Origin of the sequence: Limnobacter sp. UBA3528 (genome assembly GCF_002377005.1) — a bacterium.
Lineage (GTDB): Bacteria > Pseudomonadota > Gammaproteobacteria > Burkholderiales > Burkholderiaceae_B > Limnobacter.
This window is the reverse complement of the sequence record NZ_DFOZ01000054.1, coordinates 20,288-77,958: the sequence shown is the minus strand read 5'-3', so window position 1 is coordinate 77,958 and position 57,671 is coordinate 20,288. Positions and strand designations below refer to the sequence as shown.

Sequence of the window (57,671 nt, the reverse complement as noted above, 5' to 3'; positions counted from 1 at the left end):
TACCAAAACGACCGCGTATTTTTCGCCACGAAAGGCGATGATCGGCTTTGGATGTTGAATACCACTGCCCAAACCATCGAAGTGGTCTACGACATGGCCACCGCCACAGCCCCCAACAATATTTTGTCTGGCGTGGACAATATCACCATGACGCCATTTGGCGAAGTACTGGTGGCCGAAGACGGCGGTGACATGCAAGTAGTTGTGGTGTACCCCGACGGCGTGCTGGTACCCCTGTTGCAAATTGTGGGGCAAGACCAATCCGAAATCGCAGGCATTGCCTTCAGCCCTGATGGCAAGCGCATGTACTTCACCAGCGACCGGGGAGGCCCCAACCTGCAAGGCGGTTATGGCCTTGGTTTGGGCATGCTCTACGAACTGATGATTCCCGACACCCTGCCCAACGCATAACAAACACACTCAAAACACTTTCAGGAATACCGCCATGTCAGGTCCACGCCGCAAACGCAGTCGAATTCAAAAACGCCCTGGCATTACACGCCGCTTCTTTTTGAAAGGTTTGGGACTGGGCACAGCCGGAGTGGGTGGGCTAAGCCTGCTGCAAGGTTGTGGCAGTGACAACAACAACGGCCTGACCGATGGCCGCACCACACCGAATGAAGAAACCTCCACGCAGAATGTGCAGTTCTTGCACAGTGTGGCCAGTGGCGACCCTGCATTCGACAGCGTGGTGCTGTGGACCCGAATCACACCGGAGAACACAGACCGCACCATTGCTGGCCGCGTGGATGTGTTCAAAGACGAAGCATTGACCATGTTTGTGAAGTCCACGGACTTTCAAACCTCCTCGGCACAAGACTTCACCGTGAAACTGATTTGCGACGGTCTTGAACAGGACACGGTGTATTTCTACCAATTCCGCAGCAACGGCAAAACCAGCCCGGTTGGCCGCACCCGCACCACGCCCGCAGCAGGCAACAAACGACCCTTGAATTTTGGTGTGGTTAGTTGCTCCAGCCTGGCGCATGGCTTTTTCAATGCCTATGCCAAACTGGCCGAGCGCGACGACATCGACGCCATCATTCACCTGGGCGACTACATTTACGAATACGGCACCGGCCAGTACGGCAATGTGCGCGAGTACGAACCGGCGACAGAAATAATCACGCTGTCCGACTACCGCACCCGCCACGCGCAATACAAGCGCGATGAAGACCTGCAGAAGCTGCACCAGCGCTTCCCGTTCATCACGATTTGGGATGACCACGAGTCCACCAACAACTCCTACCGCGACGGCGCTGAAAACCACACCGAGGGTGCGGAAGGCGTGTGGGAAGAACGCAAGGGATTTGCCCAGCGCGCCTACGACGAGTGGATGCCGATTCGCCTGCCGGAGCCCGGCAACCGCGCGAAAATTTTCCGCCGCGTGCAGTTTGGCGACATGGTGGACCTGTTCTTGCTCGACACCCGCCTGTTTGACCGCGACATTGAGGCTGCAACACCCGTAAACCCCACCGACGGCGTGGCCAGCCAACCCGACCGCACCATGATTGGTGAAGAGCAGTACAACTTTTTGATCAACGGCATGCGTGCATCGCAAGCCCAGTGGAAGCTGATTGGCAACCAGGTTGTGTTTCACCAGTGGATCATCAAGCCCGGTTTGAATAATCCCGCACCGGCGCAATTGGGCGAGCTGCTTGCGCCATCGGGTCTGAATGGCGACGCTTGGGACGGCTACAGCGCCGAGCGCCAGCGCATCATCAATGCCCTGCGGGGTGACGATGGCGGCGAAGCCATCAACAACGTGGTGATTCTGACCGGCGACGTGCACACCAGCTGGGTAGCTGACATCACCGACAACCCCAACCAGCCTGTCGATGTGGTGGGCGGCTACAACCCAATCACCGGGCAAGGCAGCGTGGCCACCGAGTTTGTGGTGACTTCGGTGACCTCACCCGGCCTGGATCTGCCCAACCAGATCATTCAGGCCATTCGCCTGACCAGCCCGCACATCAAGCACGTGAACGTGACGGAACGCGGTTACAGCGTGCTGCGTGTAGCCGAGGACAAAACCACTTGTGAATACTGGGCAGTCAGCACCATTCTTGAGCGCGGCGGCTCCGAAACTTTGTCCGCCGCTTTTGAGGTGGCCGATGGTGCCAACCGAATCACCCCACAAGGAATTTACCCCGTGGACGTGGTCACCGGCCTGTTGGGTGTTTAAGGGTTTCTGGGGTAAGATCCGGGCTGTTTGATTGAACAGCCCCCAAAGCTACAACGCCCCGGATCCCCAAAGTGCCATTGTCCAAAATTCTTCCCGCTCCCATCATCGGTGTACTCACCGTCACCTTGATGAGCCTGTGCATCACCTTCTGGTTCATCGTGATGTTTCCCTTCATCATGCTGCGCCTTGTGCCGGTGTACCGTGTGCAACGCGTGGCATCCAATTGCTGCGTGCAAATTGCCACTTGGTGGGTGGGCTCGGACAAGCAACTGTACAAACTGCTGCATGGCCAGCAAGGGCAGGTTGAAATTCATGGCAAGTTCAAACCGCACAGCAGTTATCTGGTTGTCAGCAACCACACGGCTTGGGCCGACATTGTGGTGTTGTTCGATGTGCTTCACGGCCACGCACCTTTTGGCCGGTTTTTCCTGAAAAAAGAACTGATTTGGGTTCCCATTGTGGGCGTGGTGTGTTGGGCCATGGACTTTCCCTTCATGAAACGCCACAGTCGCGCCGCCATTGCGCGCAACCCTGTGCTGGCCAGCCAGGACCTGGAAACCACCCGCAAAGCCTGCGAGGTTTACAAGGAAAGCCCGGTCACCGTGATCAACTTTCTGGAAGGTACCCGCTTTACCACTGCCAAAAAGGCCAAAACCAAATCACCCTACACCAACCTGCTGGGCCCGAAGTACGGCGGCCTGTCTGCCTCGCTCAACGCCATGGGCGAACAATTTGAAGGCATGGTCAATGTCACCATTGCGTATGGACCAAGCCAAGGCAACATCACCTGGAGCTGGCTGTGTGGCAAACAACCCAATATGCAGGTACACATTGAAATTTTGCCCATTCCTGCCGACATGATTGCGGGCGACTTCCGCAACGACCTTGAATTCAAAAATCGATTCAAGACCTGGATTGGTGACATCTGGACCCTGAAAGACAAACGCCTGGCAGAAATGCGGCGCAAGGCCGGGCACCCATCACCGTGAACCACACCAGCCCCGCTTGACAGGTTTGCTAAACTACACAAATCGCAGTTACTCGAAGTGATCTACCCAATGCACACCCGCTGGTTCCAACACATGCTGATCGCGCTGGCCGTTTTGGTCACGCATTGGGCAGGTCTTGCCCACAGCATTGAGCATCGGGACACGCTGCAGGCCGAATTGCTGCACGGCCACGTGCACCATCACAACGAGCATGCTGCTGCCAGCGATTTGCTGCATTCCTGCCTGTTGTTCGATGGTCTGGCCACTGCACAGGCTGCAGTGTCCAATCCACCCAGCGGCTGTGCACTGCCCATTCTTGCCCAACTGGGCATTCAAATCAGTGCAGTTACAGCGCCACGCAATACCCTGTTCACGCAACGCGTTCGAGTGCGCGACCCACCCCGTTTTTCCTGAAGCAAACAACCCCATTTAATTTTTGTGTCGCAGCTCTTGTCCTTGTGTATTCAACACAAGGCAGGGCAGCGGCGTGCTGTACTTCAGGAAATGAACATGAACCAATCTCAATTTCAGCGCCGTGCAGTTGCACTGGCCAGCTTGCTTTTTATTGCGCAAACCCAGGCCCTGGCCCAAAACGCCTTGCCTAAATCTGTGCTCGAGTCCGTGGTGGTCACAGGCACGGCCGAGCAGCCCGAATCCATCACCAAACCCTTTTCAATCATCACAGCCGATGAGCTGAATGCCAACGGTGCGAGCACTGTGGGCGAGGCACTGCGCTATCAACCCGGTGTGTCGGCCACTGGTTTTGGTCCCAACTCAAGCCGCCCGATCGTGCGCGGCCAAGACGCGGATCGGATCAAGATTCTGCGCAATTCAGCCGCCACGGTGGATGTATCTGCACTGAGCTTCGACCACGCCTTGCCAGTCGATCCTTTTGCATTGCACCAGGTTGAAATTCTTCGGGGTCCCGCGGCGCTGGCTTACGGTGGCAATGCGGTAGGCGGTGTCGTCAACCTGATCGACCAGCGAATTGCGCGCAAACCTGTGCAAGGCCTTCAGGGCGAAGTCAATTTGCTGGGTGGAGGCGCAGCCGACCAAACAGCAGGCGGCTTCAAACTCGATGCCGGCTTGGGGCAGGGCGTCAGCATTCGCCTCGATGGCTTCAAACGGACCACGCGCGACCTTGAAACCCCCACCTTCACCGACCCTGAAGGCGTCACCGGAAGCCGGGTACAAAACTCGTCCTCAAAATCCGATGGCGCTGCAATCGGCGCGTCGTTTCAAACCGGCAATGGTTACATTGGCGTGTCCGCAGAACGTTACAACAACGAATACGGTGTGCCGAAATCGCTGGATGTACGCATTGGCATGGAAAGTGAACGCTACGCACTGGAAGGCGAGCAAAATTTCAACGGTGCAGCGTTCAAGCAAGTGAAATACCGCTTGGCCAAAACCGATTACCAACACCAGGAATTTGAAGACGGCGCACCGGCTACCCTGTTTGTAAATGATGGTGTCGACGGCCGCGTGGAAGTTGCTTTGCAGCCATTTTCAATGGCCGGCATGAACATCAATACCAGCACCGGCCTGCAGTTTGAGCGAACCGACTTCTCGGCGATCGGCGATGAAGCCTTTGTGCCCAGCACCAGCACCGATCAAACCGGCGTATTCACAATTTTCCGCGCCAGCCGCGGACAAGAAAACAGTGGCGTGTTCGAGTTTGGCTTGCGTGGTGACCAAGTCGACGTGAATGCTGCCACCAGTGGTTTGTCGCCCTTGAATGGCCCTGTCGCAGGTGCCGGTGTCGACGCTGGCCCCGCCATCAACCGTTCTTTCACACCCAGTTCAGTGTCGCTGGGCTACACCGCACCCATCGGCAATGGCTGGTCACTGGGTGGTTCGTTGTCTCGCGTTGAGCGCGCACCCTCCAGCTTCGAGTTGTACGCCGACGGCGTGCACGTGGCCACCGATGCCTATGAAAAAGGCAATCCGAATTTGCAGGAAGAACGTGGCCGCCACGTTGAAGTGACCAGCACTTGGGCGCAAGGAGAATCCAAATTCAATGCCACTGCGTTTGCAAGCCGGTACAGCAATTACATCGCCTTGATTGGCCGCACAGGGGCCGATGCCGAATTTATCGAAGCGCCGGGCGAGCCACCCATTCAAGTGTTCGACTTCACCGCTGTGCCCGCGGAATTTCAGGGCATCGAGCTGGGCTATCAAACCGCCTACGCCATAGGAGCAGGCCGATTGCAACCCAGCATTCAATACGACCTTGTTCGCGGCAAACGCACCGATGGAGGCGGCAACCTGCCTCGCATCAGCCCGCAACGTGTGGTGGCCAGCGCGGCTTACACACAAAGCGGCTGGACTGTTACACCAGAGCTGATTTGGGTCAGTGACAGCAAAGCCGGTGCGGGCGATGTTGAAGTAGAGGGTTATGAGCTGGTGAACTTGCGCATCGGCAAGGCATTCACTTGGGGCAATACAGGTGGAGAAGTATTTGCCAACCTGCAAAACCTGACGGATGAGTTGGCATTTTCAGCCACCACGCTGGACACCGTGCGCGGTTACACGCCACTGGGTGGGCGTTCCGCGCTGGTGGGTGTGAAACTGGCTTTCTAAAGCGAGTTTAATTATTCAATGTTTGTGATCACCACCGCCATGGCTGTGGTGGTCACCTGCGGCATTCTGGCCTGCCACCGCCTTCACCGGCATTTCAATTTTGCTGCCATCGGCTTTTTCAAATTGCAGGCTCAATTCAATTTCCTGACCTGCCTCTACCGGTGCAGTCAAGGCCATCAACATCACATGGTAGCCACCCGGCTTTAATTCCAACGGTTCACCTGCCTTCATTTCAATGCGCTCGGCCATGCGCATGCGCATGATGTCGCCATCCATTTTCATTTCATGCACTTCAGCAATTTCAGCCGCAGGCGTGGCCACGCCCACCAAAGCCAAGGGCTCCTCGCTGGTAATGGTCAAGTAGGCACCGGTGGCATCTTGTTCACCCACGGTGGGGCGCACCCAGGCGTTCTGAACCGAAATACCGTTCTGAACCTGTGCGGGAGTTGAGGCTTGCTCCACCGCAACAGGCGCATCGTGAGAGTGGCCCGACTCTGCACCATGGTCATGATGCTCAGAACAGGCTGCCAAAGCCACTGCGGCAGACAAGGCCGCCAGTTGAATCATTTTCTTCACTTCAAACTCCCAAACACTTTTTTAAGCACGGCGCTACCCGCCGCAACCGGATTGGCCCGAATCGCTTTCTCTTCCTCGGCCACCATCAAAAACAACGCATCAAGCGCTTTGTTGGTGACATAACCTTCCAAATTGGCGTCTTCCGCCTTCACCAAGCCAAAGCGACTGCCCTTCTCGGCCAATGCATTGTATTGCTGAGCCAAGCCCACCTGCGCGGTTTTGCCCTTCACAATCGGCAAAAGCTGGGCGTACAAATCAGCCTGGGATTTGCTTCTGAAAAAGTCGGTCACAGCAGTATCACCGCCACTCAGTACCTGTTTGGCGTCTTCAACCGTCATGTTCTGAATCGTCTTTTTCAGCACGGCTTTGGCTTGCGGTACCGCTGCTTCCGCCGCGCGGTTCATGCTGATTTCCATTTGGTCGAGCTGGTCACCCATGCCCACCATTTTCAGCAACCCCTTGCTGTTTTCCAGGTACTCCGGCAACTTGATTCTCACCGCGGGGTTACCCAGAAAACCATCGGCCTTACCCAAACTGCCCACCGCAGCATCAGCTCCCTTGCTAAGCGTAGTGCGCAAGGCCGTTACCGCCTCTTTGCTGGTGATGCCGCTTAAATCTGCGGCCACCACCGTACCCGTAAAAACCACGGGGAACAAAGTCACAAACAAAGCAAATATGGAACGCATCGAACGGATCATCTAGGCCTCCCAGCCAGGGGTGTTCAAGAATCGAGCAAACGTGCCTTACGCTCGGCGCGAATAAAAATATCAACTGCCTGACCTTTGTTTTTGGCGCCCAGCCGCAAGAATATTTCCTTGATGTGCCCCCGCACCGTGTCCGGACTGATGTCCATTTCACGCGCCACTTCCTTGGCCGACAAGCCTTCAGCAGTTTTGCGCATAATTTCCACCTGCTTCCAGGTCAAGGGTTTGTCCGATCCCGGGGCATAAATGTTGGAATGGTATTCATTGGCCGCCTTCTCCACGCCTTTGGGCACCTCGTCCAGCACACCTGCCTCTATCAGCAGGTTTTGAAGGGCACGAAGCAGTTCGGGGTAAGTACTGGCTTTGTTCACATAAAAATAGCCCGCGCGCTCGGCCTCACGCGCCAGGTTTTTGTCCAGCACACCCGAACAAATCAATTTTGGGCATTGGGGAAACAGCACCGCGAAGGTGTTGATGGTGTTCACACCTTTGGAGTCGGGAAGATCCAGATCGGCGATGACCAGGTCTGGTTGAACCTGAATCGCTCTGGCTTTTTCCATGCTTTCCACCACGATGATTTCGCTGTGGTTGACCAGCTGGTCAATCATGTCAGCCAACATAATGGAAATCATCGGGTGATCTTCAGCGATCAAAATCGTGGGTTTGTCCGTCAGCGAACCCATGTCTGCATGCCCTGTTTTTTCTTTTGTCATCAGGGCATTGTACTGCGAAAATTTAGAGCCGTGCCTGCGGGTTTGCCTGTGCCATCAGCCGTTCACGGCTTCCCTGTATGGCGGCCTGAATTTTTGGCACCAGTTTCTGAGCCACCTTTTCGCCCTCCAGCAAAAACTCGTGTCGCTGGTCTAGGTTCAATGCATCGGCATGCTGAACGCTGGGTTGTATCACCACATCGGCGCGGGCCAGCTCGGCACGAATGGCTTGCTGGCTCAGAATATTGATACTTTGATCCAGCAGCCCCCACCATCCCATCGCACCAGCTCCAGTGCGTGGTTTGGCAGAAATATCCACAGCAATCACCACATCGGCACCCATTTCCCGGGCAGTCAAAACCGGTACCGGACTTACCAAACCACCATCCACAAACTGGCGTTTTCCAATTCGAGTGGGCAAAAACACATTCGGAATGCTGCACGAGGCACGCACCGCCTGCCCCGCGTTTCCATAGTTGAACGCCACTTTCTCACCACTTTCAAGGTCGGTGGCCACCGCTGCAAAACGTATTGGAAACTGGTGAATGGCTTTGTTCTTCACCTGTGTATTCACATACTGCTGCAGTTTGTCGCCAATCAAAAAACCCTGGCTGCTCAAAGTCAGGTCGCGAATGTCGGCCTCCTGCATGCCCAAAGCCACGCTTTGCAATGTGTAGGCATTCATGCCGCTGGCATACAAAGCGCCCACAAAGCTGCCTGCACTGGTGCCCACCACAATGCTGGGCTTAATACCATGGTTTTCCAGCACCTTGATCACACCCACATGGGCAAAGCCTTTCACGCCACCACCACCCAATACCAAGGCAATCACTGGCTCGCGGGTTTTCGGGGCAACCGGGTCTTGAGCCTGGGCGGCCGGTACTGGTTCAGGCGACGGCGCCACGGGCGGTGCAACCGTTGCACAAGCTGACAGCATCAAGGCCAACATAGACGCCAATAAAATGCCAAAAGGCTTGTTTTTCATACACATTTTTCAAAAACATATTAAGAACAGGATGCTACCGCAGTGCAGCATACTTGGGTTGACAGAATGCACTAACGGCGAATCGACCCGCAGGTTTACGATGAACTTCACCGCAACCCCCTGGTCCTAGAAAGGGCCGTGTAAGTTCAATAACGGCCTAATAGGGCAAACAACAGAAGGTGGAGACAAGATGAACCGGGCAATCATACCGATTGCAACTGCTGTTGACTTTGCGCAACAACAACGCGGAAAACCCAAAGGTCGGCAAGCTGCTGCACTCGACATGTCAGAAGTGCTGGCCATTCTGGGCCCCGGTGCACACCGCCGAGACCTGCTCATTGAATACCTCCATCAGTTACAAGACCACTTGGGCTGTCTGCCCAAAACCCACCTGTCCGCACTCGCTGAGTGCCTGAAACTGTCTCAAACCGAAGTATTCGAAGTTGCCACTTTTTATCACCACTTCGATGTGGTCGAGTCAAAGAACGCGGTGAACCACACTTTAACCGTGCGCGTTTGTAATGGCCCTTCTTGCTGCATGGCTGGTGCGGAAGAACTGATCGAAAAATTGCCAACACTCCTGGGCAGCACCGTGCGGGTTCAAGCTGTGCCCTGCATTGGTCGTTGCGAACAAGCCCCGGCTGTGGCTGTGGGTCAGCATGAAATGGGCTGGGCCAATCACCACCAAATCATGGAAGCGGCGTTTGGGCAGCATACCAAGGCCTTGCCACCGCACTGCGCGAGCGAACCCCAATACAAAGCCACTGGGGGTTATCAGCTTTTGCAAGCGTGTGTATCGGGGCAACGCACAGTTGAGTCGGTCATAGACACGCTGTCCAGTTCCGGTCTCCGGGGTTTGGGTGGCGCAGGTTTTCCGGCGGGGAAAAAGTGGGCCATTGTGCGCGAGCAAACTGCGCCCCGTTTAATGGCGGTGAACATCGACGAAGGCGAACCTGGCACCTTCAAGGACCGCACCTACCTTGAACGCAACCCGCACCAGTTTCTGGAAGGCATGTTGATCGCCGCATGGGCCGTGCAAGCCAGCGCAATCTACATTTATCTGCGCGACGAGTACCACGCCTGCCGGTCCATGCTGCAAAACGAACTGGCCCTGCTCAAAGCCAAACCGCCAATGCCCAATATGCCCGTGATCGAACTTCGTCGTGGTGCAGGGGCCTACATTTGCGGTGAAGAATCGGCCATGCTGGAATCGATTGAAGGCAAACGGGGGCTGCCCCGGCTGCGCCCACCGTATGTGGCCCAAGTGGGTTTGTTCAACAAACCCACCCTGGTTCACAACTTTGAAACCCTGTACTGGGTTCCAGTCATTCTTGAAAAGGGCGCACAGTGGTTCGCTTCGCAAGGTCGACACGGGCGTAGCGGATTCAGATCTTTTTCTGTGTCAGGCCGGGTTAACAAACCCGGTATTCACCTGGCGCCTGCGGGCATTACCCTGAATGAACTGATTTCAGAGTACTGCGGCGGCATGCAGACTGGCCACACGCTTTATGGCTATTTGCCGGGCGGTGCATCAGGCGGAATATTGCCCGCAGTGCTGGCCGATGTACCACTCGATTTCGACACGCTGCAGTCCCACGGCTGCTTCATTGGTTCTGCCGCCATTGTGGTCTTCTCACAAGCCGACAGCGCCGTGAATATGGCCCGCAATCTGATGCGTTTTTTCGTGCATGAAAGTTGCGGCCAATGCACCCCCTGCCGCACTGGCACGGCCAAAGCCCTGGCCTTGATTAATCAGCCCCAATGGAATGTGCTACTGCTACAAGAACTGTCCGCAGTGATGCGCGATGCCTCCATTTGTGGCTTGGGCCAGGCCGCCCCCAACCCGATCGACTGCGTCATTCGCTATTTCCCGCAAGAACTGGAATCCCGGCCAAAAGGCAAACAACCATGAACGCCTCGCAAATGATCCGCCTTCAGTTAAATGGCCAAACCGTTGAAGCGCTGCCCGGTGAAACACTGCTGCAAGTGGCGCAGCGCGAAAACATCGATGTGCCCCACCTTTGCTACAAAACTGGGCTTGAACCCGCGGGCAACTGCCGCGCCTGTGTGGTCGAAGTGGAGGGCGAACGCACTTTGGCTGCATCCTGTTGCAGGCAGGCCGCACATGGCATGGTGGTCCACACCGATTCAGGCAAGGCCATCGCCGCGCAGAAAATGGTGCTGGAACTGTTGCTGGCCGACATGCCCGATCACGCAAACCCCACGCCCTTAAAAACCGACAACGAGTTGACCCGTTGGTGTCAGCAAATGGGCATTGAAGGCACCCGATTCGAAGCGCGGGCAGCCGTGCCTGCTGACCTGTCCCACCCAGCCATTGCGGTGAACATGGACCATTGCATTCAGTGCACCCGCTGCGTGCGCGCCTGTCGGGAGGTGCAGGTTAACGATGTCATTGGCCTGGCTTTTCGCGGTGAACACGCTGCAATTGTGTTTGATCAAGGTGACGCTTTGGCCCAATCCACCTGCGTGGCCTGTGGCGAATGCGTGCAGGCCTGCCCCACAGGTGCGCTGAGCCCGGCCAAACCTGCGGCACACCAGCCCGCGGATAAAACAGTGGATTCCATTTGCCCTTATTGTGGTGTGGGCTGTCAGCTCACTTATCACGTGAAGGACAACACCATTTTGCGTGTTGAAGGTCGACTAGGACCAGCCAACCACGGGCGCCTGTGTGTGAAAGGGCGTTATGGCTTTGACTACGTTCACCATGAACAACGCTTGACTCAACCACTGATTCGCCGTGACGGTGTTGCCAAGAACCCAGTCAATCTGCTGAATCCTGAAGAGGTGAACCACGCGTTTCGCACCGCCACGTGGGACGAGGCCTTGGCGTTGGTTGCGAAGAAACTAAACCACATCAAACACGCTCACGGTTCACACGCGCTGGCGGGTTTTGGTTCTGCCAAATGCAGCAATGAAGAAGCCTATCTGTTTCAAAAGCTGGTGCGTACAGGCTTCGGTACCAACAATGTCGACCACTGCACACGCCTTTGCCATGCCTCGTCGGTGGCCGCCTTGCTGGAGGGTATTGGGTCCGGCGCAGTGTCCAATCCGGTGATGGATGTCCAGCAGGCCGAGGTGATCTTCGTAATTGGCGCCAACCCCACCGTCAATCACCCCGTGGGCGCCACCTGGATTAAAAACGCGGTTAAAAACGGCACCAAACTGATTGTGGCTGACCCCAGGCGTTCAGACCTGGCCCGGCATGCCACCCATTTTCTGCAATTCAAAGCCGACAGCGACGTGGCACTGCTCAATGCCTTGCTGCACGTCATCATCAAAGAAAACCTGATTAATCAGGAATTCATCGATCAACGCACAGAAGGCTTTGACGAGCTGAAGGCGAATGTAGCGGCCTGCACGCCCGAAGCCATGTCACCTATCTGCGGCATTTCACCCACCGAATTGCGCGCAGTGGCCCGCCTGTATGCCGGCGCCAGCGCATCGATCATTTTGTGGGGTATGGGTATTTCCCAGCACACCCACGGCACCGACAATGCACGTTGCCTTATTTCACTGGCGCTGATTACCGGGCAAATTGGTCGACCTGGCACGGGCTTGCACCCCCTGCGCGGTCAAAACAATGTGCAAGGTGCCTCAGACGCCGGGCTAATCCCGATGATGTTTCCAGACTACCAAAAGGTGTGCAATCCCGAGGCGCAACAACGGTTCGAATCCCTTTGGAACTCCTCACTTTCCAACACACCCGGGCTGACCGTGGTCGAAACCATGCAAGCCATTACCGCTGGCACGGTGAAAGGCATGTACATTCTGGGCGAAAACCCCGCCATGTCCGACCCCGATTTAAACCATGCCCGCAAAGCCTTGGCTGCGCTCGATTTTCTGGTGGTGCAAGACATCTTCCTCACAGAAACAGCAAGCCTTGCCGATGTTGTTTTGCCCGCCAGCGCCTTTCCCGAAAAAACCGGCACCTTCACCAACACCGATCGACTGGTGCAGCTTGGGCAACAAGCCATTGACCCGCCAGGGCAAGCACGTCAAGACCTGTGGATTATTCAAAGCATTGCACAGGGACTTGGACTGGACTGGCACTACCGCAGTGTAGAAGAAGTATTTGATGAAATGCGCCACGCCATGCACAGCATTGAGGGCATCACTTGGCAACGCCTGGAACGCGAACATGCGGTGGTGTACCCCTGCGCCCATGAAGGGGACCCTGGCCAGCCTGTGGTATTTACCGAGCACTTCCCGACACCCAGCGGAAAAGCCCGACTGGTGCCCGCGCAATTCCGTCCAGCCGCCGAAACACCCGACACCGAATTTCCATTCGTATTGATCACCGGGCGACAGCTGGAACATTGGCACACCGGCAGCATGACGCGCCGTGCCAGCGTACTGGATGCCATTGAAGTTGAACCCACTGCATCGCTTCACCCCAACGATCTAAAGGCCTTGAACATTGAGGCGGGCGGCACCATTCGACTCCAATCCCGTCGCGGTGAAGTGCAACTGTTTGCGCGAGCCGATGCAGGTACACCAGTGGGACACGTGTTTGTACCTTTTTGTTATGCCGAGGCCGCGATCAACAAACTGACGCACGCAGCGCTCGACCCCGACGGCAAAATTCCAGAGTTCAAATACTGCGCTATTGCGGTGCACAAAAAATAGGGAAAACCCTGGCTTTGTCAAACTTTAATGAATAAAGTGACACAGAACAGGTGATACCTCTTTGCCCGCTTTTGGACAAATTCACAGTTTGTGACATGTTTAAGGTCAAAGAAAAATCGAAATGCACCCGAACCGTGCGTTCTGGAGACCTGTCGTGGCCTTGCAAATTACTGTCTCACCCAACTTGATAACGCCTGCGCTTGACCGCGGGATCAAGAACAACATTGCCCGCAAATCGGGCAATAAACACGTGCATGGTGACACTTACAAACAGCGCACCACCTGGAAAAAAGTATGTGACTTTGTGGGCTCAACGCGCGCCGTTAACGTTGTCGGCAAAGCGCATTTTGAATCCAAACAATACTCCGAAGCCGCCATTTTGCGCAAAGACTACCAAGCCACGCAAAAATCGGAGGTGCTGGGCCGCGATCTGACCGACAAGGAATACGACGACGAGGTGTGGAATTCCACCGGCGTTCAAAGCCGCTTGATGCGTGAAGACTATATTCGCTACAGCCCGAACTACTACAGCAAGGAAAACGGCACCACCTCACGCAACCTGTGGGCTCGCCGATTCTCCAAACTAAGCCATTGTTTGCATGGTTTGTGTGAAATGAATGCAGCACCCACGGGTATGACCTATAACGTGATGCGTAATGCCGGTACAAGTGGTGTTGATGAGAAAAGTACCAAAAACAAAATTCTCATGTTCGGTTTGCTGGGTTTTATTGGTGTAGCCACTACTGAATTGTTGACCGCAATACGTGGCCTTTCCAGCAACAGTGCCACTTTCCTGGGTCAAGGTATTCTGGGTTTGCTGGTCGCATTCCCGGTGGCTTCCTCTGCCTTGGGGTTCTTGGGGTTTTGTGCAGGGCTGGCCAGCCAAATTGCGGTTCAAAAACACAAAGTAAATCCGAAACAAAAAGAAGATTTGTCAAAAGACGTCAGCGAGAATCTCCAAAAAATACTGTCGCAACTCAAATCCATCAAAGACAAACCCGAGCTGATTCAAGTCATGGCCAAAGCCATGCAGGGCAAGCACCATGTGCTGAAGAAAATCGGGCCAGGCAGTGTGGATGCTCAAGGTATTCCCACTATTCTAAATTCCTCTCTCGCAGCAATCGACCCTGTTAAGAGCGACATGGAAAACATGCAGGCGCTCAGAAATGCTTTGGGGCAATACATGCAGGTGGAAAAGCCAAGCGCTGAATCTGCAACCCTGTGGGCGCGCTACCGTTATGCCAAAGCAATAACCACCAAAGAAAGCCATTACGTCGCGCTGGCCAGCACCGTTGACCACATGGAAATTGCAAACCCCCACGCAAAAGCGATGAAAGACGCGCGCCGACAAACCGAAGAAATTGCAGCACCTGCCTTACACAATTTCGTGCTTAGAACACTGGCTTATCCAGCAACTTTGCTTGATCGCGTGGCCAACACCCAAATAGCGCCCACCTTGCGAAAATGGGCCAGCGAAAGCTACCAAAAAGAACAGATCAAGAAAATGAGTGATCCCGACCGAGCCTCAAAGAACTGTTTCAAAGGCGAGTACATGGCCAAAAATATTCACCAATATGGTCCCGTAACCCGTGCATGCATCAAAATTGCTGAAGGCATGCGTTTGTTCAACATGAATGTGGTCTTGGCTTCGAACGCCAACCTGTCACGAATATTCAACAACATTGCGCTTCTGGCCCACAACGCAGTCGGCACCAGCCCGGCCTCACGTTCCATGTGCAACAGTCTTGGGCGTTTCTTTGGGGGCGCTGTACTGGCGATCATCTTCGGCACTTTCATTCCGATAGCGGCCGACGCAACAGGAGGCCCGTCAACCGTCAGCACCAACGGGAATTTTCCGGTGAATTTTTCCATGACCAACATTGGTATATTGATGTTCTTGTTGTCTGCACCCACGTTGCTGGTTCAAGGGCTTGCACACGTCGCAGCGCGTGTAGAAGGCTGGAATGGCAACATCGCCAAAACCGTTCCAAACGGCGTTCCTGCATTTCAATTTTCGCGCTGAACTTTCACGCCAACAACGGGTTTGGCAAGCACCATTCAAGTCTGCAATAATCAGTTTGTCGTCATAGCCACTTCACAGGTCCTATGAAAACAAACACCCACGATTTAGTCGATGCCCAAAGGGTGCCCAAGCCCATTGCCAGTCTTTTACACAGCGCTGGCATACACATCAATGGCGCCGAACCCCACGACATTCAAATACTCGATGAACGCTTGTTCAACGCAGTACTCAGCCATGGCTCTCTAGGCCTGGGCGAGGCCTACATGAACGGATGGTGGACAGTCGAGCGGCTCGATGAAATGATGTTTCGCCTGATGGGCAACAACGCGGATGAACACACCAAAGCCTGGACCAAAATGCAATGGTTGATGTTGGCTTTGCGTGAGAAGGTCATCAACCTGCAAGCACCTACTCGCGCCTTTCAAGTGGGCGAACACCATTACGACACAGGCAACGATTTGTTCGAAGCCATGCTTGATCCGCTGATGATTTATTCCTGCGGATACTGGGAAAGTGCCAATAATCTGGAACAGGCCCAGCTTCACAAACTCGATATGATTTGCCAAAAGTTGCAGTTGCAGCCTGGCGAAAAACTATTGGACATCGGTTGCGGCTGGGGTGGACTGGCCTGGTATGCGGCAAGCCATTTTGATGTGCAAGTGCTGGGCATCACCGTGTCGGCCCAGCAGCAACAATACGCCCGTGCGCGTTGTACCGGTTTGCCTGTAGAAATTGAATTGATTGATTACCGCAACCTGCAAGGGCAGTTCGACAAAGTGGTGTCTGTGGGTATGTTTGAACATGTGGGTTTGAAAAACTACCCGGCCTATTTTGATGCGGTACATCGGCTGTTAAAACCCGATGGGCTGTTTTTATTGCACACCATTGGTGGTTTTAACAAAACCGAGGCTACCGATCCCTGGATCGACAGATACATTTTCCCGAACGGAAAAATTCCTTCACCCAGCGAAATAACTGAGCACATTGACGGCAAACTGGTGCTTGAAGACTGGCACAACTTTGGCTCCGATTACGATAAAACTTTGATGGCCTGGCATGCCAATGTTGAAAAAGCCTGGCCTGCACTCAAAGCAAATTACGACGAACGCTTTCACCGCATGTGGACGTATTACCTGATGACCTGCGCGGCCTACTTCCGTGCCCGAAAGGGCATGCTGTGGCAACTGGTTCTCAGTCACCGCGAGTACCCACAGGTTTACCGAAGCAAACGACCCCGGTTCTGAATTCATTCGATTTATTACACACACGTAATAATTGACTCATCTCTTTCATTTCCATATATTACGCATACGTAATAGTTGGAATCTACATGGATCGTCGTCTTTTCTTCATGCTCAACCGGGCACGCGCAGTGCTTTATCGCCACGCGGACAGTGGTGTTGAACAGGCCATTGGGGTGCCCGCCGCGCAAGTCAGTTTGCTGTTTGCACTGGATAAATTTCCACAAGCTTCCATGCAAGAACTTGGTGAAGTACTTGGCTTAAATAGCTCTGCCATGACAGGTCTGGTACAGCGCATGAAAGTTGCCAAGCTGATTGAACGGGTGGTTTCACACGAAGACGCCCGCGTGGCTCATCTGCGAATGACCAACAAAGGCAGGGACAAGATGATTGCAGCCAAACCCCTGTTGGCCAAGCTGAACAAACAATTGGTCGAAGGTTTTAGCGTAGACGAAATCAACACCGTGCTTAAATTTTTGAACACTGTACACACACGTTTCTCGCAACCCAAAGGAGACATTGAATGAACGCCATGCGCCTGGCCCAAACACTGGCCAGCAATCCTTTTTTCCAGTTTGCAAAACTGGGCACTGTGAACAAAAACTCCGAGGAACATCTTCGACTGGGTTTCGATTCTTTCTTGAAAAATCATATTGGTACGTTGCATGCTGGTGCCTTGTTCACAGTGGCACAAGCCGATGCACACTCAAACCTGGTGCATGCCCTTGAGCAACACAACCCCGGTTGGAAAGTTGCTACCTACACCAGCCAGATTTTTTATAAACGACCCGCCAAAGGACCCGTGTGGGTCAACACTACTGCACCCACCCTGGATTGGGAAAAAAGAGTTGCGCACACGGTCAGCACTTTGAACAGTGAGACAGATGAACCAGTGGCCGAACTTCATATTGAGTTCAGGCTGATCCAAGGAGAACTGTAATGCTGAACGCACTACTCACCTTGATCATGCGGCCTTTGGTCAAAATGCAAATGGGTGGAAAAGTACCTTTTGCCAAAGCCTGCGGCGTGCTTTTAAACAGCATGGGCAACGGCGTTGCTCATTGTGAAATGCCGCAAAAACCCGAGTTGCTCGACAGCACAGGCCATGTTGCCGACGGCGCACTATTCACCCTGGCAGAGACATGCTCCGGCGCAGCCATGGCTGGTGGTTTTGCCTCTGTCATTCTGAGTGTTCGACCTGTCGCCGCCCAAGTGGAATTTGAAGTGCTTCGGCCAGCATCTGGTCTTGTGCATGCCCAAGCCAAAGTTGCTCAAGCCATTTCACCGTTGAAGCAAACACTTCGAACAGCCGGAAAAATCAATTTTCCGGTTGAGGTCGAGGTCAGTGATGCAAGCGGGCAAACCGTAGCCCAAATGCGTGTTATCTGGAATTTGAAGAAAAATTAAACCAGCCGTATTAACCATGTGCGTTCAGATGTTTGAGGCTTTTGTAGGCTAAAACGCTGGCCAGCAACATCAGCAAGGCGCCCGCTATCGAAGTCAGTTGCATGCCTTCCATGAAGGCATGCCTGGCAGCCTGCAACAGTCCAGTTTGCTCCACCAATGGCAATTGCGCGGCCGATGCTACAGCACCACCCAGTGTGTCTTGCGCAGCGCGCTGCACCTCACTTGGCCAGGTTGGGTTCAGCAAAGTGTCCATTCGGGCGCGATAAATGGCCACACCAATACTGCCAAAAACCGCAATGCCCACGGCGCCCCCAAATTCAGCACCTGTTTCAGCCAAGGCAGAAGCAGCGCCAGCCTTTTCGGGTGGTGCACTGCTGATGATCAATTCAGTGCCCAAGGTAAACATCGGCGACAAACCCAAAGCCAGCACCACAGTGGCAATGACCAGCAAAATCATGTCCGCTTGTACCGTCAGCAACGCCAGGCCTGCAAAACCAATGCCCGTACCCACCAAACCACACACCACCAAACGGGCTTGGCCCAATTGTTTCGCCAACCAGGGCGTTATGTTGGTGCCCACCACAAAGGCCAGTGCCCAAGGTACTGTCCAGGCACCCGCCACCAATGGTGTTAAACCCAACACCAATTGCAGGTATTGAGCGATGTATACATACACACCAAACATGGTCAGGCAACTTAACAGGTAAGTACCCAACACAGCCTTGAAACCAGGTGCTTTGAACAGATTTAAATCAATTAACGGATCTTTCAAGCCGGCTTGCCTGCGCACAAACCACACACCCAGCCCTAGGCCCATGGATAAACACATAGCACCCGTCATATTGACACCCATTTCCGCAGTGTGTTTCAAGGCATAAATAACCAAAAGCACCGCACTCAGCGAGAGTGCCGCGCTGGGAATATCCATTCGGCCGGCTGATTCATCCTTGTATTCAGGCAATAGACGTGGCGCAAGCACCAGAAGCAGAATCATCACGGGTACATTGATCAGAAAAACCGAACCCCACCAGAAATATTCCAGCAGTACACCGCCAACCAGTGGCCCCATGACCGCACCGATTGAGAAACTGCTGATCCAGATGCCAATCGCCTTCATACGCTCGGCGGGATCATCAAACATGTTTCGAATCAAAGAAAGTGTGGAAGGGGCAATCGTTGCGCCCGCCAAACCGTGTAAAGCGCGCGTCACGATCAACATTTCTGCGCTGTTTGAAAAGGCCGCCAACACTGAGGCCACACCAAAAGCAGCTGCACCAATCATCAACAGCCGCCTGCGACCAATTCGGTCACCCAGTGTGCCCATGGTGATCAAAGCACCAGCCACCATGAATCCGTAAATATCTACAATCCACAGCAGTTGTGCGCTGCTGGGCTGAAGATCTGCACTGATGGCGGGAATCGCCAGGTTCAATACCGTCAAGTCCATGGAATACAACACACAGGCCAATGCGATCACTGACAGGCCCATCCACCTCGCTTTGCTGGATTCCATCAAACTTGCGTCCCGAATAAAAAAACCCCACAACGGAATGTGTGGGGTTTGAGCTTAATCGAAGATTGTGATTATCTGATCAAGGGCGTTGTGCTGTGGAGCGAAAAAATAAATGACCAAAATCCCAACGGCCAGAAGCACTTCCCCAAGGGTTTCAGAAAAATAGTTGGCCAAGTTGCTGCGAAATAAATGGCCAAAAATATTTTTCTCAGAAAACTGTGAATAATCAGTAGCTTATCAGGCTTTGATTCCTGTCAACATCAGCCTAACCGGCCTGCTAGCCACACAACTTGATCAAACCCTGGGCTATGCATAATTAGCATTCAGTCCATTTGCGAAGAAGGTTATTGTACAAACCTGTGAGTCGAATCAACTCGGGGTGACTCTCACCGTACTGTGCACGCAGCTTGATAAGTGACTCGTCCATTTGAAACAACAGTCGCCGGCATTCCAGATCTTTCACCATGCTTTGCATGAACATGTAACAAGCCAGTCGTTCACCTTGTGTAACAGGGTTGACCTGGTGCATTGAGCCCGAAGGGTAGACCACCAAACTGCCCGCCGCCAGTTTCACCGTATGCATGCCGTAGGTGTCTTCAACGACCAGTTCACCACCCTCATATTCCTCGGGGCTGGATAAAAACAGCGTAGCCGAAATGTCTGTTCGCAATGCACTTCCATCTGGCAAGTATCGAACAGTGCTGTCCGTGTGTAGGCCATAGTGGTTGGTGGCACCAGCATAGCGATTAAAGTTGGGTGGCAGAATTTTGTAAGGCAGTGCAGCCGAAATCAATCGGCTGCTTTTGTTTAATGCACGCATGACCAGCACACGCAGGTCTCTCAACACTTCACTTCCTTCCGGAATTTGAAGATTGTTCTTCGCGAGGCGGGCTTGTGTGCCCGCGCTTTGACCCGTTGCCCAGTCAGCTTGCTTAAGCATCTTGTGGATGCTTGCAAGCTCCTCGGCAGTAAGAACGTTGTCGATAGTGACCAGCATATGCGTGTGTTGCTTACTTAATTAAAAGTCATATCTCAGGGTGGCGATCAACTGGCGACCTTCTCCTGGAATGCCTTGGCCGCCGCCTTCAGCCAGCTGGGAAATGTATCGCTCATCAAACACATTGTACAAGTTCAAGCGGACCTGAACGTCCTTGGTGAATTTGTAGGTGGTGTACAAATCAACCACTGTGTAGCTTGGAATAGTAACTTTCACGTTGCCAGTGGTGTCGGGTTGCACACCGCTGGTTTGTTCATCTACGTACTGCAAGCCACCACCCAGTGTAATTTTTGGTGTGATGTCGTACGTTGTGAAAATATTGAATGAGTGCTTCGGCGTTCCGCCCAGTTCCTGCCCAACCGAGAAGGGCGACGTGGGCGCACTGGTTACTTCCGACTCTAGGTAGGTGTAGCCCGAATAAAGTTTCCACGCTTTGGTAACCTGACCAGCGACAAGCACCTCAAAACCATCAATGTAGTACTCTACATTGGGTGTTGTTACGCCTCCTGCGGACTGGGCTGGCAGTCGGCCTTCGTCAGTTTCTGTACGGAATACCGCAGCATTGACATCAAGCCCCGCGCCAATTGTTATCTTGCTGCCCAACTCGTAAGCTTGAATTTTCTCTGTGGGCGAATCAAAGGAGCTATTCGCTACTCGGTCATTCATGCTGCCGCCAGCCAGTTGAATCTGGTTGCGGTCGAAGTTGCCGGAGATGTTGAAGGCTGTGCCGTAAGACGCGTACAAGGCGTGATTGGGGGTCAGCTTGTGAACCAGACCAAGACTGTAGCTGGTCTCGGTGTCTTCACGCATGAAGCTACGGTTTTCCGCCTGCTGGGGTGTTAATCCTGCTGCTGTCGAATTTTGACGGTCTTCCTCATTCGCAAAAGCCTTCACTTTGTCGTAACGAATACCGGCGTTCAACTCCCACTTCTCATTAAATTTCATGGTGTCCAGCAAGTACAGACCCATTTCTTCCGTTTCAAGCCGATGAATACCACCGTAGGCTAGCGTACCGGTGAATTCGCGCTCAGCTGGGTTAAACAAACTGGTGGCGGGCCCATTGGTGTCCAAGCGGCGGCGGTTTTCGTATTCATAAAAGCCAAAGTCAAAGCCAGCCACCATGTCGTGTTGAATGCTGCCGGTATTCAGACTGAACAACAAATCTGTCTGGTTTCTGAAGCTGGTGTCGACTTGATCTCTGGGCTTTAAGTTACCTACAGCAAAGCCTGAGGCTGGGTTGTTGTTACCAACGCCCGTTCCGTTATCAACAAATCGGGGCGACGAGGTAATCGAGTCGTTGCCCACCTGTGCGAAGCGGGTTTGATTGCGAATCACTTGCCCGCTGGCCAGTGCATGCTGAACAGCCAAGCCAATCTGGTTCACTTCAATGTCTTTGTAGTCGTTGGTGTGACCATAAAAATTATCGAAGTTGATACCATCGGGCAAACGTCCTGTACCACCGTTACGGCGATCAAAAGGCAAGCCTGCGTCAGGAATATCGTTGGTTTTGATGTGCAGAACATCTGCGGTAATTGAAGTCGGTTTGTTCAAACCCCATGTGTAAGCAGCATAAACGCCATAGCGATCTTCTTCGGCTGTATTCCTGCCTGGCAGATCAGCGCTGTGCTTCATCAAGTTGATGCGTAAAGCTTCGTCTTCATCTAAAACACGGTTCATATCCAATGTGGTTCGGAAGAAGCTGTCTGTACCTACGCTGACTTCAGCTCGATTGAAGTCAATTCCCAAAGGTTGTTTGGTCACAAAGTTGATGGTGCCGCCTGCTGAACCCCGACCAGAGAACGCGGAATTGGGGCCTTTAACCACCTCCAGTTGCTCAATGAAAAACGGATCACGGAAATAGTTGCCAATGTCACGCATGCCGTTGACATTGATGTCGTCACGGGCATTAAAACCGCGAATCTTGAGCTGATCCCCGCCTGGAGGGTTACCTTCTCCGGCCTGAAGGCTGATACCTGGGATATTTCTTAGCGCCTCATTCAACGAAGTCACATTCTGCTCTTCGAGCAAATCCTGCGGTAACACGGTGATGATACGTGGTGTTTCCTGCAAAGGCCGCGTGTACTTGATGCTATCCATTTGTTCGCCACGGAAGTCGATCACATCAACATCAGGCAGTGTTTGGGCGTTTTCTTGTGCATTCGCGTTGGCTAGGCTGCCTAGAGCCAGCGCCACGGCAAGGGCGATTGGTTTTGGGGAGTGCTGCATAGTCGTCTCATTAATTAATATGAAGACGAATAATAATTGTTATTATTTAAACAGTCCAAGGGTTTTTTTGTACTGTTCAAAGCAAAACGGCTAACTTCAGTTACAAGTAGCTTGACGATCAGAGAGTTTCATCAACGAATAACAAGAGCTTTGACCAGTCTCTGTTCGATATTTGTGTCGTGCCTATCCTGATCAGGGTATGGTGGCTCGTTTAAATCAACGGGCGGAGCACCTATCTTATTGAGATCTACAGCTTGCGGGACACCGACCAAAGTATCGCCCTCGATGGCGAACTTGAAATAAATCCCATTCCAAAGTTTTGCACCAAATTCGCTCGGTCTTTTAAACATAAACAGCAGACGATGTTCCAACCAAGCGTAGTCTTCAGCTGAAACGATATTTGGGCTTTTATAGGGATAAGGCACGTGACAACTCACCTCGGTTTCCCCCGCCAAGCATTTAAATTCACGCATCGATAAGAAAAAGTCGGTGAACTTGGTGTGATCTAACTCCAATGTAAACTCATGTTTGCCCTGTGAATGTAGTTGAAAATTTACCGTACCAATCTGAACCTCGCTGCCCTGATCCAACTGAGCGATAACGGCTTTAGTTCCTTGCAGTTCAAATTTTGCATGAGCAGGGCTAAAAGATAACAGCCCGATAAACCAAAATATAGAGTAAGTCGAAATACGCATAGACAATCACCCCGTACAAGAATATTTAGCCACTATAGGCTTGCGATAACAATTAAATCAATAACTGTCTTAATCGCGTAAAAGATGCCGAACCTGAACGATAAAAAAAAGCGGCTAACAACGGGTATCCCATTCGAGATGGCTGATGTAACACGCATCACGATTAAAGTAACAGATCCTTATTTGTAAACCTTAACCTTACGATTCCGAGGAAACTACACAATGCCGTCAGAAATTCCATCTTCCGTGCCCATACTTGCTGCAGCTATAGGTGCCGGAGCAGCACTTCTTGGTACTGGATTATCTTTTGGACGTGATTGGTTTAGTCAACGACTCAAGGATGGCCAGCAGCGGACTTTCGTCGCGCTTCGTATTGCAGCAGAGCTTGATGATTTCGCTATTAGCTGTGCTTTGGCTGCCTCTGATCAAGGCGAACCACATGTAGAACAGCATGGGCAAGAAGAATATAGATCACGCCACAAGACTCCAACCTTTATCCTTGACTACTCGGCATATGACTGGCGCCTATTACCAAAGGACCTGTTAATGCGAGTACTCGAGATGCCACATTTAACCAAGCAAGCTCATGCCAACCTTGACGGGGTAAACGAGTTTTTAGCACACCCCCCTTACTATGAAGAATTCTTTCAAACTAGAAGTTTAAATTTTGGAAGACTTGGGCTTCGTGCTCTTCAAATCGCTAAGGATCTGAGACACCGAGTAGGCGCTGTTCCAGACATGCCGAGTCTTGATCCAGAAAGCGACTACGATGTTCATGCTGAACTAAATTGGGCAGTCAAAAAAGCACTCGAAGCAAAACCCGCTGACTAGGGTCTACAAGGTATGATTGTTAAATTCTAATGTTTTTGGAATTGAGGACAAAATCAAGATCAATTTTTTTAAAGAGTCTCAAAATAAACTAAAAAATAACCTTAAATCAAGCATTTGCTGACTCTAACAAAAACGGCCAACCGAAGTTAGCCGTTTCTCTATACCCTAATCTTCGGAAAAACTTGGCCAACTATTTAACAGAAATGGCCAACTATTTCTTCGCTCCACATGTGCTTACACGTCAATATTGCCCGCTTTCAAGGCGTTGCTTTCAATGAACGCACGCCTGGGTTCAACTTCATCGCCCATCAATGTTGTGAAAATTTGGTCTGCTGCAATTGCGTCTTCAATTTGAACACGCAGCAAACGGCGCACGGTAGGGTCCATGGTGGTTTCCCACAACTGCTGTGGGTTCATTTCACCCAGACCTTTGTATCGCTGTTTGGTAATCGCTTTTTCAGCCTGTTCACGCAACCAGTGCATCGCTTCACGGAAGCTTTGGACCGCTTGTACTTTTTGTTTCTCGCCTTCGCCACGCTGAATTTCAGCGCCTTCCATGATCAGGCCTTTGAAAGTTTTCGCAGCATGGGCCAGCAAGGGGTAGTCCGCACCGTGAACAAAATCCGGGTCGATTGTGGTCACACGCACATTGCCATGGTGGCGGCGGTGAATCAGCACACGGTGCTTGTCGCTTTGTTCATCAAACTGCGAGAACACTGTCATGATGGTTGGGTCCAGCACCGCTTGCAAACGGGCTGCGCTGGCCTTGGACGCTTCTTCAGAATCAAGATCCAGCTCAACGCCTTCCACAATGGCGTTCAACACATCGGGATCAATCATTCTGCTTAAACGACGCACCACGGCTTCAACCGTTACAAACTGGCGAGCCAGTTCTTCCAGTGCCTCACCCTTGATCGGGTCTTTGCCCTCACCGGGGATCAACCCGGCTTTTTCCAATGCAATGCCTAACATGTACTGCGCTTCTTCCTGATCGTCTTTCAGGTAGCGCTCGTCTTTGCCGTGCTTGACTTTGTACAGAGGCGGCTGCGCAATGTACACATGCCCATGTTCAACCAGTTCCGGCATTTGACGGTACAACAGGGTCAACAACAATGTTCGAATGTGCGCACCGTCCACGTCCGCGTCGGTCATGATGATGATGCGGTGGTAACGCAGTTTGGCGAGGTTGAAATCGTCCTTGCCAATGCTGGTACCCAAGGCTGTAATCAGCGTAGTAATTTGCTCCGAAGTCAGCAGCTTGTCGAATCGTGCTTTCTCTACGTTCAGTACCTTCCCGCGTAACGGCAAAATTGCCTGAAACTTGCGATCGCGGCCTTGCTTGGCCGATCCACCCGCAGAATCGCCCTCGACAATGTAAATTTCACATTTTGCAGGGTCACGTTCCTGACAGTCAGCCAACTTGCCTGGCAAACCAACGCCGTCCAGTACGCCTTTGCGGCGTGTCATATCGCGCGCTTTGCGCGCAGCTTCACGGGCACGTGCCGCTTCAACAATCTTCAAACAAATCAGTTTGGCATCGTTGGGCCGTTCTTCCAAAAACTCACCGAGCACCTTGGCCACAATGTCTTCCACAGGTGCACGCACCTCGCTGGACACCAGTTTGTCTTTAGTTTGGCTTGAAAACTTGGGTTCAGGTACCTTCACCGACAACACGCAACACAGGCCTTCTCGCATGTCGTCGCCTGTCACTTCAACCTTTTGCTTCTTGGCAATTTCATTGACTTCAATGTATTTACCAATCACGCGCGTCATGGCCGCACGCAAGCCGGTCAGGTGGGTACCACCATCGCGTTGCGGAATATTGTTGGTAAAACAAAGGACCGATTCATTGAAACCATCATTCCATTGCATCGACACTTCAACACCAATGCTTGTGCCTGGAATGCCACCGTAAGTTTCAGCCGGACGTTCGCCCGCTGCATAAAACGTATTCGGGTGCAGAATTTTTTTGTTCGCGTTGATGAATTCAACAAAACCCATCACACCACCGCTACCCGCGAAATCGTCTTCCTTGCCGGTTCGCTCGTCTTTCAGGCGAATGCGCACGCCGTTGTTCAGAAAGCTGAGTTCACGCAGGCGCTTGGCCAAAATTTCATAGTGAAAATCATTGTTCTGCTGAAAAATCTGCGTGTCTGGCAAAAAGTGAACTTCAGTGCCTCGTTTGTCGGTGGTGCCCACAATTTTCATGGGCGACACATCGACACCGTCGACTTGCTCAATGATCCTGTTTTGAACAAAACCACGTGCAAATTCAAGCTGGTGAACTTTGCCTTCGCGGCGAACAATCAAACGCAACCAGCTCGACAAGGCATTCACACAACTCACACCTACACCGTGCAAACCACCGGAAACCTTGTAACTGTTCTGGTTGAATTTACCGCCAGCGTGCAATTCGGTCAGCGCAATTTCAGACGCAGAGCGTTTGGGCTCATGCTTGTCATCCATTTTTACGCCGGTCGGAATGCCCCGCCCGTTGTCGGTCACACTGATTGAATTGTCTGCATGTATGGTGACTACGATGTCATCACAGTGACCAGCCAAGGCCTCATCAATCGAGTTGTCAACAACTTCAAACACCAGGTGGTGCAAGCCAGTACCATCGGAAGTATCACCGATGTACATGCCCGGCCGCTTTCGAACCGCTTCCAGGCCTTCGAGAATTTGAATTGAGCCTTCGCCGTAATCTGCGTTGTTGCCTTGCACTGGCAAGTCACCGCCGTTCTGTGTTTCTGAAGTCATAAGGGTGTTGTTGTTTTCGTTTTATTGTCGTTTTAAATACGCATGGGCATAACGACATACTTGAAATCGTCTTTGCCTGGGGTGGTCACCAATGCACTGCTGTTTCCGTCTTGCAACGTGAACTGCACGGTTTCCGACTTGAGGTTGTTCAACACATCCAACAGGTAGTTTACGTTAAAACCAACATCAATCTCCGGACCTTGGTACTCGACTTCCATTTCATCCCGCGCTTCTTCCTGGTCCGAGTTGTTGGCCACAATGGTTAAGCCATTGGCACCCAGTACCCAGCGAATGCCGCGAAATTTGTCACTGGTCAATATTGAAGCGCGTTGCAATGAATGCAACAAGGCATCACGAGCAATCACCACATGGTGCTGGTGCGTTTTTGGAATAACCCGTTGGTAGTCGGGAAACTTGCCCTCAACCAGCTTGGTAATCAGGGTGATGTCCGAAAAAGTGAATTTCGCTTGGTTGCTCGCCAAATCAATGGTGACAGTGTCATCGGTATCATTCAGCAAACGCGACAATTCAAGCACTGTTTTACGTGGAATGATCACTTCATGCTTGGCAGTGCCACCTTGACCGGGTGCATCTGCATAGGCCAGGCGGTGTCCATCGGTGGCCACAGCACGTACACAGGCGCTTTCAATCACCAACAAAACACCGTTCAGGTAATAACGCAGGTCTTGTTGAGCCATGGAGAAGTGAACCATGCCCAACAGGTTCTTCAACATTTTCTGCGGCAAACTAATTTGTGTGACCCATTCCTTGGGTTCCTGCACCAGCGGGAAATCTTCTGCAGGCAGTGTTTGCAGTGCAAAGCGGCTTTTTTTGGCTTGCACCGACATCTTCTTGCCGTCCAGTTTCACCATCACATCTGAATCTTCAGGCAGCGATCTCAAAATATCCAGGAATTTTCTAGCAGCCACAGTGGTTGCGGTGTCTTCACCACCTGCACCCACTTCAGCACTGGTTTCAATCTGCATTTCAATGTCTGAAGACAGCAGTGTCAGCAGGCCGCCCTGTTTCTTCAACAGAATGTTGGCCAACACCGGCAAGGTGTTTCGACGTTCGACGATGTTGCTGACGATTTGCAGTTTTCGAACCAATGCATCGCGTGAGCTATGAATTAATTCCATTTAATATTTCCTTATAGGATTAGTTAATAGAGTTGATTCAATTCTGTGGACAACTCTATTTTTCCCTTTGAATTGAGCTTCTTAGGTTCTTTCAAAATTGGTGTAGAACTTCCGGGACTCGATCTGCATACTGTGGATAACTTTTTTCGAATTTCCTGGGTTCTTTTTTTTCTGTGGATAACTCGTGTTGTTGTGCACGGTTGTTACACAGTTATCCACAATTCTAAATCAACCCTTCAAGGTTTGGTCCAGCACATGCAGCGTATGGTTCAACTCTGAGGATTGATTTCGCAATTCCGATATCTTGTTTACTGCATGCAGCACGGTGGTGTGGTCTCTTCCGCCAAACAACTCACCAATTTCTACATAACTTTTCTCGGTCAACTCTTTGGCCAAGTACATGGCCACTTGGCGCGGCAGCACAATTTGCGCCTGCCTGCGCTTGGAAAACATGTCTGCAACCTTGATTTTGTAGTAATCCGCCACTGTTTTCTGGATGCTTTCCACGGACACCTGGCCATGGTGCACTGAAATCATGTCGCGCAAGGCTTCACGCACCAGGTCCATGGTCACGGGCTTGTTGTGAAAACTGGCAAATGCCATGATTCGTCGCAGGGCGCCTTCCAGCTCGCGGATATTGCTGCGCATGTGCTTGGCCACAAAAAAGGCCACGTCTTCCGAAAACATTATTTTTTGCTGTTCAGCTTTTTTCAGCAGAATGGCCACTCGCATCTCGAGTTCGGGCGGTTCAATGGCCACGGTCAAACCACTGTTGAAACGGGAAATCAGCCGGTCGTCCATGCCCTGAATGTCTTTTGGGTAGGTGTCGCTGGTGATGATAATTTGCTTCTTGGCTGCAATTAATTGTTCAAAAGCATAGAAAAATTCTTCTTGCGTGCGGCTTTTGCCCCCGAAAAACTGAATATCGTCGATCAAAAGCAGATCAAGCGAGTAATAAGAGCGCTTGAATTCTTCAAATGCCTTCTTTTGATAGGCCTTCACCACATCGCTGACGTATTGTTCTGCGTGAATGTACCGAATCTGGGTATTGGGGTTTTGTTCCAAGAGGCGGTTGCCGATGGAGTGAATCAAGTGGGTTTTGCCCAGGCCCACTCCGCCATACAAGAAAAGCGGGTTGTAACTAACGCCGGGGTTGGACGCCACTTGTTCAGCGGCAGCCCTGGCCAGTTGGTTGGCACGGCCCGAGACAAAATTGGAAAAACAAAGGTCACGATTTAAACGGCTGCGTTCGTAAACGGTGGCAGCAATTTCGTCGCGCTTGACGGCAGCAACCTTGGGCGCTCCTTGCGTTACTGCTTCACTGTTGTTTTTGGCTGCGGCCGTGGGAGGGGCCACCAAAGGGCTGGCCTGTTTGGTAGCCACTTGCCATTGAATGGCCATGTCGCAACCAAAAAACTCGGTGGCCAATTCATTAAAACGGCCGCCATAGTTATTCAGTACCCAGTCCAGCTTAAAGCGGTTAGGAGCAGCCATGCTCAGGCTAGCGGTGTCTTCATCAAATTCAACCACAGTCAGTGGTTCGATCCACAGCTTGATCTGTTGGGCTGGAATTTCCTTCCGAAGCGCTTCAACACAGTGGTTCCAGAATTGATCAATCACGTTATGAACAGCCTTATTATTCGGATGAACTGCTTTGCAGGAATTAAAACTCAGCGCTCCATTGTATCCAAACCCCCACGGATTGAGTGAGTGATTGGCCGCCTTCAAGCGAACTTGCAGATTTTTCTAGGTTTTTCCCGAATTTGCCTCTATAATTTCGGGTTCCCTTGGTGTGGGCTTCGATCCTTATTGGTTTCGTCTAATATGCCAACTCAAGGGCCAAACCAGTTTTAAACTATTTTTCGCCAAATTTTAAGCCCATGTGGGCCAGAGGCTTGCCATGAAACGCACTTATCAACCTTCTAAAGTTCGCCGTCAAAGAACACACGGCTTTTTGGTACGTTCACGCACCCGTGGTGGTCGTGCCGTGCTGCGCGCACGTCGCTCCAAAGGTCGTGCACGTTTGTCCGTTTAAACCTGGCGCTTTGAACATTCTGAATTGCACAGGGTGGGTTCCGGGTCGCATGCGACAAAAATCACTCGATCTGAAACATTTGGTGGTCTGTTAAAAACCAGGCCAGTGGCCAAAACAGATCGATTGATGCTTCACGCGTTGTTCGAAGACAGCCCACCGCAGTTCGGAATACTGATTCCCAAGCGCTTGGCCAAACGGGCCGTGGATCGAAACACGCTTAAACGCTTAATCCGTCATGCCTGCCAAGATGCACTGGGTAACTACCAAGGCAAATTTCTGGTTCGCTTAAGCAAGCCAGTGTGTGCAGTAGGTCATTCAGATCGAGCGGCGTGGTGGACAGAACTCCAACAACTTTTCAACGATCTCTCACGGCGCGTGCCATCACAGCACTGATCCGTGGTTATCAGCTCGCTGTGAGCCCCCTTTTCCCGCCTTCTTGCCGTTTTTACCCCAGTTGCTCGGAATATGCCCTTGAAGCAGTTAAAATTCATGGCGCATGGAAAGGCGCGGCTTTGTCTTTTGGCCGCATTTGTCGATGCAACCCCTGGAATGCCGGCGGTCTGGACCCTGTTCCTGAAGCGCACCGCACCAGTCACGACTCTTAGTCATTAAGCTTAGTAATTAAGGATTTAAATGGAAACGCGCAGGCTAGTCCTCTTGATGATATTCAGCTTGTCTCTCATCATGCTTTGGGACAACTATCAGGCTTCTATCGGTAAACCCACCTTGTTTGGGTTGAGCACAGGCGCTCAAACCAGCGATAAAAGCGATGCTGCCAAGGCTGGTAATTTGTCAGCTGGCGGTTCCAGTGCAGCCAATGACCTGCCTCAGGCTGTGGCTCCCACGGCTGGTGACGTCCCTGCTGATCCAAATGCAATTGCCCCCAGCATTGCTGAAGCGGCACCTGCTGCACAAACCATCACTGTTAAAACCGATGTACTTGAATTGCAGTTTTCAAGCCAGGGTGCGCAGCTGATTACTTCAAAATTACTGAATCACCCGGCTGCCGAGAATCCAGACTTGCCAGTACAGCTTTTTGAACAAACAGCCAATCGAACCTATGTGGGTCAAGCTGGTTTGGTGGGTGTACCCGATGCGCCCAATCACCGTACCTTGTTTGAGTTGGTGTCTGGTTCTACGGAATTTGCACCAGGTCAGGACCAATTGAAGCTGGTGTTCAAAGCTACAAGCGGTGGTATTGAAAACACAACCACCTACACCATTTTCAAGAATCGCTATGACATCGATCTGGTAATCAACGCACGCAACACAGGTGTTGAGCCCGTGTCACCCAGTGCCTATGTGCAGATTACCCGCGACGGTAACCCGCTTGAAAGCGATTCTTCACTGTACGCAACCTTCACTGGTCCGGCTGTTTATACACCCGAGAAGAAATACCAGAAAATCGATTTTGAAGACATCGCTGATCGCAGTGCGGACTATGTAAAAACTGCCGATTCTGGCTGGCTCGCCATGATTCAGCATTACTTCGTGTCGGCAATTGTCGGTCAGGATGGTCCCCGTGAGAATTACACGCGCCAGGTAGACTCCAACTTGTATTCCATCGGCCTGGTCAGCAGCCTGGGCACTTTGGCGCCCGAGCAAACTGCGACTTACACAGCCAAGCTGTACACGGGTCCGCAAGATCAAAGCGTGTTGGAAGCCTTGTCACCTGGCTTGGATTTGGTGGTGGATTACGGTTGGCTTACAGTGATTGCCCAGCCCATTTACTGGTTGCTCGAAAAAATTCACAGTTACATCGGTAATTGGGGTTGGGCCATTGTGGTGCTGACCATTTTGATCAAGCTGGTGTTTTTCCCCTTGTCGGCAGCCAGTTATAAATCAATGGCAAAAATGCGCAAAGTAGGCCCGCGCATGCAGAAGCTGAAAGAGCAATATGGCGACGATAAAATGGGCTTTCAGCGCGCCATGATGGAAATGTACAAGCGCGAAAAAATCAACCCCTTGGGTGGTTGTATGCCGATTCTGATTCAGATCCCGGTGTTCATCGCTTTGTACTGGGTGTTGCTGGCCAGTGTGGAAATGCGCAATGCACCCTGGTTGGGTTGGGTGACCGATCTGGCTGCGCCGGATCCCTTCTACATTTTGCCGGTGATCATGGCAGTAACCATGTTCATCCAAACCAGGTTGAATCCAACGCCGCCCGATCCCGTTCAAGCCAAGATCATGATGATCATGCCTTTGGTATTCTCAGTCATGTTTATTTTCTTCCCAGCTGGCTTGGTGTTGTACTGGGTGGTCAACAACATTTTGTCCATTGCCCAACAGTGGGTAATTACGCGTCAAATTGAGTCTGCACCAGCCACAGCACGGTGACCCTATCGTTGCCATTGCCACCGCGCCCGGCAAGGGCGGGGTGGGGGTGGTGCGGTTTTCTTTTCCTTCCTCCTCCAGTTTCCAGGCCTTTTGTGCGGCTTTTTGCGGCAAGTTGCCCAAGCCCCGAATGGCAACGCTTTTAACGCTTCGAGATGTTGATCAACATGCCATCGATGAAGGCATTGCTTTGTTGTTCAATGCGCCGGCGTCATTCACGGGCGAGCATGTTCTTGAGTTTCAAGGCCACGGGGGTCAAGCGGTGTTACAAGGCGTTGTGGCGCATGCCTTGGCCGTTGCCCGGCAGCTGAACATTCCGCTGCGGCATGCCATGGCAGGTGAATTCACACAGCGTGCGTTTTTAAACGACAAACTGGATTTGGCTCAGGCTGAAGCGGTGGCTGATTTGATTGATGCCGGTTCCATGGCCACTGCCAAAGCCGCTGCGGCTTCGCTGAGCGGCGTGTTTTCAAGGCAGGTCAATGAGCTGGCCGACCGAATTGTGCATTTGCGTTTGTTGCTTGAGGCCACGCTCGATTTTCCCGAAGAGGAAATCGAGTTTTTGGAGAAGGCCGATGCGAAGGGGCAGCTTGCCGGAATTTTGAATGCGCATGGTCAGCTGCTGAATGCCGCGCAGGAAGGCGTGAAATTTCGCGATGGCTTGCAAATTGTGTTGGTGGGCGAGCCCAATGTGGGCAAATCGAGTTTGCTGAACGCCTTGGCTGGCGAAGAAATTGCGATTGTGTCGGCCATTGCGGGCACCACGCGGGATCGAATCAAACAAGAACTGAATATTCGAGGCATACCGTTGGTGCTGGTTGATACCGCAGGTTTGCGTGAAACCGTGGATGAGGTAGAACGAATCGGCATTGAGCGAACGCGAAAGTCAGTTCAGGAAGCCGATTTGTTGCTGATCCTGAAAGATGCAACACAGGGCCCCCACGATGCCTTGCATCAGCACCTTGAATTGCCAGTGCATTTGCCGACCCTTACGGTTTTAAACAAGGTTGATTTGCTGCCCGAGGCGCCACAATTGCTGCAAGATGTTTTGCCGGTGTCTGCAAAGAATGGGCAGGGGCTAGAGCAGCTGAAGGACGCAATACTGGCCAAAGTGGGCATTGCTCACACGCCCGATCATGGTTTCATGGCGCGGCAGCGTCATGTAGATGCATTGTTGGTCTGTGGTCAGCATTTGGTTGCTGCGCATGAGTTTGCGCAACAGGACGATCGAATTCTGGACTTGTTTGCCGAGGAGTTGCGCTTGGCGCATGATGCTTTGGGCGAAATCACCGGGCGTATGTTGCCCGATGATTTACTGGGCTTGATTTTTAGCCGGTTTTGTATCGGCAAGTAAGTGTTAGTCGCACAACACCAATTGTGAATCGGCGAAAGCCATTTGATCGATCAATTCAGATTCCTGTTCAAACACGGCACTTAAAAACACCAACTGTTCGCACAGTGATTCAATGGAATCATGGTGGCTTTCCGGATCGAGGTGCACGACCTGTTGGGTGCGTTCGACTTCGTCAAGATATTGGGCCAGCAGGGTTTGCAGGGTTGGTTTATTCAGTGTCCAGGTTTTAAGCTGAACCACCAATGCAAAGCATGCTTGTGCCGAGCTGGTTTTGCGCAATTGTTGAGCAAAATGTTTCAGGCCATGGGCAACGTTGTCCAGTTCCATGGTGACTCTGGCTTCGGACTGGCGAAAATAAAGTGGCTCACAATCGTGTTGGTGATGTTGGACCAGTGCAATTGTCATGATGGCTTGCTCCGCAAAGGATTCGGTATAAGTCCATCTTACTGACTTGAATTTTCCTGCCCATTCCGTGAAATGAGGATGCTTGTTTCTGATGCCCCCCCGAAATGCGGAACCCTTTGTAAAAAAAGGCAAAATGCGGACTTAATTGTTGCTCTGAATTCATGTACTCTTTGGGTGGAAGAAGAGACCCAAAGGTCCTGTGTGCCTGACTTAGCCTGCGAACAATGAAAAATCAAAAAATATTGGTGCTCGAAGATCACCCGCTGATTTCGATGGTAATTGAGGACGTCTGCAAAGACATGGCCCCCCACGCCCAAATCCATGTGGCGACAAGCCTGGTTCAAGCCCGAGAACATCTGTTTGAAAAACCTGATCTGATTATTTTCGACTTGACCTTAGTAGACTCCAAGGGCCAAGAAACCATTGACTGGCTTGATTCCATGTTTCCCAAAGTGTGCGGCTTGATTTATACCGGCTTTGTAAGCGAGGCCATTGAAGCACGTGCCGCGCAGTCAGGTTACTCGGTGGTGGAAAAGACCTGCAGCCAATCGGCCTTGGCTCATGAAATCGAGTCTGTACTTTTTAAGTCCGGTATTTTGAATGGCAGCTCTGCAGACAGTGTGCCGGCCAATGAACATCAATCCAATATTGTGGCGTATCCCGGTGCAAAACCTTTGACCTGGCGCCAAGTCGAAATCATGCGAATGACAGCCGAAGGTTTGTCGGCAAAAATGGTGGCTCAACGAATTGGGCTGAGTCCTGAAACTGTGCGTGGCCACATTCGGGAAATTTTCAAACGCTTGGAAGTATCGAACAAGGCCCAAGCGGTGAATGTGTTTCTGAAGGCCGAGCGCAGCGTGAAAATGAAGCTGAACGATTAATTTGCTTTAGTGGTTGGGGTGGGGCACTCGCTTAAGGTCCACGCCCACTGTCAATGTGCCTATCATGTAATCTCCGTCATACACCGGTACGCTCACCTGGGCAATCATGGCTTTGGTGCTGTCGTCCCAGCGGGCTCGGGAAATGTGTGAGTCGGGTTTTCTCGAGGGCAAGTTGGTGTCGAAAATGGCTGTGAATTTTTCTTCGTCGCCTTGCCAGTAATCGGTGGTCACAATGTTCATGGCAACTGTTTCACCCTGGTTGCCGGTCAAAATAGCTTCCTTGAAATAACTTTGCATTTTCATTTCTGTGGCCAACACAGCGGACGCTTTCGAATTCTTGATTTGATCGGCTTCAGGCAGTCGGCCTTTTAGTTTGACCCACTTCTCGTCCAGTTCCAGGACTTGTTCTTTGGAAAGCTGGCGTGCGTTGGACGCTTTGACAGCCTCGATTATTTCGGGTTTGGCAGCGATCGATTTGATCTCTTTGATCAAGGTGCCTGCGCAAAAGGCATAGGCGTTGGCGCTTGCGAGAAACAAGGCCACGAATAAAAGGCCCAGGCGCGCAAAAGGCCCTTTGCATTCAAACTTTAGGCTGGGCTTTTCCATGATTTGTTTTCTAGACCGTTTATTCGGCCAGTACCTTGATGAATTTTAATTTAGACCTTGCTGTACTGCCTTGCAACTCTTTTCGGGTGAGGTAGCCCAGAGCGTTTGGATTGTTGGCCAGAAGGTCGACCATGTGCTGGCTGTCGCGCGCCACGGTGGGTGCTTTGCTGATGCCAATGCATTCCAGAAGTCGCTGAACGGTGCGAAATTCTTCAGTGGTGAAACCCAGGGTGCCTGAAATAAACCGACTGCGTTCGCCAAATGCGTCATCCCGATCAATCACCAACACGGCGGTATCGCCTACCGCTTGGCTTTGACCGGTGTACAGATCGCGCAGTTTTGTTTTCGAAATTTCATTGAAGTGAATGCTGCTGGAGCCCACCAATACCACTTCGGCTTGAACCACGCCGGGGGCTCCGACCATCGTCAACAACGCGAGGCTGGTAATCATTGAATGCAAAAAATGTTTCACGTCAAACCCTTGAAAATACTTTGACTACTTTGGTTAAGTTCTTGACACTACAAATACTAGGAACTTTTTATTTTGTTAAATCTTGTGAACTCAGTGTAAAACATGCCGTGTACTAAAACAATTAGTTGCGCACGGCTTCGCTCAATGTTTTCCGAAACGATTAATCAACACCAGAATTTTCTCGGCCTCATCCACGATGGTGGGCCACACATCCTTGATTTCAGTCATCACCGTGGTTTGTGCTGTCGGGTCTTCCAGTGATTTGTCCATTCTTGAGAACTGTTGTTTCACACTCTCTGTGCCCAACATGCCCAGTACACCGGCCAAAGAATGAATTTCTCGCTTGAAGGTCTGGATGTCATTGGCTTTTGCGCAATCCTCCAGGCGTTCAATCAGGTTTTCACTGGTTTGTAAAAACTTGCCCAAGTACTTGGCCATTCGTTCGGGTTCGAAGCTGTCGACCTTGAAAATCGCAGAGTGGCGTGGGCTTGTTGCGGGTTCTGTGGCCGTGGCGGCGTGCTCTGACAAAGGCAAGCGAGGCGCTTCAAGTCGGGTTTCAAACCCGGTCAACACACCTTCCTTGTTGCGCAGGCAGCGCTTGATGGCATCGAACAGGTTTTTCTCGTGAAATGGTTTGGTGAGCACATCATTAATGCCATGTTCTTCGCAGCGCACACGGGTTTGTTCAAAGGCATGCGCTGTCAAGGCCATGATCGGTGTGACGCAATGGACGGCATTTTCCCGAACCCAGGTGGCCAACTGGTAGCCATCTACGAACGGCATCTCCAGATCCGAGATCATCAGGTCAAAGGGCTCCGGTGTGTTCTTCAGTATTTGAATTGCTTCGCGACCGTCTTTGGCACAGCGAATCTGGTAATTTTTCGGGCTCAGAAAATCAAGCAGTAATTCCATGTTCAAAGGGTGATCTTCCACGATCAACAGTTTGGCTGAACGCGCCTGCGTTGCATCACTTACCGGTGTTTCGCTGGATTGGACCGCCTTGTTCGGAGCGGTCGTTTTCGTGATTGAGGCAGGTGTGGACTGCTGTACTTGACGCTCGGCCAGTTTCATCAGATGAACCGGCAATATGGGTGTGGTCAACACGCGGTTGTTGGGATCTGCCCCATGAATTCGTTGCAGTTCGGTAGCGTTGCGGTTGGAAAGCCAAACCAGATTGTTGTTTTGGTTCAGATGATTTGCTTTGAGCAAAGACAACAGTTCGGGCGACGTCGCGGCAATGTCACTGTCGATGAACACAATGTCTTTGGCTTCAAACGGACGTTGGTCTGTGACAAGTTCTTCTGCCGACAACGCGGCCAGAGGTACATAGAACTGGTCAAGAATGCTGGAGATTGAACGATGCAGCTTTTGGTCCAGCGAGCAAATGTAGGCGCGTTTAATGTCCGGGCCATGCAGCAAATTCGGATTGCGCGCGGGCGCTTCCGCTTCCTGGGTTTTCAGGTTCAGGGTGAAGTAAAACACCGATCCGCGCCCGGGTGTGGAGTGGGCATGGATATCACCTTCCATGAGATGCACTAGCTCCTTGGCAATACTGAGGCCCAGGCCGCTGCCTCCAAACATGCGCGTGGTGCTTGAGTCAGCCTGGGTGAATTTGTCGAATACCCGTTGCAGCTGGTCTTTGCTCATGCCAATGCCAGTGTCACTGACACTGAATTGCAAGGTCACTTGATCATCGAGTTGCTTGAGCACCTTGACGGTGAGGTTGATATGTCCTTCGCTGGTGAACTTGATGGCATTGCCGATCAGGTTTTTTAGAATTTGTCCCACGCGCAAAGAGTCGCCGACCAGCCTGTTCAGGGTGGACTGCAAACCTTTGCCTTGCAGGGTGTACAGCAGGCGAATGTTTTTATCCAGCGCAGAATTACCCAAGGTGCCAAATACTTCTTCCAGCACATCATCAAGGCGGAAAGGACGCTGTTCAAGCTTGAACATGTCCGATTCAATTTTCGACAAGTCCAGAATGCTGTTGAGCAAGTGAAGCAAGTTGTCGCCCGACAATTGGATTTTCGTGAGGTAGTCTTTTTGCTTCTCGTTCAAATCAGTCTTCAGTGTCAGCGCAGTCATGCCGAGAATGGCATTCATGGGCGTGCGAATTTCGTGGCTCATATTGGCCAGGAATGAGCTCTTGATTCTTGATTCATTCTTGGCCCGTTCTTTTTCGACGTTGGCCAGGCTGACTTCTTCAAGTGCTTGTTTCACGCGTTCGCTTTTTTCCAAATCCCGCTGGAATGAACGAATCATTCGGTTGAATGCGCGAATCAGCAAGTTGATTTCGTGCGAACCAGTGCGGTTATTGACACGTACGGTGTAATCGCCCTTCATGATTTCTTCACTGGCGTTGTACAGCGAATTGATCGGATCGATTACTTTTTTCTTGATGGATACCAAGCCTACGAACAAGCCCAGGAGGAACAGCAAGGTGAACACCACGTCCAGATAAACGCTGTAAGTCAGTTCTTTGCGGGAAGCATCAATTAAACCCAGGTAGCGGCTTTTTTCACGTGCAATGAAGGAGGACAGTTCCGCGGACAAGGCGTTGGTCAGCTCAATGTGTTCGCGATCAAACAACACACCGAATGTTTCTTTGACTTCGGGTGGTGACAGGTATTGGCCTTCCTGTTTGTCAACGAAACGGGTAATGCCACTGGCAAAGGCGCTCAGTTCATTTTTCTCAAGTTGATGTCGCAGGTCGAGTATTCGCTCAATGGCAGGCTCGTTCTCCGCGATAAATCGCAGTGAATAAAGCCTCTCACTGAGGTTTTGCCCAATGCCCCACGACACGGCAGAATCTTTATTCTGTCCAGTGATGACATCGACCCAGTAGTCTGCTTCCACTTCGGTGGTGTAAATGCGGCTGCCGTTGTGCAGACCCACAATGTCAAGGTAATGGTTGATGTACTCGGGGTTGCGACTGGCTGCGTACAGCAACACCAGTTTTCGCATGGCTTCGAACTCGGCAAGTGTACGAGTCAAAATGGCTTCGTCGGAAGCCCAAGCCTGATAATAATCTTCCTGAACTGTTTGCTGGTGAATCGAAATACTCTTCACACCGATGCCGAATACCGAGAACACCAGAATGAGTAAACCAAATATTCGAATCAGCAGGGTCAGTTTCATGGGCCAGCCTTGTTATTGGAATTGTTCGGCCCTGGCTCAGTGACTTTGCGCTTCTTCAAGTAACCGCGATTGTCGTTCTGCCTTGGTGAAAATAGACACTGCATGGGCTCGGTTTTGAGCGCCTAGTCTAACAAGTACTTCACGCATGTGGGCTCGAACAGTCTCTGGACTCAAGTTCATGTCACGGGCTGCTTCCTTCGCGGTCATGCCCACAGCAATGCGACGCATGATTTCGACCTGCCGCCACGTGAGTGGTTTTTTCGAGCCTGGTGCGATGATGTTGGACTGAAACTCGTTCTTTGACTTCATCTTGTCCGCACTCATTCCCTCCTGGCAGCTTACGCCGGTGGCCATCAGCCCCTTCATGACCGCATCCAGCAGTTCATGGTAGTCAGCGGATTTGCGCACACAAGGAATTTCCATCTCGGCCAGTTCCAGAAGGATGTCGTCGTGCGTGGTTCCAGTAAATGCCAGCAGTTGTGAGAACGGAAACAGGTCGCGTACACGCTGGGCAGAATTCACCCCTTCGCAGTCGGGCAAGTTCAGATCAAAGATGACAAGGCGCGGATTCTCATGAATATGATGCTCGCTGGCCTGAATGGTGGGCACTTTGAGCACACTCAGGTCTGGGGCATGCTCAGTCAGCATGTCGGCCAGCATCATGGACACCAGTGGATGATCTTCAATTAAAAGTACAGCGTTGGGGTTCATTCGGCAACCTCCCAATTTGTTTGCCAAAAATAAAAACCGGTATTACCGATATGTTCAAATCATGTTACGTGTGAACCCTCGAAGCGATGCCCCTTCATTTGGAGGATGGCTTCATTTGAAGCGTGCGAGTACGAATTGATTTCTCCCTCAAATAGGGGGGGGTCTCTTTGTGTTGATAGCGGCATCCCGGCTATCCACTAACCTAACGTTATTGAGTCTAAATGCCGTTTGGCCAGGTGAATGTAGTGAGTGAGTCAGAATCAAAACCATTGGAAGTCTGGGTCGCTGAAGATTCACCGTTCTACCGGCTTGTGGTGGAAGAGGCCATTGAAGAAATTGCCAAGGTGACTTACCTGTCCATTTCGCTGACTGTGTTCGAGCGCTTTGGTGACATTCGTGCCGCCTTGGATCAAGCGGAACGCGGCTTGCGGCCTTTGCCTGCAGCCGTGCTGTCCGATCTTCACTTTCCTGACAATGCACACGACGACTTGCAAGACATTTTGGTGTTTTACAGCAGGTATGTGCACGCAGTGCCAGTGTCTTACATGTCTTGTAATCTTGAAAGTCTGGAGCTTGCTGAAAGCCTTGCCGAGCATCGATCGGACGCCATGCAGCAGGCCCGGTTTTTGCGCAAAGACACCGCAGAAACCATGACCAACCTGGTCAAGACCATTCATGCCATGGTGTTTGCACCACGCACTCAACACTCAAGTCTTGGGGCCACGCTGGCTTGAGTTTGAGTTCAGATCAGTTTTCAAATACCCGGAATACAATCAGAAAACACGGCGCGTTGCGTGCAGTGTCCAAAAACGGTGAGATCAAAATGTCGCAAGGCACTTTGTTCTCCGCGTTAATCTCGTATTCGGTTTTCACCAGAATTTTCTGGTGGCTTAGAAAACCGACGAGTAACTGGCGATAGTGTCTGGTCGGAATACGGCCATGGATCAGGTGGTATGGGTTGCGCCCAAGCCATTTGTCTCGACCCTGGCCGACAAATGTTTCGAAAGCAGAGTTCACATACAACAAGCCAAAAGGATCTTTGGTGTTGCGAATGTCGTTGGTCACCATGATGACTTCCCGGATTTGTTCAATCGCCGAGTTCAGCATGTACAAATCGCTGCTTTGATTTTTACGTTTGGTGATGTCTTTGATCAGGATGGTATAGCCAGTACCCGATTTGAACACACGCAGTGAAATCCAGCGTTTGATGAATCCTACAAACTGTTCTACCGATTTTGAGAAACCCACCTGATTTACGGTTTCCAGCAAAGCGGCAAATTGGGTTTTGTCGAGGTCAGGAATCAGTTCATTCAAGGGCATTGCGTGGACAAACAGCTCTTTGTCTTTTTGCAGCAAGGTTTTTGCATTCCGGTTTACAAAGCTCACATTCAGGCTGGAGTCAATTTCAACCAGGCCATCGGTGAGGTTGTCGACAATCAGGTTGTAGGTCAGCAGGTTCTTTTCCAGTGCCTGCTCGACCCGGCGTGTTTCGGAAATATCAACAATCGAGCCATAAAGGCCCATGGGTACGCCCTCATCACTGATGGAGGGGCGAATCATCATGCGAAACCATTTCTTTTTTTCATGTTGCCCAAGTGCCTCAAATTCAAGACTGGCCGGTTTGCGGTTGTTGATGCACTCAATAAAAAGTACCGCGATATTGCGACCAGACAATCTGGAGAGAATCGAGCTGAGATGGAAAATTGAATTGAGGGAGTCTTTGCTGGAGCCCAGTACTTCGCGGAGTATTTCAGTGGTTTTTAGCGATCCACTTTCAAGGTGATAATACCAGCCACCCACTTTGGCCAGGGTTCCGGTCAAATTCAAAAGACTTTCATCAAATATTGATTTTTGAACGGAAGATGACTTGTTGATCATTGCCGTGAAATTGGCGATCACCGATGGTTTCTTGAATGCAGTGAATCCTTTTTTTGGGCAAAGCTCCATGCGCAGCCAGGTACTGTTCTCATCTTGAAAGTTCAGGCGTGCCCACACCTCAGAAGGTGAGTTGTTTTTCAGGCATTGATTTAGGATTTTCGAGAATGTTTCCTGATCTTCACCGTAAAGCAAATCAATAAAACTTTCTTTGTGTTTGTTCTTTGTGAATTCTTCGTCACCCGCGTTGGCCAGGCCGGTGATCAATCCTTGATGATCCAGGGCAAGCCTGCCTTTTACTGTCTCCCTCAAGAAAGACTTGGGAAACTTTTTCAGGTCCTGAGCGGGTTCCATGCGTGGCAAGCCGTCGGGGTCGCTTGGGGCCTCTTTGTGAAGATTTTCCAAAGCAGGTTCGCTGATTTTTTTTACCAAACCAAACAAGCGGGTATCACCTGCGTTGCCGCTGTCATAGACCTGTTCTTCAAAACGCACAATGTCGCCACTGGGCAAACGGACTCGGTACACAAAGGCATTTCCATCGCGTTCAAGTCGTGCCTTTTCGACCATTTCACGATCTTCATCGATCGGTAAACTGTTGAACCAGTTGGCCTGTACCACACGGGTTTGTGAGAGATTCAACCATTTCTCCATGGAGGGCGACAATTCAATCAGTCCGCCATGATCGGTGTTCTTCCAGCTACCCAAACCCTGATTGTTGTAGTTGTGTTGTTGTTGTTTGAAATTCAATTCGTTTGATTCTTTGGCTTTCAGAGCACGTTCAACAAGACTGTGTTCAACCAGTTTGGCCAAGGCAATTGCAACGGTCACTTCAGATTTGGTCCAGGTTCGCGCAGTGTTGTCGAGCAGGCAGAATGTGCCAATGTTGTTGCCGTTCACAGAGCGAATGGGGATACCCAAGTAGGCGCGAATCCAGGGGCTGCCAAGCACCAGCGGGTTGGTCTTGAACACAGGGTGTTCAAGGCAGTCGTTGATCACATGCGGTTGATCGTGTTGAATGGTGTGAGAACAAATGGAAAGATCGCGCGGGACTTCCCGTACCTCGAATCCACGTTTGGCTTTGAACCAAAGTCGATCAGAATCAACAAACGCAATGAAGCAGAATGCGCAATTGAACGCGGATAAGCCCAGGTCCACTAACGCTTCAAAGTACTCTTCTTTTTCCGTGTCCAGAATATCGAGTTGGTACAGCTCAGTGAGCCTGACCGCCTCGTTGATTTCCTTTGGACTGCTCATTGTGGAAGTGTCTCCGTCCCTTTTTCCTCTCGGTACTCACTTTACACTTTGTCACCCGTACGAGGGACCACACTTTTGAACTACCCAATAAAAAATAGGAAAGTTTCGTGAGTAATTACCCTAGTTTGTGCTTAAAAGCACCCGCATTTGCTCTACACGTTTGCGGTTCGCGTCCAGGTCGCTGTATCCAACTCGCGAGGCAGAGCGAACATGAAGCAGGCCGCTGCCTTGATCAACGCGAAACTCCACATCATCGACAAAGCCAAAAAGGTCGCTCGTGAAAGTACTGGCCATGTATTGATCGTTGGAAAAATTGACATCGCCACCCAAGAGTTCGATGACTTCTTTCACTTTCAACAGGGGTTCCTCCCCCATGCCTGGCGTGATCTGCAAAGCGGCGATGGCGTGGTCGTCGGAAGGAGAGCTCTCGCTGCTTACACAGTTGGGTTTGTTGGGGCAGGGGGCCAACTGGCCATTGGCCAGTCCGGGGGGCGCACCGGTTTCTGAGTACAGGCCCAAGCCAAAGAAGACAACGATCACCAATGTGATCAACACGATCAAGCTGAGCAATGCTCTTTTCACTTAGTAGCCCCTTCTGTCATATACTAATTGTTAAATTTTCTCCAGTTTAGCGGTCAGTGAGATCAGATGTCCAAGCCTTTGCAGTTTAAGTTGTCCGAAGAAGATATTTCCCGCATCGTAGAAATGGCCTGGGAAGATCGAACGCCATTTGAAGCCATCGAACTTCAGTTTGGTTTGAATGAATCTCAAACCATTGAGCTGATGCGCGCCAGCATGAAAGCCAGTAGTTTCAAAATGTGGCGTGAACGTGTCACTGGCCGAAAAACCAAACACCTGAAGTTGCGTGGCTTTGTTCGCACCAAAGCCTATGCGCCAGGGCATTACAAAGTTCGCTGACTGAGTTTGTTCACCGAGTGACTCGACACCAGTTTCAATCGGGAGGTCTGGAATGCTAAAAGAACAGCACAACTCCCCACTGGCCGCGCGTAGTGGGCGGGACTGGATGCTGTGGTTCGGGCGTGCCTCGCAGCATCTGCCCGACCTTCACCGTGCGTTCCAGTTTTTGGAAAGTAGTTGTGAGCTTCTTGACGCCACTGATGAGGCCGAGTCAAAGTCCAGACTGCGCAAACTCAAACAACTGATTAATCGCTATGTTGGGCAGGCCCGTTGCCCTTCCGCCCAATCGTGCGAGCGAATTGCGATACGCACACAAGTCCTTGATGGATGGTTGCAATCGGAACTGCAGCGCCAGCAAGACCCCAATTTGTTGGTGGAGTTGGGCGCGCACGGACTACAAAAATTGCTGGCCATTTGCGAAGGTGCTGACGACAAGCATGGCTTGTTGCTCAAAGCTGTGCGCGAATTCACGCGCGATTGGCTGAGCATTGTTTCGGCGCGGATTGAAAACCCAATTGAGCGCGCGTACTTGGTGTATCCGGTGGCCATGCTGGATCAGGCTGGCTTGGTCGATCCGTCCTGGTGGTGGAAACAGATTGCCTTGTGTGATCGTCACACCGTTCTAGGTTTGCTTGAGCTTGAAATCAATGAAATGAACGAAATGCAGCCCACCAGCAATGTGAGTTGGCGTTCTTTCGACAAACGGTGGAGAAGGTTGCGTGTTCGCGCACTTCTTGAATATCTTGGTGAAAAGCGCCTGTTGGCTGAGTTGCTGCGAAAGTCGGCTGTTGATGATTTTGAGGCCGTAGTTGCAGTTCGTATGTTGCGTGATTCGGGCCGTTCACGCGATGCGATTGTGCAGGCCGAGCAATGGCTGCGCGCCCTTCCAAGAAGCCCGGTACTGGCCGAAGCTTTGTTCGATTTGTACTGCGATGACGGCTGGGATGAAGAGGCACTGGCGCTGGCTGTGACCCACTATGGTTACGACCCTAACCCAGTGTGGATTGATCGATTGGGGCGTTTGGTGTCGCCTTCAGCCAAGGCACAAATCAGGGCTTGGAAAAAGCAGCCAATCGACTAGGCGCCACTAAAGCAGGTCCATTTGTCCTTTGCGGGTTTTAAAACGAAAGGACTCAAGTACAGTTTTGCCCTGCGGGTTGGCAAAGTGTTTTAACTCCACGCCTGCATTCAACTGCCCTGCTTGCACAACGCGCAAATACCAGCCGCAGTTGCCTTGTTGAATCATTTGTTTTGGGGCTGCGCTGTAACCCATGCGAATGGCAAATTTGTGGCATGGTTCGCGCGGATCGGTTACCCGAAGCCGTACTTCGCCCAACTCAAACTCATCACCTATCCGTACCTGGGTTTCATCCAGACCTTCTATTACCAGGTTTTCACCCAAGAATCCCCAGGGTAAATCGGTGTCCAGGTTCTTTTCCTGGCGGCGCGCTTTCCAGAATTCATAGTGCTCAGCCGGCATCATGTACACGGCCTTGTCCAATCCACCATGCACTGACAAATTGCATTGCTCATCGCCTTCCAGACCCAGCTTTTTCAATTCGATGGGGATCGGGTTTTGTTCAGTGCTTACAGCCTGTTTTTTGATCCCGCTTGCCTCGGTTTTGATGTCACCGGATGCCGTTCGATAGACCAATGGGGCGACCAGTCCCGTGCAAATTGCAATCAGCTTCATGAGGCTCCCGTATTCGTTCAGTTTCGCCACTTTACATGGCCTGTGTCGGAAAGCAAACACCGTATGCGATTAGGTGATAATGCCTATAGGAAAAACTTATTTCCGTTTGCTTACAACATGTTAAACTCGAGGGCTAAGTTTGCGGATAAGCGACATACTGATCGCCCGTGTGCTTGGTGTCATGTTCCGGTCACACTGTAGAGCAGCGCCAAAGCCCCCGCACAAAAGAATTACATTTGTCTATCTGGAGGTTTTAGCATGAGTGCAGTGCTGTCTATGGTCAGCCAGACCGTGCCATCGTATGTCAAGCACAAGAAACTTGTGGCTTGGGTGCAAGAAATTGCAGCCCTTACCGAGCCCAAGAATATTGTGTGGTGCGATGGTTCACAAGAAGAGTACGAACGCCTTTGCGCAGAAATGGTTGAGGCAGGAACACTGCGTAAACTCAACCCTGAAAAGCGCCCCAATTCTTACCTGGCTTGGTCTGATCCCTCAGACGTGGCCCGCGTGGAAGACCGCACTTACATCTGCTCTGAAAAGAAAGAAGATGCGGGCCCCACCAACAACTGGGAAGACCCCGCCAAAATGCGCGCCACCCTGAACGGTTTGTTCAAAGGTTCCATGCGCGGTCGCACCCTTTATGTGGTGCCATTTTCAATGGGCCCTTTGGGTAGCCCAATTGCACACATTGGTGTTGAGTTGTCCGACTCGGCCTATGTGGTTGTCAACATGCGCATGATGACGCGCATGGGCAAAGCCGTTTACGACGTGCTGGGCGAGAGTGGTGAGTTCGTGCCTTGCGTACACACCGTGGGCGCACCTTTGGAAGCTGGCCAGAAAGACGTTGCATGGCCTTGCAACCCAAGCACCAAGTACATTGTTCACTATCCAGAAACCCGCGAAATCTGGTCTTATGGCTCCGGCTACGGCGGCAATGCATTGTTGGGCAAAAAGTGCCTGGCCTTGCGCATCGCCTCAACCATGGGTCGCGATCAAGGCTGGTTGGCCGAGCACATGCTGATTCTGGGTGTTACCAACCCCGAGGGCAAGAAGTACCATGTGGCTGCGGCTTTCCCGTCTGCCTGCGGTAAAACCAACTTTGCCATGTTGATTCCGCCCGCATCCATGCAGGGCTGGAAGGTCACAACAATTGGTGACGACATTGCCTGGATCAAGCCGGACGCCAACGGCAAGTTGCGCGCGATTAACCCTGAAGCGGGTTACTTCGGCGTAGCCCCAGGTACCAACACCAAGACCAACTCAAACTGTATGGCTTCGTTGAATGCCAACGTAATTTTCACCAACGTAGCCCTGACAGATGATGGTGATGTGTGGTGGGAAGGTTTGACCAAGGAAGCGCCTGCGCACCTGGTTGACTGGACCGGCCAGGACTGGACACCTGATTGTGGTCGCAAGGCCTCGCACCCGAATGCCCGTTTCACCGTGGCTGCTGAGCAGAACCCTGTGATCGATAACAACTGGGACAATCCAGCTGGTGTTGAAATCGACGCATTCATTTTTGGTGGTCGCCGTTCAACTACAGTGCCTTTGGTTACTGAAGCGCGCAACTGGGTTGAAGGCGTTTACATGGCGGCAACCATGGGTTCAGAAACCACTGCTGCAGCTTTTGGCCAGCAAGGCGTGGTTCGTCGCGACCCGTTTGCCATGTTGCCATTCTGTGGTTACAACATGTCTGACTACTTCCAGCACTGGCTTGATTTGGGCAAGAAGCTTGAGTCGTCTGGTGCCAAGTTGCCCAGTATTTTCTGCGTAAACTGGTTCCGCACTGATGCAGAAGGCAAGTTTATCTGGCCAGGTTTCGGCGAAAACATGCGTGTTCTGGCGTGGGCCTTGGAACGCGTGGAAGGCAAGGGCAAAGGCGTGGATCACGTATTTGGCACTTCACCCAGCTACGACGATATTTCTTGGGATGGTTTGGAGTTCAGCAAAGAGCAGTTTGATTCCATCACGGCAATCGACAAGGCCGCATGGCTTGAAGAACTCGACCTGCATGCCGAGTTGTTTGAGAAATTGAAGCACAATTTGCCAGCACAGCTGGAAGAGACCAAAGCGCAAATCGCCAGTCGCTTGGCGGCCTGATTTGGCTTGAACGTTTTGACTTTATTCTGATACTCCGGAATTAGTCCTATGGCGGGCGCCCACAAGGCGCCCGTTTTCTTTTCTGCGGATATTCTTCATGTTTGAAAACATTGAGCTGTGGGTACTGGTGGCCTTGTGTGTGGCAGCATTTGGTGCAGGTTTGATCGACGCGATGGTTGGCGGAGGTGGGTTAATTCAAATCCCCGCCTTGTTTGGTTTGATGCCAGGTCAGGGGCATGCCATCTTGCTGGGTACCAATAAGATTTCTAGTGTGGTGGGCACCACATTTGCAGCTTACAAGTATGCCAAGGCCATTCAAGTGCCCTGGAATGCAGTGTTGCCTGCCACGGTCATGGCTTTGATTGGTGCCTATTGCGGTGCCTACATCGTCACCCAAATTTCCACAGAAGTATTGCGTTTGATGCTGCCGTTGCTCCTGATTGCCGTGGCTATTTATACGTTTCTACGTAAAGACCTTGGCAGCGTGCACGCGCCCAAGTTGGATAAGAATCGCGAACGATTCTTTGGTTCCTGTGTGGGTTTGGCGATTGGTTTTTATGATGGATTCTTCGGGCCCGGCACGGGTTCGTTTCTGATGGTGGCGTTTGTTGTTTTCTTTGGTTTTGATTTTCTGGCGGCTACCGCGGGCGCAAAGATGGTGAACATTGCCTGTAATCTCGCTTCGCTGGCGTGGTTTGCACCTGCAGGGCACGTCATTGTGTCGCTTGGTTTGCTCATGGCGGTGTTTAATCTGGCCGGCGCAAGAGTTGGGGCAAGTTTGGCCATTCGTAAAGGTGCAGGTTTTGTGCGCAAAATTCTCTTGGCCGTCGTGTTCTTGCTGATACTGCGTACCAGTTACGACAGTTACTGGCCGTATGTGAAAGCATGGATGGTGTGATTGTTCCACGTGGAACATGACAGGCATGGTCGGCTTTTTGGCGTTGGCTAGGCTAGGCTAGGGTGCTGGCCGCCTTGCCTAAGCAAGTCTTCTGATCCGGCTTGATGCTTCTGGCTTGGGGCATGCGAAACGCATAAGCGTCTTCGCATCGACCTTGCAGGTCGCCCCGCGCTGCGAAGCCGCCGGGAAGCCTCGCAAAGTCGGCAAGGCGGCGCAGCACCCAAGCCTCACCCGTGCTAACGCCAACGCAGTTGCCGTTGCTGCCGCATGCATCGATGCTAGCGCGCTTAGGTCGCAATACCCTCGTGGCGCCGATCAAGAAAACCTGCCCTTGATGTTGAGTTCACCGTCCGTTCGGCAAGGCCGAAAGCGCAGCCCGCCCGCTGTTTAGCGGGTGCGCTTAGGGCGGGTAATCAACAACAAGGGGGTTGTCGGGTTTTCTGGCGAAAGAGGGTATGCGCCTGAGTGGGCCAACAAGCGAACAAACGGGTACACCCCTGAGCATGCTGGGCAACGGGATGCGTCGCCTCGTAGTTGTCTGTTTTCTGTTCCACGTGAAACATGTTCGCTTGGGCAAAATCATGCCGAGGCATATAATTGCGCCATTGTCGCCGAATCGAACGCGTTTGCTTTCGGCATTTGAATTTTGAATCCCACGCTGGATTCCGGCACCAAGTGCCAGGAGTGAAGAATGTTTTATCCCGAAGAGTTTGATGTGATTGTTGTGGGTGGTGGCCATGCAGGTACCGAAGCTGCGCTTGCCGCCGCGCGCGCCGGAAGCAAAACCCTGCTGCTGACCCACAACATCGAAACACTTGGGCAAATGTCATGCAATCCGTCGATTGGTGGTATTGGTAAAGGTCACCTGGTTAAAGAGGTGGATGCATTGGGTGGTGCAATGGCCATTGCCACTGATGAGGCCGGCATTCAGTTCCGTATTTTAAATGGCTCCAAAGGTCCAGCTGTTCGGGCAACTCGCGCGCAAGCAGACCGTGTGTTGTATCGCCAAGCCATTCGCACACGTTTGGAAAATCAGCACAACTTGAGCATTTTTCAACAGTCTGTAGAAGATCTGTTGTTGGATGGCGATCGTGTGTGTGGCGCCGTTACGCAAGTGGGTTTGAAGTTCAAGGCCAAAGCCGTGGTGTTAACCGCAGGCACTTTCTTGAATGGCAAAATCCATGTGGGTTTGCAAAACTACTCCGCGGGCCGGGCAGGGGATCCTCCTTCAATTGGTTTGGGCATGCGCCTGCAAGAAATGAAGTTGCCGCAGGGCCGGTTAAAAACAGGTACGCCTCCACGTATCGATGGCCGCAGCATCGACTTTTCAGTGATGCAGGAACAGCCCGGTGATCTGGATCCGGTACCCGTATTTTCTTATTTGGGCAACACAGCCATGCATCCGCGGCAGTTGCCTTGCTGGATCACGCACACCAACCAGAACACCCATGACATCATTCGCGGTGGCCTGGACCGCAGCCCGATGTACACAGGCGTGATCGAAGGTGTGGGGCCACGTTACTGCCCGTCGATTGAAGACAAAATCCATCGCTTTGCTGACAAGGAATCACACCAAATTTTCCTTGAGCCAGAAGGCTTGACGACCAATGAGTATTATCCAAACGGTGTGTCTACTTCCTTGCCATTCGACGTGCAGTTGAACCTGCTGCACTCCATCAAGGGTTTGGAGAATGCATATATCATGCGGCCCGGTTACGCGATTGAGTACGATTACTTCGATCCGCGCGCGCTGAAAACCACGCTTGAAACCAAGGCCATTGAGGGTTTGTTCTTCGCGGGTCAAATCAATGGCACCACAGGTTACGAAGAGGCGGCTGCTCAAGGTTTGCTGGCGGGTGTCAATGCTGCGCTTCTGGTGCAAGGCAAAGACCAGTGGACTCCCCGTCGCGACGAGGCCTATCTGGGCGTGCTCGTAGACGATTTGACCAGCAAGGGTGTGGCAGAGCCTTACCGCATGTTCACCAGCCGTGCTGAGTACCGTTTAAGCCTGCGTGAAGACAACGCAGATCAACGTTTGACGCCGATTGGTCGAAAACTGGGCTTGGTCGACGATATTCGCTGGAAAGCCTTCTCTGAAAAGCGCGAAGCGGTGGAATTAGAGAAACAACGCTTACGTTCCACGTGGATCAATCCGAAAATTGTGGCCCAAGCCGAAGCCGAGCGGGTATTGCACAAAGGGATTGATCGGGAGTACAACCTGTACGATTTGCTCAAACGCCCGGATGTCAGCTATCAAGATCTAAGTACCCTCAGTAAAGAGAATGGTGACCTGGCTTTGTCTAATCCCCTGGAGCAAACGGATTTGATTTCCCAGTTGGAAATTGAAGTGAAGTATGCGGGTTACGTGCTTCGGCAGCAGGCCGAAGTAGAGCGAGGCGCGGGCAATGAATCAATCCGCCTGCCCGCTGATTTTGATTATTCCGGCGTCAATGGCCTGAGCAAAGAAGTGCAGCAAAAGTTGAACACCCACAAGCCGGAAACGATCGGCCAGGCTGGCCGTATTCAAGGTATCACCCCAGCGGCTATCTCACTCTTGCTGGTGCATTTGAAGAAACGTGATTTGTTGAATCGAAGCGCCAGTGCAAACAAGTCGGCTGACGGAACTGCGGAGCAGGTTGCTTGAATTCACTGCACCGAAAACCAAAGTCTGAAACCCTTGGGTCTTCAGACCAGGATCTGCTGGAAAAGGGAATCGCAAATCTGCGTTTGGGTTTGAATTCCGAACAGCATGCACAGCTTTTTAAATATGGCCAGCTGATTCAGAAATGGAACCGGGTGTACAACCTCACTGCCATTCGCAACAATCGCGAGCTGATCACACACCATTTGCTGGATTCCCTGGCGGTACTGCCCGAAATTGCGTTTGCCTTGCAGGCTACTGGCAGCCCCAGAATTCTGGATGTGGGTGCAGGCGCAGGCTTGCCCGGTTTGGTATTGGCGATTGCGCAGCCTAACTGGCAGATCACGCTGATCGACACGGTTCAGAAAAAAGCCGCTTTCATGCAGCAAGCCATTGCCACCCTGGGTTTGAAGAACGCGCAGGCAGTGCACGGGCGGGTCGAAGAGTTTCAGGCCGATGTCCCGTTTGATCTGATTTGCTCCCGTGCCTTTTCCAGCATCGAGAATTTCATTGCGCTGAGCCAGCATGTATTGGCTGAGCATGGCCAGTTCGCGGCTCTGAAGGGCAGGGTTGAGGTGGACGGCGAAGTTCCTGCCGGTTGGAGAATTGATGCGCTTCATCCAATTGAAGTGCCATTCTTGGACGAGGCAAGGCACTTGTTCATGATTAAACGCTAAAATCAAAGCATTCATTCACAGGACAAGAAGATGGCGAAAGTTTTCTGCATTGCCAACCAGAAAGGTGGCGTGGGAAAAACCACCACAGCGGTGAATCTGGCAGCAGGTTTGGCCATGGCCAAACAACGCGTGCTGCTGGTCGATCTGGATCCTCAGGGCAACGCCACCATGGGCTGTGGTATCGACAAGCGCAGCGTCAAACACACGGTGTACCAGGTTTTGGTCGGCATGGTGGGTGTGGCCGAGGCCACTGTTCGTGCAGAAGGCGAGTTTGATGTTCTGGCAGCCAACCGTGAACTTGCAGGCGCAGAAGTCGAAATGGTCGAGTTTGAAGACCGTGAAATCAAGCTGCGTGAAGCCATTTCCGAGGTAGACGATCAATACGATTTCATCTTGATCGACTGTCCGCCCGCGCTGTCTTTGCTGACCCTGAACGCCCTGTGTTGTGCCAATGGCGTGGTCATTCCCATGCAGTGCGAATACTACGCACTGGAAGGTTTGAGCGATCTGGTCAACACCATCAAGCAGGTCTGTAAAAACTTGAACCCCAACTTGACCATCATTGGCTTGTTGCGGGTGATGTACGACCCACGAATGACACTGGCTCAGCAGGTTTCCGCTCAGCTGGAAAAGCATTTCGGCAACAAGGTGTTCAAAACCATCATCCCCCGCAATGTTCGCCTGGCCGAAGCGCCCAGTTATGGGGTCCCCGGTGTGTTGTTCGACAAATCCAGCAAGGGTGCCAAGGCCTATTTGGACTTCGCCAATGAAATGGTCGACCGGCTGGGTCTTCCCATTGCTGCATAACTTAATCAACGACAAGAAGATATGAACGCAATCAAACGCACGAAAGGCCTGGGCCGTGGCTTGGAAGCGCTTTTAGGCCCTTCTGGTGACGATGTCAACAAAGACATGGGTGAGCAGGTCATGACGCTGCCCCTGGGCAAGCTGCAGGCCGGTAAATACCAGCCACGATCCCGCATGGATGAGTCGTCACTCATGGAGCTGGCTGAGTCCATCAAAAGTCAGGGCATCATGCAGCCCATTCTGGTTCGCCCGATCGGCTCTGGAAAATACGAAATTATTGCGGGCGAGCGTCGCTTCCGCGCTTCCAAACTGGCGGGTTTGGAAGAAGTACCTGTGTTGGTGCGTGCTGTGCCCGACGAATCAGCGCTGGCTATGGCGCTGATTGAAAACATTCAGCGCGAAGACCTGAACCCGCTTGAAGAAGCCCTGGGCGTTCAGCGCCTTATTCGTGAATTCAATTTGACCCATGAAGATGCCGCCCGTGCCATTGGTCGATCCCGCAGTGCAACAAGCAATATGTTGCGCTTGCTCAACCTGGCTGAGCCGGTTCAAACCATGTTGCTGGCTGGCGACATTGAAATGGGTCATGCCCGCGCGCTATTGGCTTTAACCGCAGCCGAGCAAATTGCCTGTGCCAATGAAGTGGTGAACAAGCGCCTTTCGGTGCGTGAAACCGAAAAGCTGGTCAATGACTGGGCCAGCGATGCAGATCGTCAATCAGCCAAGCCCAAACAAACGGCCGATGTGCGCCGGCTTGAAGAAGGATTGGCAGACTGGCTGGCCAGCGCTGTTCAGTTAAAAGCCAATGCAAATGGCAAGGGCAGTGTTACTATTAAATTCAATAATTTGGACGAGCTGGACGGTGTGCTGGAGCGCATCGGCTTTCCCAAAGAAGAGCTTTGAGTTTTGCACCAAATCGGTGTGAAAAATAAGCCGTTTTCGTTTGACTAGGGGCCGTACAAACCCCTATAATCTGGCGGTTTGTCAAAAACACGTGAGCCTTGCGGAAAATACGTACCCGACATAGGTACTCAACCAAGGTTAAATGTGGCAGCGCAGCAAATATGTGGAAAATAGTTGGACTCCAATGGGTCGTCGGGGTGGCAGTTTGCCTCCTCATGTTGTTGGTGTCCCCAATTCATGCGCAGTCTGCCGCTTGGGGTTTCGTTGCTGTCGCGTTGCCGAGCACTTTGTTCGCCGCACGGTTGGCCTTGGGTAGTAAAACCCCCATGGGCGGAACCTTTGTGTTTTTGGCCGGAGAATTCCTGAAGGTTGGCGCAACAATCGCAATCATGTTTGTAGCGAGTCAAGTTGATCCGAACATTGTTTGGTGGTCCTTGATCCTCACAGCGGTCGTCACCCTCAAAAGCTATTTTTTGGCATTTTTCTTGAGATAAGTATGGCATCTTCACCGAATGGGCTAACCCCCTCAGAGTACATCGTCCATCACTTGCAGCATTTCGCTACCGATAAGCAAAAATTTATCGTCGATTTCTCAGTGATCAACCTGGACACGATGTTTTTCTCCATCCTGTCTGGTCTAATCGTAATCTTCATGTTGCGCAAAGCGGCTTCCAAAGCCACTTCTGGCGTGCCAGGCCGTTTTCAGGGCTTTGTAGAAATGATGGTGGAAATGGTCGAGAACCAATCCAAAGCCATCGTTCATGGCGATCGCAGTTTCATCGCTCCCCTGGCATTGACCGTGTTCCTCTGGATTGTGGTCATGAATGCCTTTGACTTGGTGCCTGTGGATCTCATCCCCATGGCGTGGGGCGAGTTGCTGTATGCGCTGGGTTTTGCTGCCAGCCCCGGCGACCCCTACATGCGCGTAGTGGCCACTGCTGACCTGAACGGTGCACTGGGCATGTCCTTGGGTGTGCTGGTACTCATGCTGTACTACTCTGTAAAAATCAAGGGTGCAGGTGGCTTCGTTCATGAACTGTTCTGTGCACCGTTCGGTTCCAACCCACTGCTTTGGATCCCCAACTTTGTATTGAACCTCATTGAATTTGCCGCGAAGACCGTGTCCCTGGGCATGCGACTGTTCGGCAACATGTACGCAGGCGAATTGGTGTTCATGCTGATCGCTTTGCTGGGTGGCGCTGCTGCGTTGTCCTTGGGTGGAGCATTTGCCTTCTTGGGCCATGTATTGGCCGGAACAATCTGGGCGATTTTCCACATTCTGATCGTGTTGCTTCAGGGCTTCATTTTCATGATGTTGACCTTGATCTACATTGGCCAGGCGCATCAGGGCCACTGATCAATTTTTAGTTTTTTTGGTTTTTTTAATTTTTCATTTTTTCAATTTAAGGAGTTGTCATGACTAACGTTGCTTTCGTAGCTCTTGCTTGCGGCATTATCATTGGTTTGGGTGCTATCGGTGCCTGTATCGGTATCGCGATCATGGGTGGTAAGTACCTGGAAGCTTCTGCTCGCCAGCCAGAACTGATGAACGAACTGCAAACAAAGATGTTCGTTTTGGCCGGTCTGATCGACGCTGCGTTCCTGATCGGTGTTGGTATCGCGATGATGTTCGCGTTTGCTAACCCATTTGTTGGTTAATTTACAGCCACTTCCTTCGAACAACACCGCACGAATGTTTTAAGTCCAATTCGTGCGTTTTAGAGGAAACATGCCGTGAACTTAAACGCAACGCTGTTTGCTCAGCTCGTCGTTTTCTTCATCTTGGCGGTCTTTACGATGAAATTCGTTTGGCCCCCGCTGATCAAGAGCATCGATGAGCGTGCAAAGAAAATCGCAGACGGCCTGGCCGCTGCAGAACGTGGTAAGCAGGCTTTGGCAGATGCTGGTCGTAAAGCTGAACAGGAATTGGCTGCAAGCCGTTCTGAAAATCAGCAGCGTCTGGCTGAAGCTGAAAAGCGTGCCCAGCAGATTATTGAAGAGGCAAAACAACAAGCCGAAGTTGAGCGCAAGCGAATTCTTGCGCAGGCTGAAGCGGAAGCTGCGAACGAAGCACAACGTGCCCGTGACCAGTTGCGCGATCAGTTGGCAACACTCGTGGTGAAAGGCGCAGAACAAATCCTGAAGAAGGAAGTGAACGCCCAGGCCCACGCAGATTTGCTCAATCAACTGAAAGCGGAACTGTAAGCCTAACGAGCTAAGGAAACACAACATGGTCGAACTATCCACCATCGCCCGTCCTTACGCTGAAGCAGCGTTTGATGTTGCCAAAACATCGAACCTGAATCAGTGGAGTGATTGGCTACAGTCGTGGTCGGCAGTCGCAAGCAACGAAGACATCAAATTGCTGGTCAGCAACCCAAAGTTGACTGACGAGCAGGTGTTGAAAGTGTTTGTTGAACTGACCAAGACACCGGCGGAAGCGCAAGCAATGAATTTCTTGGGTGCGCTTGTGGAAAATGGCCGTTTGCTGGCCTTGCCAGAAATCGCTCGACAGTTCGAAGAATTGAAGAACAGCCATGAAGGTTCTGCAGATGCGATCATCGCCTCTGCATTCCCCATGACTGATGCTGAAGTTCAAAACGTACGTGGTGCATTGGAAAAGAAATTTGGTTCCAAATTGAACGTCACTGTTCAAGTGGATGAATCGCTGATTGGTGGCGTTTGCGTCACTGTGGGCGACCAAATTTTGGATAGTTCGGTGCGCGGCAAACTCAACGCGATGAAGGCGGCTTTAACAGCCTAACTTGGCCCTCAAACGTAATTGGAGCAATCAATATGCAGATTAATCCCTCTGAGATCAGTGAACTGATCAAGAGCCGGATCGAAGGCCTCGGATCATCGGCCGACATCCGGACACAAGGTACTGTAGTGTCCGTGAGCGACGGTATTTGCCGCGTTCATGGTTTGTCAGATGTAATGCAAGGTGAAATGCTGGAATTCCCGGGCAACACCTTTGGTTTGGCGCTCAACCTGGAACGTGATTCCGTGGGTGTCGTTATTTTGGGTTCTTACGAGCACATTTCTGAAGGCGACATGGTCAAGTGTACCGGCCGTATTCTGGAAGTGCCAGTGGGTCCCGAGTTGCGTGGTCGCGTGGTAAACGCATTGGGTGTGCCTATCGACGGCAAGGGCCCAGTGAACGCCAAGATGACCGACGTGATCGAAAAAGTGGCGCCAGGTGTGATTGAACGTAAATCCGTAGACCAGCCACTGCAAACCGGTGTAAAGGCGATTGACGCCATGGTTCCTGTTGGCCGTGGCCAGCGTGAATTGATCATTGGTGACCGCCAGACTGGTAAAACAGCTGTTGCGATCGACGCGATCATTAACCAGAAAGGCACTGGCGTAACTTGCGTGTACGTGGCTGTGGGCCAAAAAGCCTCTTCCATCGTAAACGTATTGCGCAAACTGGAAGAGCACGGCGCGCTGGAGTACACAATTGTTGTGGTGGCTTCCGCTTCAGAATCAGCAGCCATGCAGTATTTGGCTCCTTACTCTGGTTGCACCATGGGTGAATACTTCCGCGATCGCGGTGAAGACGCCCTGATTGTGTACGACGATCTGTCCAAGCAAGCTGTAGCCTACCGTCAAATTTCCCTGTTGCTGCGTCGTCCACCCGGTCGCGAAGCTTACCCAGGTGACGTGTTCTATCTACACAGCCGTTTGCTGGAGCGCGCATCACGCGTGAACGCCGAATACGTTGAAAAATTCACCAAGGGTGAAGTGAAAGGCAAAAC

Annotated in this window: 54 protein-coding genes (1 of these 54 cut by a window edge); 34 read left to right on the top strand and 20 right to left on the bottom strand. The window is 51.8% G+C overall.

What is annotated here, in order from left to right:
* From B4N58_RS14860 to B4N58_RS14840, 5 genes are all read left to right on the top strand, one after another.
* A protein-coding gene (locus B4N58_RS14860; RefSeq protein WP_291750544.1) for an alkaline phosphatase PhoX crosses the window boundary here: on the top strand, positions 1 to 411 show its final stretch. Its footprint begins 981 nt before the window's first position; the window shows 411 of its 1,392 coding nt (coding positions 982–1,392); the start codon falls outside the window, past its left edge; its stop codon occupies positions 409 to 411.
* 34 nt (positions 412 to 445) lie between these two features.
* Complete coding sequence (locus B4N58_RS14855) at positions 446 to 2,185, top strand: alkaline phosphatase D family protein (RefSeq protein WP_291750543.1); 1,740 nt, start codon at positions 446 to 448, stop codon at positions 2,183 to 2,185.
* Between the two features lie 71 nt (positions 2,186 to 2,256).
* Positions 2,257 to 3,174 (top strand): acetyltransferase, encoded by a 918-nt coding sequence (locus B4N58_RS14850; protein WP_291750542.1) that lies wholly within the window; start codon positions 2,257 to 2,259, stop codon positions 3,172 to 3,174.
* Positions 3,175 to 3,231: 57 nt separating this feature from the next.
* A complete protein-coding gene (locus tag B4N58_RS14845; RefSeq protein ID WP_291750541.1) occupies positions 3,232 to 3,588 on the top strand; it encodes a hypothetical protein in 357 nt (118 codons plus the stop codon).
* Between the two features lie 96 nt (positions 3,589 to 3,684).
* Positions 3,685 to 5,757 carry a TonB-dependent receptor gene (locus tag B4N58_RS14840; protein WP_291750540.1) on the top strand — a complete coding sequence of 691 codons (2,073 nt, stop codon included), beginning with the start codon at positions 3,685 to 3,687 and terminating at the stop codon, positions 5,755 to 5,757.
* Positions 5,758 to 5,772: 15 nt separating this feature from the next.
* Here B4N58_RS14840 and B4N58_RS14835 read toward each other — a convergent pair whose 3' ends face one another.
* From B4N58_RS14835 to B4N58_RS14820, 4 genes are read right to left on the bottom strand one after another with little or no spacing between them, the layout of a single operon-like run.
* A complete protein-coding gene (locus B4N58_RS14835) occupies positions 5,773 to 6,324 on the bottom strand; it encodes a copper chaperone PCu(A)C (protein WP_008246989.1) in 552 nt (183 codons plus the stop codon).
* A 5-nt stretch (positions 6,325 to 6,329) separates the two neighbouring features.
* Positions 6,330 to 7,031: a DUF4197 domain-containing protein gene (locus tag B4N58_RS14830; RefSeq protein WP_198006760.1), complete on the bottom strand. Its 702-nt coding sequence runs from the start codon at positions 7,029 to 7,031 to the stop codon at positions 6,330 to 6,332.
* A gap of 23 nt (positions 7,032 to 7,054) precedes the next feature.
* Positions 7,055 to 7,750 carry a response regulator transcription factor gene (locus tag B4N58_RS14825; RefSeq protein ID WP_008246993.1) on the bottom strand — a complete coding sequence of 232 codons (696 nt, stop codon included), beginning with the start codon at positions 7,748 to 7,750 and terminating at the stop codon, positions 7,055 to 7,057.
* A gap of 22 nt (positions 7,751 to 7,772) precedes the next feature.
* Entirely contained in the window at positions 7,773 to 8,732 is a 960-nt protein-coding gene (locus B4N58_RS14820) for a patatin-like phospholipase family protein (RefSeq protein ID WP_008247001.1), read from the bottom strand.
* 190 nt (positions 8,733 to 8,922) lie between these two features.
* Here B4N58_RS14820 and B4N58_RS14815 point away from each other — a divergent pair, with 190 nt between their 5' ends.
* The 7 genes from B4N58_RS14815 (at position 8,923) to B4N58_RS14785 (ending at position 18,050) form a co-directional block, all read left to right on the top strand.
* The gene (locus tag B4N58_RS14815; protein ID WP_291750539.1) at positions 8,923 to 10,644 is read left to right on the top strand and encodes an NAD(P)H-dependent oxidoreductase subunit E; all 1,722 of its coding nucleotides are present in this window, start codon (positions 8,923 to 8,925) and stop codon (positions 10,642 to 10,644) included.
* A complete protein-coding gene (gene fdhF / locus B4N58_RS14810) occupies positions 10,641 to 13,379 on the top strand; it encodes a formate dehydrogenase subunit alpha (protein WP_291750538.1) in 2,739 nt (912 codons plus the stop codon). The genes B4N58_RS14815 and fdhF overlap by 4 nt, the downstream gene beginning before the upstream one ends.
* Positions 13,380 to 13,533: 154 nt before the next feature.
* On the top strand, positions 13,534 to 15,402 hold the full coding sequence (locus B4N58_RS14805; protein ID WP_291750537.1) for a hypothetical protein: 1,869 nt from the start codon (positions 13,534 to 13,536) through the stop codon (positions 15,400 to 15,402).
* Between the two features lie 83 nt (positions 15,403 to 15,485).
* The gene (cfa, locus tag B4N58_RS14800; protein WP_291750536.1) at positions 15,486 to 16,646 is read left to right on the top strand and encodes a cyclopropane fatty acyl phospholipid synthase; all 1,161 of its coding nucleotides are present in this window, start codon (positions 15,486 to 15,488) and stop codon (positions 16,644 to 16,646) included.
* 86 nt (positions 16,647 to 16,732) lie between these two features.
* The gene (locus B4N58_RS14795) at positions 16,733 to 17,170 is read left to right on the top strand and encodes a MarR family winged helix-turn-helix transcriptional regulator (RefSeq protein ID WP_291750535.1); all 438 of its coding nucleotides are present in this window, start codon (positions 16,733 to 16,735) and stop codon (positions 17,168 to 17,170) included.
* Positions 17,167 to 17,583 (top strand): PaaI family thioesterase, encoded by a 417-nt coding sequence (locus tag B4N58_RS14790; protein WP_291750534.1) that lies wholly within the window; start codon positions 17,167 to 17,169, stop codon positions 17,581 to 17,583. The genes B4N58_RS14795 and B4N58_RS14790 overlap by 4 nt, the downstream gene beginning before the upstream one ends.
* Positions 17,583 to 18,050 carry a PaaI family thioesterase gene (locus B4N58_RS14785; protein ID WP_291750533.1) on the top strand — a complete coding sequence of 156 codons (468 nt, stop codon included), beginning with the start codon at positions 17,583 to 17,585 and terminating at the stop codon, positions 18,048 to 18,050. The genes B4N58_RS14790 and B4N58_RS14785 overlap by 1 nt, the downstream gene beginning before the upstream one ends.
* 10 nt (positions 18,051 to 18,060) lie before the next feature.
* Here B4N58_RS14785 and B4N58_RS14780 read toward each other — a convergent pair whose 3' ends face one another.
* From B4N58_RS14780 to B4N58_RS14765, 4 genes are all read right to left on the bottom strand, one after another.
* The gene (locus B4N58_RS14780; protein ID WP_291750532.1) at positions 18,061 to 19,563 is read right to left on the bottom strand and encodes an MFS transporter; all 1,503 of its coding nucleotides are present in this window, start codon (positions 19,561 to 19,563) and stop codon (positions 18,061 to 18,063) included.
* Between the two features lie 316 nt (positions 19,564 to 19,879).
* Positions 19,880 to 20,560 (bottom strand): Fe2+-dependent dioxygenase, encoded by a 681-nt coding sequence (locus B4N58_RS14775; protein WP_171096880.1) that lies wholly within the window; start codon positions 20,558 to 20,560, stop codon positions 19,880 to 19,882.
* Positions 20,561 to 20,581: 21 nt separating this feature from the next.
* Positions 20,582 to 22,786, bottom strand: a complete 2,205-nt coding sequence (locus B4N58_RS14770; protein WP_291750531.1) for a TonB-dependent receptor — start codon at positions 22,784 to 22,786, stop codon at positions 20,582 to 20,584.
* A gap of 131 nt (positions 22,787 to 22,917) precedes the next feature.
* On the bottom strand, positions 22,918 to 23,481 hold the full coding sequence (locus tag B4N58_RS14765) for a hypothetical protein (protein WP_291750530.1): 564 nt from the start codon (positions 23,479 to 23,481) through the stop codon (positions 22,918 to 22,920).
* A 222-nt stretch (positions 23,482 to 23,703) separates the two neighbouring features.
* On the opposite strand from B4N58_RS14765, the gene B4N58_RS14760 reads away from it, so the two are divergent.
* A complete protein-coding gene (locus B4N58_RS14760) occupies positions 23,704 to 24,312 on the top strand; it encodes a hypothetical protein (RefSeq protein ID WP_291750529.1) in 609 nt (202 codons plus the stop codon).
* 234 nt (positions 24,313 to 24,546) lie between these two features.
* Here the strand turns inward: B4N58_RS14760 and gyrB are convergent, their stop codons facing one another.
* The 3 genes from gyrB to dnaA form a co-directional block, all read right to left on the bottom strand.
* Positions 24,547 to 27,072 (bottom strand): DNA topoisomerase (ATP-hydrolyzing) subunit B, encoded by a 2,526-nt coding sequence (gene gyrB, locus B4N58_RS14755; RefSeq protein ID WP_291750528.1) that lies wholly within the window; start codon positions 27,070 to 27,072, stop codon positions 24,547 to 24,549.
* A 32-nt stretch (positions 27,073 to 27,104) separates the two neighbouring features.
* A complete protein-coding gene (gene dnaN / locus B4N58_RS14750) occupies positions 27,105 to 28,211 on the bottom strand; it encodes a DNA polymerase III subunit beta (RefSeq protein ID WP_008247016.1) in 1,107 nt (368 codons plus the stop codon).
* A gap of 228 nt (positions 28,212 to 28,439) precedes the next feature.
* The gene (gene dnaA / locus B4N58_RS14745) at positions 28,440 to 29,828 is read right to left on the bottom strand and encodes a chromosomal replication initiator protein DnaA (protein WP_291750566.1); all 1,389 of its coding nucleotides are present in this window, start codon (positions 29,826 to 29,828) and stop codon (positions 28,440 to 28,442) included.
* Between the two features lie 283 nt (positions 29,829 to 30,111).
* Between dnaA and rpmH the strand changes: the two genes are divergently transcribed.
* Genes rpmH through mnmE form a run of 5 tightly spaced genes read left to right on the top strand, consistent with a single transcriptional unit; the run spans position 30,112 to position 33,934 of the window.
* Positions 30,112 to 30,246: a 50S ribosomal protein L34 gene (gene rpmH / locus B4N58_RS14740; RefSeq protein ID WP_008247028.1), complete on the top strand. Its 135-nt coding sequence runs from the start codon at positions 30,112 to 30,114 to the stop codon at positions 30,244 to 30,246.
* Positions 30,247 to 30,279: 33 nt separating this feature from the next.
* A complete protein-coding gene (locus B4N58_RS14735) occupies positions 30,280 to 30,639 on the top strand; it encodes a ribonuclease P protein component (protein WP_008247031.1) in 360 nt (119 codons plus the stop codon).
* Positions 30,546 to 30,851, top strand: a complete 306-nt coding sequence (yidD, locus tag B4N58_RS14730) for a membrane protein insertion efficiency factor YidD (RefSeq protein ID WP_306481334.1) — start codon at positions 30,546 to 30,548, stop codon at positions 30,849 to 30,851. The genes B4N58_RS14735 and yidD overlap by 94 nt, the downstream gene beginning before the upstream one ends.
* Before the next feature lie 28 nt (positions 30,852 to 30,879).
* Positions 30,880 to 32,583: a membrane protein insertase YidC gene (gene yidC, locus B4N58_RS14725; protein ID WP_291750527.1), complete on the top strand. Its 1,704-nt coding sequence runs from the start codon at positions 30,880 to 30,882 to the stop codon at positions 32,581 to 32,583.
* Complete coding sequence (gene mnmE, locus B4N58_RS14720) at positions 32,555 to 33,934, top strand: tRNA uridine-5-carboxymethylaminomethyl(34) synthesis GTPase MnmE (protein ID WP_008247035.1); 1,380 nt, start codon at positions 32,555 to 32,557, stop codon at positions 33,932 to 33,934. The genes yidC and mnmE overlap by 29 nt, the downstream gene beginning before the upstream one ends.
* Positions 33,935 to 33,937: 3 nt before the next feature.
* On the opposite strand, the gene B4N58_RS14715 is transcribed toward mnmE, so the two are convergent.
* Positions 33,938 to 34,339 carry a hypothetical protein gene (locus tag B4N58_RS14715; RefSeq protein ID WP_008247036.1) on the bottom strand — a complete coding sequence of 134 codons (402 nt, stop codon included), beginning with the start codon at positions 34,337 to 34,339 and terminating at the stop codon, positions 33,938 to 33,940.
* A 224-nt stretch (positions 34,340 to 34,563) separates the two neighbouring features.
* Here B4N58_RS14715 and B4N58_RS14710 point away from each other — a divergent pair, with 224 nt between their 5' ends.
* Positions 34,564 to 35,220, top strand: a complete 657-nt coding sequence (locus B4N58_RS14710) for a response regulator transcription factor (protein WP_008247037.1) — start codon at positions 34,564 to 34,566, stop codon at positions 35,218 to 35,220.
* Between the two features lie 6 nt (positions 35,221 to 35,226).
* Here the strand turns inward: B4N58_RS14710 and B4N58_RS14705 are convergent, their stop codons facing one another.
* The 4 genes from B4N58_RS14705 to B4N58_RS14690 all read right to left on the bottom strand — a co-directional run bounded on the left by B4N58_RS14705 (position 35,227) and on the right by B4N58_RS14690 (position 40,147).
* Positions 35,227 to 35,826 carry a hypothetical protein gene (locus tag B4N58_RS14705; protein ID WP_291750526.1) on the bottom strand — a complete coding sequence of 200 codons (600 nt, stop codon included), beginning with the start codon at positions 35,824 to 35,826 and terminating at the stop codon, positions 35,227 to 35,229.
* A gap of 19 nt (positions 35,827 to 35,845) precedes the next feature.
* Positions 35,846 to 36,277, bottom strand: coding sequence for a hypothetical protein (locus tag B4N58_RS14700; protein WP_291750525.1), 432 nt, complete (start codon positions 36,275 to 36,277; stop codon positions 35,846 to 35,848).
* A 162-nt stretch (positions 36,278 to 36,439) separates the two neighbouring features.
* Positions 36,440 to 39,436, bottom strand: a complete 2,997-nt coding sequence (locus B4N58_RS14695; protein ID WP_008247048.1) for an ATP-binding protein — start codon at positions 39,434 to 39,436, stop codon at positions 36,440 to 36,442.
* Positions 39,437 to 39,472: 36 nt separating this feature from the next.
* Positions 39,473 to 40,147, bottom strand: a complete 675-nt coding sequence (locus B4N58_RS14690) for a response regulator transcription factor (protein ID WP_291750524.1) — start codon at positions 40,145 to 40,147, stop codon at positions 39,473 to 39,475.
* Between the two features lie 245 nt (positions 40,148 to 40,392).
* Between B4N58_RS14690 and B4N58_RS14685 the strand changes: the two genes are divergently transcribed.
* On the top strand, positions 40,393 to 40,881 hold the full coding sequence (locus B4N58_RS14685; protein ID WP_291750523.1) for a hypothetical protein: 489 nt from the start codon (positions 40,393 to 40,395) through the stop codon (positions 40,879 to 40,881).
* Between the two features lie 13 nt (positions 40,882 to 40,894).
* Here B4N58_RS14685 and B4N58_RS14680 read toward each other — a convergent pair whose 3' ends face one another.
* On the bottom strand, positions 40,895 to 43,276 hold the full coding sequence (locus tag B4N58_RS14680; protein ID WP_291750522.1) for a GAF domain-containing protein: 2,382 nt from the start codon (positions 43,274 to 43,276) through the stop codon (positions 40,895 to 40,897).
* A gap of 120 nt (positions 43,277 to 43,396) precedes the next feature.
* Complete coding sequence (locus B4N58_RS14675) at positions 43,397 to 43,858, bottom strand: DUF1499 domain-containing protein (RefSeq protein ID WP_008247058.1); 462 nt, start codon at positions 43,856 to 43,858, stop codon at positions 43,397 to 43,399.
* Between the two features lie 66 nt (positions 43,859 to 43,924).
* Between B4N58_RS14675 and B4N58_RS14670 the strand changes: the two genes are divergently transcribed.
* Together B4N58_RS14670 and B4N58_RS14665 are read left to right on the top strand one after the other, a co-directional pair.
* On the top strand, positions 43,925 to 44,194 hold the full coding sequence (locus B4N58_RS14670; RefSeq protein ID WP_008247059.1) for a TIGR03643 family protein: 270 nt from the start codon (positions 43,925 to 43,927) through the stop codon (positions 44,192 to 44,194).
* 52 nt (positions 44,195 to 44,246) lie between these two features.
* On the top strand, positions 44,247 to 45,275 hold the full coding sequence (locus tag B4N58_RS14665; protein ID WP_291750521.1) for a hypothetical protein: 1,029 nt from the start codon (positions 44,247 to 44,249) through the stop codon (positions 45,273 to 45,275).
* 6 nt (positions 45,276 to 45,281) lie between these two features.
* Here the strand turns inward: B4N58_RS14665 and B4N58_RS14660 are convergent, their stop codons facing one another.
* A complete protein-coding gene (locus B4N58_RS14660) occupies positions 45,282 to 45,887 on the bottom strand; it encodes an MOSC domain-containing protein (RefSeq protein WP_291750520.1) in 606 nt (201 codons plus the stop codon).
* Between the two features lie 258 nt (positions 45,888 to 46,145).
* Here B4N58_RS14660 and B4N58_RS14655 point away from each other — a divergent pair, with 258 nt between their 5' ends.
* Together B4N58_RS14655 and B4N58_RS14650 are read left to right on the top strand one after the other, a co-directional pair.
* Positions 46,146 to 47,987 (top strand): phosphoenolpyruvate carboxykinase (GTP), encoded by a 1,842-nt coding sequence (locus B4N58_RS14655; RefSeq protein WP_008247067.1) that lies wholly within the window; start codon positions 46,146 to 46,148, stop codon positions 47,985 to 47,987.
* A 97-nt stretch (positions 47,988 to 48,084) separates the two neighbouring features.
* Positions 48,085 to 48,885: a sulfite exporter TauE/SafE family protein gene (locus tag B4N58_RS14650; RefSeq protein WP_291750519.1), complete on the top strand. Its 801-nt coding sequence runs from the start codon at positions 48,085 to 48,087 to the stop codon at positions 48,883 to 48,885.
* Between the two features lie 52 nt (positions 48,886 to 48,937).
* Here B4N58_RS14650 and B4N58_RS14645 read toward each other — a convergent pair whose 3' ends face one another.
* Entirely contained in the window at positions 48,938 to 49,183 is a 246-nt protein-coding gene (locus B4N58_RS14645; protein WP_291750518.1) for a hypothetical protein, read from the bottom strand.
* A gap of 393 nt (positions 49,184 to 49,576) precedes the next feature.
* Between B4N58_RS14645 and mnmG the strand changes: the two genes are divergently transcribed.
* From mnmG to atpA, 10 genes are all read left to right on the top strand, one after another.
* Positions 49,577 to 51,529 (top strand): tRNA uridine-5-carboxymethylaminomethyl(34) synthesis enzyme MnmG, encoded by a 1,953-nt coding sequence (gene mnmG, locus B4N58_RS14640; protein ID WP_291750517.1) that lies wholly within the window; start codon positions 49,577 to 49,579, stop codon positions 51,527 to 51,529.
* The gene (gene rsmG / locus B4N58_RS14635) at positions 51,526 to 52,203 is read left to right on the top strand and encodes a 16S rRNA (guanine(527)-N(7))-methyltransferase RsmG (protein ID WP_291750516.1); all 678 of its coding nucleotides are present in this window, start codon (positions 51,526 to 51,528) and stop codon (positions 52,201 to 52,203) included. The genes mnmG and rsmG overlap by 4 nt, the downstream gene beginning before the upstream one ends.
* A gap of 30 nt (positions 52,204 to 52,233) precedes the next feature.
* Positions 52,234 to 53,010, top strand: coding sequence for a ParA family protein (locus B4N58_RS14630; RefSeq protein WP_008247077.1), 777 nt, complete (start codon positions 52,234 to 52,236; stop codon positions 53,008 to 53,010).
* A 21-nt stretch (positions 53,011 to 53,031) separates the two neighbouring features.
* A complete protein-coding gene (locus tag B4N58_RS14625) occupies positions 53,032 to 53,913 on the top strand; it encodes a ParB/RepB/Spo0J family partition protein (RefSeq protein ID WP_291750515.1) in 882 nt (293 codons plus the stop codon).
* Between the two features lie 161 nt (positions 53,914 to 54,074).
* Positions 54,075 to 54,407, top strand: coding sequence for an ATP synthase subunit I (locus B4N58_RS15690; protein ID WP_083797047.1), 333 nt, complete (start codon positions 54,075 to 54,077; stop codon positions 54,405 to 54,407).
* Positions 54,408 to 54,409: 2 nt separating this feature from the next.
* Positions 54,410 to 55,270, top strand: coding sequence for a F0F1 ATP synthase subunit A (gene atpB, locus B4N58_RS14620; RefSeq protein ID WP_040512007.1), 861 nt, complete (start codon positions 54,410 to 54,412; stop codon positions 55,268 to 55,270).
* Between the two features lie 59 nt (positions 55,271 to 55,329).
* A complete protein-coding gene (atpE, locus tag B4N58_RS14615) occupies positions 55,330 to 55,572 on the top strand; it encodes a F0F1 ATP synthase subunit C (RefSeq protein ID WP_008247085.1) in 243 nt (80 codons plus the stop codon).
* Positions 55,573 to 55,647: 75 nt separating this feature from the next.
* The gene (locus B4N58_RS14610) at positions 55,648 to 56,118 is read left to right on the top strand and encodes a F0F1 ATP synthase subunit B (RefSeq protein ID WP_040512009.1); all 471 of its coding nucleotides are present in this window, start codon (positions 55,648 to 55,650) and stop codon (positions 56,116 to 56,118) included.
* 25 nt (positions 56,119 to 56,143) lie between these two features.
* Complete coding sequence (locus B4N58_RS14605; RefSeq protein ID WP_008247087.1) at positions 56,144 to 56,677, top strand: F0F1 ATP synthase subunit delta; 534 nt, start codon at positions 56,144 to 56,146, stop codon at positions 56,675 to 56,677.
* Positions 56,678 to 56,709: 32 nt separating this feature from the next.
* A partial coding sequence (gene atpA / locus B4N58_RS14600; protein ID WP_291750514.1) for a F0F1 ATP synthase subunit alpha occupies positions 56,710 to 57,671 on the top strand: 962 nt, incomplete at its 3' end.

Coding starts and splice junctions, on each gene's coding strand:
- B4N58_RS14855 (WP_291750543.1), top strand. CDS start 446: ATGTCAGGTCCACGCCGCAAACGCAGTCGAATTCAAAAACGCCCTGGC.
- B4N58_RS14840 (WP_291750540.1), top strand. CDS start 3,685: ATGAACCAATCTCAATTTCAGCGCCGTGCAGTTGCACTGGCCAGCTTG.
- B4N58_RS14835 (WP_008246989.1), bottom strand. CDS start 6,324: ATGATTCAACTGGCGGCCTTGTCTGCCGCAGTGGCTTTGGCAGCCTGT.
- B4N58_RS14830 (WP_198006760.1), bottom strand. CDS start 7,031: ATGATCCGTTCGATGCGTTCCATATTTGCTTTGTTTGTGACTTTGTTC.
- B4N58_RS14825 (WP_008246993.1), bottom strand. CDS start 7,750: ATGACAAAAGAAAAAACAGGGCATGCAGACATGGGTTCGCTGACGGAC.
- B4N58_RS14820 (WP_008247001.1), bottom strand. CDS start 8,732: ATGAAAAACAAGCCTTTTGGCATTTTATTGGCGTCTATGTTGGCCTTG.
- B4N58_RS14815 (WP_291750539.1), top strand. CDS start 8,923: ATGAACCGGGCAATCATACCGATTGCAACTGCTGTTGACTTTGCGCAA.
- fdhF (WP_291750538.1), top strand. CDS start 10,641: ATGAACGCCTCGCAAATGATCCGCCTTCAGTTAAATGGCCAAACCGTT.
- cfa (WP_291750536.1), top strand. CDS start 15,486: ATGAAAACAAACACCCACGATTTAGTCGATGCCCAAAGGGTGCCCAAG.
- B4N58_RS14795 (WP_291750535.1), top strand. CDS start 16,733: ATGGATCGTCGTCTTTTCTTCATGCTCAACCGGGCACGCGCAGTGCTT.
- B4N58_RS14790 (WP_291750534.1), top strand. CDS start 17,167: ATGAACGCCATGCGCCTGGCCCAAACACTGGCCAGCAATCCTTTTTTC.
- B4N58_RS14785 (WP_291750533.1), top strand. CDS start 17,583: ATGCTGAACGCACTACTCACCTTGATCATGCGGCCTTTGGTCAAAATG.
- B4N58_RS14780 (WP_291750532.1), bottom strand. CDS start 19,563: ATGGAATCCAGCAAAGCGAGGTGGATGGGCCTGTCAGTGATCGCATTG.
- B4N58_RS14775 (WP_171096880.1), bottom strand. CDS start 20,560: ATGCTGGTCACTATCGACAACGTTCTTACTGCCGAGGAGCTTGCAAGC.
- B4N58_RS14770 (WP_291750531.1), bottom strand. CDS start 22,786: ATGCAGCACTCCCCAAAACCAATCGCCCTTGCCGTGGCGCTGGCTCTA.
- B4N58_RS14765 (WP_291750530.1), bottom strand. CDS start 23,481: ATGCGTATTTCGACTTACTCTATATTTTGGTTTATCGGGCTGTTATCT.
- B4N58_RS14760 (WP_291750529.1), top strand. CDS start 23,704: ATGCCGTCAGAAATTCCATCTTCCGTGCCCATACTTGCTGCAGCTATA.
- gyrB (WP_291750528.1), bottom strand. CDS start 27,072: ATGACTTCAGAAACACAGAACGGCGGTGACTTGCCAGTGCAAGGCAAC.
- dnaN (WP_008247016.1), bottom strand. CDS start 28,211: ATGGAATTAATTCATAGCTCACGCGATGCATTGGTTCGAAAACTGCAA.
- rpmH (WP_008247028.1), top strand. CDS start 30,112: ATGAAACGCACTTATCAACCTTCTAAAGTTCGCCGTCAAAGAACACAC.
- yidC (WP_291750527.1), top strand. CDS start 30,880: ATGGAAACGCGCAGGCTAGTCCTCTTGATGATATTCAGCTTGTCTCTC.
- B4N58_RS14715 (WP_008247036.1), bottom strand. CDS start 34,339: ATGACAATTGCACTGGTCCAACATCACCAACACGATTGTGAGCCACTT.
- B4N58_RS14710 (WP_008247037.1), top strand. CDS start 34,564: ATGAAAAATCAAAAAATATTGGTGCTCGAAGATCACCCGCTGATTTCG.
- B4N58_RS14705 (WP_291750526.1), bottom strand. CDS start 35,826: ATGGAAAAGCCCAGCCTAAAGTTTGAATGCAAAGGGCCTTTTGCGCGC.
- B4N58_RS14700 (WP_291750525.1), bottom strand. CDS start 36,277: ATGATTACCAGCCTCGCGTTGTTGACGATGGTCGGAGCCCCCGGCGTG.
- B4N58_RS14695 (WP_008247048.1), bottom strand. CDS start 39,436: ATGAAACTGACCCTGCTGATTCGAATATTTGGTTTACTCATTCTGGTG.
- B4N58_RS14690 (WP_291750524.1), bottom strand. CDS start 40,147: ATGAACCCCAACGCTGTACTTTTAATTGAAGATCATCCACTGGTGTCC.
- B4N58_RS14680 (WP_291750522.1), bottom strand. CDS start 43,276: ATGAGCAGTCCAAAGGAAATCAACGAGGCGGTCAGGCTCACTGAGCTG.
- B4N58_RS14670 (WP_008247059.1), top strand. CDS start 43,925: ATGTCCAAGCCTTTGCAGTTTAAGTTGTCCGAAGAAGATATTTCCCGC.
- B4N58_RS14665 (WP_291750521.1), top strand. CDS start 44,247: ATGCTAAAAGAACAGCACAACTCCCCACTGGCCGCGCGTAGTGGGCGG.
- B4N58_RS14660 (WP_291750520.1), bottom strand. CDS start 45,887: ATGAAGCTGATTGCAATTTGCACGGGACTGGTCGCCCCATTGGTCTAT.
- B4N58_RS14655 (WP_008247067.1), top strand. CDS start 46,146: ATGAGTGCAGTGCTGTCTATGGTCAGCCAGACCGTGCCATCGTATGTC.
- B4N58_RS14650 (WP_291750519.1), top strand. CDS start 48,085: ATGTTTGAAAACATTGAGCTGTGGGTACTGGTGGCCTTGTGTGTGGCA.
- mnmG (WP_291750517.1), top strand. CDS start 49,577: ATGTTTTATCCCGAAGAGTTTGATGTGATTGTTGTGGGTGGTGGCCAT.
- B4N58_RS14630 (WP_008247077.1), top strand. CDS start 52,234: ATGGCGAAAGTTTTCTGCATTGCCAACCAGAAAGGTGGCGTGGGAAAA.
- B4N58_RS14625 (WP_291750515.1), top strand. CDS start 53,032: ATGAACGCAATCAAACGCACGAAAGGCCTGGGCCGTGGCTTGGAAGCG.
- B4N58_RS15690 (WP_083797047.1), top strand. CDS start 54,075: ATGTGGAAAATAGTTGGACTCCAATGGGTCGTCGGGGTGGCAGTTTGC.
- atpB (WP_040512007.1), top strand. CDS start 54,410: ATGGCATCTTCACCGAATGGGCTAACCCCCTCAGAGTACATCGTCCAT.
- atpE (WP_008247085.1), top strand. CDS start 55,330: ATGACTAACGTTGCTTTCGTAGCTCTTGCTTGCGGCATTATCATTGGT.
- B4N58_RS14605 (WP_008247087.1), top strand. CDS start 56,144: ATGGTCGAACTATCCACCATCGCCCGTCCTTACGCTGAAGCAGCGTTT.